The 55,242-nt window shown below is 60.7% G+C and carries 59 protein-coding genes and 1 other RNA gene (2 of these 60 only partly in view); 42 read left to right on the top strand and 18 right to left on the bottom strand.

Going from position 1 to position 55,242, the window contains the following annotated elements:
• From argC to AC2FM5_RS00580, 7 genes are all read left to right on the top strand, one after another.
• Window positions 1-1,004, top strand: partial view of an N-acetyl-gamma-glutamyl-phosphate reductase gene (argC, locus tag AC2FM5_RS00610; RefSeq protein ID WP_496733306.1) — the 3' portion only. 25 nt of this gene lie to the left of the window's left edge; 1,004 of the gene's 1,029 nt are visible here — the last part of the coding sequence; its start codon lies off the left edge, out of view; the stop codon is at window positions 1,002-1,004.
• Between the two features lie 7 nt (window positions 1,005-1,011).
• Complete coding sequence (ccmE, locus tag AC2FM5_RS00605) at window positions 1,012-1,458, top strand: cytochrome c maturation protein CcmE (protein ID WP_170338751.1); 447 nt, start codon at window positions 1,012-1,014, stop codon at window positions 1,456-1,458.
• A 138-nt stretch (window positions 1,459-1,596) separates the two neighbouring features.
• Window positions 1,597-2,208, top strand: a complete 612-nt coding sequence (locus AC2FM5_RS00600) for a holin-associated N-acetylmuramidase (RefSeq protein ID WP_496733305.1) — start codon at window positions 1,597-1,599, stop codon at window positions 2,206-2,208.
• Window positions 2,199-2,777 carry a holin family protein gene (locus tag AC2FM5_RS00595; protein ID WP_496733304.1) on the top strand — a complete coding sequence of 193 codons (579 nt, stop codon included), beginning with the start codon at window positions 2,199-2,201 and terminating at the stop codon, window positions 2,775-2,777. Before AC2FM5_RS00600 ends, AC2FM5_RS00595 begins: the two co-directional genes overlap by 10 nt.
• A 75-nt stretch (window positions 2,778-2,852) precedes the next feature.
• Complete coding sequence (locus tag AC2FM5_RS00590) at window positions 2,853-4,817, top strand: heme lyase CcmF/NrfE family subunit (protein WP_496733303.1); 1,965 nt, start codon at window positions 2,853-2,855, stop codon at window positions 4,815-4,817.
• On the top strand, window positions 4,814-5,269 hold the full coding sequence (locus AC2FM5_RS00585) for a cytochrome c-type biogenesis protein (RefSeq protein WP_170338745.1): 456 nt from the start codon (window positions 4,814-4,816) through the stop codon (window positions 5,267-5,269). Before AC2FM5_RS00590 ends, AC2FM5_RS00585 begins: the two co-directional genes overlap by 4 nt.
• A 71-nt stretch (window positions 5,270-5,340) precedes the next feature.
• Window positions 5,341-6,117 carry an enoyl-CoA hydratase-related protein gene (locus tag AC2FM5_RS00580; protein WP_093961976.1) on the top strand — a complete coding sequence of 259 codons (777 nt, stop codon included), beginning with the start codon at window positions 5,341-5,343 and terminating at the stop codon, window positions 6,115-6,117.
• Between the two features lie 3 nt (window positions 6,118-6,120).
• Here AC2FM5_RS00580 and bmt read toward each other — a convergent pair whose 3' ends face one another.
• Both bmt and AC2FM5_RS00570 read right to left on the bottom strand, forming a co-directional pair.
• Entirely contained in the window at window positions 6,121-7,134 is a 1,014-nt protein-coding gene (gene bmt, locus AC2FM5_RS00575) for a betaine--homocysteine S-methyltransferase (RefSeq protein ID WP_480635857.1), read from the bottom strand.
• Between the two features lie 118 nt (window positions 7,135-7,252).
• Window positions 7,253-7,570, bottom strand: a complete 318-nt coding sequence (locus AC2FM5_RS00570; RefSeq protein ID WP_170357709.1) for a DUF1476 domain-containing protein — start codon at window positions 7,568-7,570, stop codon at window positions 7,253-7,255.
• A 188-nt stretch (window positions 7,571-7,758) separates the two neighbouring features.
• Between AC2FM5_RS00570 and purC the strand changes: the two genes are divergently transcribed.
• From purC to AC2FM5_RS00535, 7 genes are all read left to right on the top strand, one after another.
• Window positions 7,759-8,514, top strand: a complete 756-nt coding sequence (gene purC, locus AC2FM5_RS00565; protein ID WP_170357710.1) for a phosphoribosylaminoimidazolesuccinocarboxamide synthase — start codon at window positions 7,759-7,761, stop codon at window positions 8,512-8,514.
• Between the two features lie 147 nt (window positions 8,515-8,661).
• On the top strand, window positions 8,662-9,330 hold the full coding sequence (locus AC2FM5_RS00560; protein WP_496733302.1) for a MarC family protein: 669 nt from the start codon (window positions 8,662-8,664) through the stop codon (window positions 9,328-9,330).
• Between the two features lie 129 nt (window positions 9,331-9,459).
• Window positions 9,460-9,690 (top strand): phosphoribosylformylglycinamidine synthase subunit PurS, encoded by a 231-nt coding sequence (purS, locus tag AC2FM5_RS00555; RefSeq protein WP_170339320.1) that lies wholly within the window; start codon window positions 9,460-9,462, stop codon window positions 9,688-9,690.
• A 34-nt stretch (window positions 9,691-9,724) separates the two neighbouring features.
• Window positions 9,725-10,393, top strand: coding sequence for a phosphoribosylformylglycinamidine synthase subunit PurQ (gene purQ, locus AC2FM5_RS00550; protein WP_496733301.1), 669 nt, complete (start codon window positions 9,725-9,727; stop codon window positions 10,391-10,393).
• A 36-nt stretch (window positions 10,394-10,429) separates the two neighbouring features.
• A complete protein-coding gene (locus tag AC2FM5_RS00545) occupies window positions 10,430-12,202 on the top strand; it encodes a sensor histidine kinase (protein WP_093961983.1) in 1,773 nt (590 codons plus the stop codon).
• A 13-nt stretch (window positions 12,203-12,215) separates the two neighbouring features.
• Window positions 12,216-13,550, top strand: a complete 1,335-nt coding sequence (locus AC2FM5_RS00540; protein WP_093961984.1) for a sigma-54-dependent transcriptional regulator — start codon at window positions 12,216-12,218, stop codon at window positions 13,548-13,550.
• Between the two features lie 503 nt (window positions 13,551-14,053).
• Window positions 14,054-16,756 carry an Rne/Rng family ribonuclease gene (locus tag AC2FM5_RS00535; protein WP_496733300.1) on the top strand — a complete coding sequence of 901 codons (2,703 nt, stop codon included), beginning with the start codon at window positions 14,054-14,056 and terminating at the stop codon, window positions 16,754-16,756.
• Between the two features lie 39 nt (window positions 16,757-16,795).
• Here AC2FM5_RS00535 and AC2FM5_RS00530 read toward each other — a convergent pair whose 3' ends face one another.
• Window positions 16,796-17,035, bottom strand: a complete 240-nt coding sequence (locus AC2FM5_RS00530) for a sulfurtransferase TusA family protein (RefSeq protein WP_170357716.1) — start codon at window positions 17,033-17,035, stop codon at window positions 16,796-16,798.
• A 105-nt stretch (window positions 17,036-17,140) separates the two neighbouring features.
• On the opposite strand from AC2FM5_RS00530, the gene AC2FM5_RS00525 reads away from it, so the two are divergent.
• From AC2FM5_RS00525 to AC2FM5_RS00510, 4 genes are all read left to right on the top strand, one after another.
• On the top strand, window positions 17,141-17,893 hold the full coding sequence (locus AC2FM5_RS00525; protein ID WP_170338729.1) for a cytochrome c biogenesis CcdA family protein: 753 nt from the start codon (window positions 17,141-17,143) through the stop codon (window positions 17,891-17,893).
• Between the two features lie 78 nt (window positions 17,894-17,971).
• The gene (locus AC2FM5_RS00520) at window positions 17,972-19,246 is read left to right on the top strand and encodes a hypothetical protein (RefSeq protein WP_170439316.1); all 1,275 of its coding nucleotides are present in this window, start codon (window positions 17,972-17,974) and stop codon (window positions 19,244-19,246) included.
• Complete coding sequence (locus AC2FM5_RS00515; protein WP_496733299.1) at window positions 19,243-20,592, top strand: cytochrome P450; 1,350 nt, start codon at window positions 19,243-19,245, stop codon at window positions 20,590-20,592. The genes AC2FM5_RS00520 and AC2FM5_RS00515 overlap by 4 nt, the downstream gene beginning before the upstream one ends.
• A 72-nt stretch (window positions 20,593-20,664) precedes the next feature.
• Window positions 20,665-21,546, top strand: coding sequence for a fructose bisphosphate aldolase (locus tag AC2FM5_RS00510; protein ID WP_496733298.1), 882 nt, complete (start codon window positions 20,665-20,667; stop codon window positions 21,544-21,546).
• A gap of 2 nt (window positions 21,547-21,548) precedes the next feature.
• Here the strand turns inward: AC2FM5_RS00510 and AC2FM5_RS00505 are convergent, their stop codons facing one another.
• The 4 genes from AC2FM5_RS00505 to fumC are packed head-to-tail and all read right to left on the bottom strand — an operon-like array spanning window position 21,549 to window position 24,000.
• Window positions 21,549-22,151, bottom strand: a complete 603-nt coding sequence (locus tag AC2FM5_RS00505) for a DNA-3-methyladenine glycosylase I (protein ID WP_170367064.1) — start codon at window positions 22,149-22,151, stop codon at window positions 21,549-21,551.
• Window positions 22,152-22,202: 51 nt separating this feature from the next.
• A complete protein-coding gene (locus tag AC2FM5_RS00500; protein ID WP_170367065.1) occupies window positions 22,203-22,433 on the bottom strand; it encodes a ribbon-helix-helix domain-containing protein in 231 nt (76 codons plus the stop codon).
• Window positions 22,430-22,606: a DUF4169 family protein gene (locus AC2FM5_RS00495; protein ID WP_170367066.1), complete on the bottom strand. Its 177-nt coding sequence runs from the start codon at window positions 22,604-22,606 to the stop codon at window positions 22,430-22,432. Before AC2FM5_RS00495 ends, AC2FM5_RS00500 begins: the two co-directional genes overlap by 4 nt.
• Window positions 22,606-24,000, bottom strand: a complete 1,395-nt coding sequence (fumC, locus tag AC2FM5_RS00490; protein WP_170357728.1) for a class II fumarate hydratase — start codon at window positions 23,998-24,000, stop codon at window positions 22,606-22,608. Before fumC ends, AC2FM5_RS00495 begins: the two co-directional genes overlap by 1 nt.
• 244 nt (window positions 24,001-24,244) lie before the next feature.
• Between fumC and AC2FM5_RS00485 the strand changes: the two genes are divergently transcribed.
• Entirely contained in the window at window positions 24,245-24,772 is a 528-nt protein-coding gene (locus AC2FM5_RS00485; RefSeq protein ID WP_170357954.1) for a hypothetical protein, read from the top strand.
• Between the two features lie 40 nt (window positions 24,773-24,812).
• On the opposite strand, the gene AC2FM5_RS00480 is transcribed toward AC2FM5_RS00485, so the two are convergent.
• From AC2FM5_RS00480 to AC2FM5_RS00445, 8 genes are all read right to left on the bottom strand, one after another.
• Window positions 24,813-25,277, bottom strand: coding sequence for an SspB family protein (locus AC2FM5_RS00480; protein WP_496733297.1), 465 nt, complete (start codon window positions 25,275-25,277; stop codon window positions 24,813-24,815).
• A gap of 76 nt (window positions 25,278-25,353) precedes the next feature.
• Window positions 25,354-26,628, bottom strand: a complete 1,275-nt coding sequence (gene chrA, locus AC2FM5_RS00475; RefSeq protein WP_496733296.1) for a chromate efflux transporter — start codon at window positions 26,626-26,628, stop codon at window positions 25,354-25,356.
• A gap of 215 nt (window positions 26,629-26,843) precedes the next feature.
• Window positions 26,844-27,275, bottom strand: coding sequence for an ester cyclase (locus tag AC2FM5_RS00470; protein ID WP_093961996.1), 432 nt, complete (start codon window positions 27,273-27,275; stop codon window positions 26,844-26,846).
• A gap of 101 nt (window positions 27,276-27,376) precedes the next feature.
• Window positions 27,377-27,724, bottom strand: a transfer-messenger RNA (tmRNA) gene (gene ssrA / locus AC2FM5_RS00465).
• A gap of 35 nt (window positions 27,725-27,759) precedes the next feature.
• On the bottom strand, window positions 27,760-28,122 hold the full coding sequence (locus AC2FM5_RS00460; RefSeq protein ID WP_496733295.1) for a DUF4345 family protein: 363 nt from the start codon (window positions 28,120-28,122) through the stop codon (window positions 27,760-27,762).
• 64 nt (window positions 28,123-28,186) lie between these two features.
• On the bottom strand, window positions 28,187-28,837 hold the full coding sequence (locus tag AC2FM5_RS00455; RefSeq protein ID WP_170363509.1) for a hypothetical protein: 651 nt from the start codon (window positions 28,835-28,837) through the stop codon (window positions 28,187-28,189).
• 13 nt (window positions 28,838-28,850) lie between these two features.
• Window positions 28,851-30,251 (bottom strand): selenium-binding protein SBP56-related protein, encoded by a 1,401-nt coding sequence (locus AC2FM5_RS00450; RefSeq protein WP_170390029.1) that lies wholly within the window; start codon window positions 30,249-30,251, stop codon window positions 28,851-28,853.
• Window positions 30,252-30,378: 127 nt separating this feature from the next.
• Window positions 30,379-31,110: a FadR/GntR family transcriptional regulator gene (locus tag AC2FM5_RS00445; RefSeq protein WP_170339285.1), complete on the bottom strand. Its 732-nt coding sequence runs from the start codon at window positions 31,108-31,110 to the stop codon at window positions 30,379-30,381.
• Window positions 31,111-31,195: 85 nt separating this feature from the next.
• Between AC2FM5_RS00445 and AC2FM5_RS00440 the strand changes: the two genes are divergently transcribed.
• The 18 genes from AC2FM5_RS00440 (at window position 31,196) to AC2FM5_RS00355 (ending at window position 47,385) form a co-directional block, all read left to right on the top strand.
• On the top strand, window positions 31,196-31,987 hold the full coding sequence (locus AC2FM5_RS00440) for a DUF2182 domain-containing protein (RefSeq protein ID WP_170367071.1): 792 nt from the start codon (window positions 31,196-31,198) through the stop codon (window positions 31,985-31,987).
• 4 nt (window positions 31,988-31,991) lie between these two features.
• Window positions 31,992-32,696 (top strand): DUF1326 domain-containing protein, encoded by a 705-nt coding sequence (locus AC2FM5_RS00435; RefSeq protein WP_093962001.1) that lies wholly within the window; start codon window positions 31,992-31,994, stop codon window positions 32,694-32,696.
• Window positions 32,696-33,223, top strand: coding sequence for a DinB family protein (locus AC2FM5_RS00430; protein ID WP_496733294.1), 528 nt, complete (start codon window positions 32,696-32,698; stop codon window positions 33,221-33,223). The genes AC2FM5_RS00435 and AC2FM5_RS00430 overlap by 1 nt, the downstream gene beginning before the upstream one ends.
• A complete protein-coding gene (locus AC2FM5_RS00425) occupies window positions 33,224-34,327 on the top strand; it encodes a dimethylsulfoniopropionate demethylase (RefSeq protein WP_496733293.1) in 1,104 nt (367 codons plus the stop codon).
• An 88-nt stretch (window positions 34,328-34,415) separates the two neighbouring features.
• Window positions 34,416-35,411 carry an acryloyl-CoA reductase gene (gene acuI / locus AC2FM5_RS00420; RefSeq protein ID WP_496733291.1) on the top strand — a complete coding sequence of 332 codons (996 nt, stop codon included), beginning with the start codon at window positions 34,416-34,418 and terminating at the stop codon, window positions 35,409-35,411.
• A 183-nt stretch (window positions 35,412-35,594) separates the two neighbouring features.
• Window positions 35,595-36,158, top strand: coding sequence for a ribosome recycling factor (gene frr, locus AC2FM5_RS00415; RefSeq protein WP_170338696.1), 564 nt, complete (start codon window positions 35,595-35,597; stop codon window positions 36,156-36,158).
• 9 nt (window positions 36,159-36,167) lie between these two features.
• On the top strand, window positions 36,168-36,899 hold the full coding sequence (uppS, locus tag AC2FM5_RS00410; protein ID WP_170357748.1) for a polyprenyl diphosphate synthase: 732 nt from the start codon (window positions 36,168-36,170) through the stop codon (window positions 36,897-36,899).
• Entirely contained in the window at window positions 36,896-37,678 is a 783-nt protein-coding gene (locus AC2FM5_RS00405) for a phosphatidate cytidylyltransferase (RefSeq protein ID WP_496733290.1), read from the top strand. Before uppS ends, AC2FM5_RS00405 begins: the two co-directional genes overlap by 4 nt.
• On the top strand, window positions 37,678-38,850 hold the full coding sequence (gene dxr / locus AC2FM5_RS00400; protein WP_496733289.1) for a 1-deoxy-D-xylulose-5-phosphate reductoisomerase: 1,173 nt from the start codon (window positions 37,678-37,680) through the stop codon (window positions 38,848-38,850). Before AC2FM5_RS00405 ends, dxr begins: the two co-directional genes overlap by 1 nt.
• A gap of 4 nt (window positions 38,851-38,854) precedes the next feature.
• Window positions 38,855-40,207: an RIP metalloprotease RseP gene (gene rseP, locus AC2FM5_RS00395; RefSeq protein WP_496733288.1), complete on the top strand. Its 1,353-nt coding sequence runs from the start codon at window positions 38,855-38,857 to the stop codon at window positions 40,205-40,207.
• 103 nt (window positions 40,208-40,310) lie between these two features.
• Complete coding sequence (locus AC2FM5_RS00390; RefSeq protein WP_254920122.1) at window positions 40,311-40,439, top strand: hypothetical protein; 129 nt, start codon at window positions 40,311-40,313, stop codon at window positions 40,437-40,439.
• Window positions 40,440-40,566: 127 nt separating this feature from the next.
• The gene (gene bamA, locus AC2FM5_RS00385; RefSeq protein WP_170390042.1) at window positions 40,567-42,927 is read left to right on the top strand and encodes an outer membrane protein assembly factor BamA; all 2,361 of its coding nucleotides are present in this window, start codon (window positions 40,567-40,569) and stop codon (window positions 42,925-42,927) included.
• Between the two features lie 5 nt (window positions 42,928-42,932).
• Window positions 42,933-43,517, top strand: coding sequence for an OmpH/Skp family outer membrane protein (locus AC2FM5_RS00380; protein ID WP_170442656.1), 585 nt, complete (start codon window positions 42,933-42,935; stop codon window positions 43,515-43,517).
• A gap of 72 nt (window positions 43,518-43,589) precedes the next feature.
• A complete protein-coding gene (fabZ, locus tag AC2FM5_RS00375) occupies window positions 43,590-44,063 on the top strand; it encodes a 3-hydroxyacyl-ACP dehydratase FabZ (RefSeq protein ID WP_170339263.1) in 474 nt (157 codons plus the stop codon).
• Window positions 44,060-44,845: an acyl-ACP--UDP-N-acetylglucosamine O-acyltransferase gene (lpxA, locus tag AC2FM5_RS00370; RefSeq protein WP_170339261.1), complete on the top strand. Its 786-nt coding sequence runs from the start codon at window positions 44,060-44,062 to the stop codon at window positions 44,843-44,845. Before fabZ ends, lpxA begins: the two co-directional genes overlap by 4 nt.
• 4 nt (window positions 44,846-44,849) lie before the next feature.
• Window positions 44,850-45,644, top strand: a complete 795-nt coding sequence (locus AC2FM5_RS00365) for an LpxI family protein (RefSeq protein ID WP_170580369.1) — start codon at window positions 44,850-44,852, stop codon at window positions 45,642-45,644.
• Window positions 45,644-46,801, top strand: coding sequence for a lipid-A-disaccharide synthase (lpxB, locus tag AC2FM5_RS00360; protein ID WP_170432734.1), 1,158 nt, complete (start codon window positions 45,644-45,646; stop codon window positions 46,799-46,801). The genes AC2FM5_RS00365 and lpxB overlap by 1 nt, the downstream gene beginning before the upstream one ends.
• Window positions 46,801-47,385: a hypothetical protein gene (locus AC2FM5_RS00355; RefSeq protein WP_496733287.1), complete on the top strand. Its 585-nt coding sequence runs from the start codon at window positions 46,801-46,803 to the stop codon at window positions 47,383-47,385. The genes lpxB and AC2FM5_RS00355 overlap by 1 nt, the downstream gene beginning before the upstream one ends.
• On the opposite strand, the gene mnmA is transcribed toward AC2FM5_RS00355, so the two are convergent.
• Window positions 47,379-48,524: a tRNA 2-thiouridine(34) synthase MnmA gene (gene mnmA, locus AC2FM5_RS00350; RefSeq protein ID WP_496733286.1), complete on the bottom strand. Its 1,146-nt coding sequence runs from the start codon at window positions 48,522-48,524 to the stop codon at window positions 47,379-47,381. The genes AC2FM5_RS00355 and mnmA overlap by 7 nt on opposite strands.
• A 130-nt stretch (window positions 48,525-48,654) precedes the next feature.
• On the opposite strand from mnmA, the gene sciP reads away from it, so the two are divergent.
• The 5 genes from sciP to AC2FM5_RS00325 all read left to right on the top strand — a co-directional run bounded on the left by sciP (window position 48,655) and on the right by AC2FM5_RS00325 (window position 54,318).
• Window positions 48,655-48,948 (top strand): CtrA inhibitor SciP, encoded by a 294-nt coding sequence (gene sciP / locus AC2FM5_RS00345; RefSeq protein WP_170338674.1) that lies wholly within the window; start codon window positions 48,655-48,657, stop codon window positions 48,946-48,948.
• 84 nt (window positions 48,949-49,032) lie between these two features.
• A complete protein-coding gene (gene ctrA, locus AC2FM5_RS00340; RefSeq protein ID WP_170339250.1) occupies window positions 49,033-49,749 on the top strand; it encodes a response regulator transcription factor CtrA in 717 nt (238 codons plus the stop codon).
• Between the two features lie 122 nt (window positions 49,750-49,871).
• Window positions 49,872-51,998 carry an NAD-dependent DNA ligase LigA gene (gene ligA, locus AC2FM5_RS00335; protein ID WP_496733285.1) on the top strand — a complete coding sequence of 709 codons (2,127 nt, stop codon included), beginning with the start codon at window positions 49,872-49,874 and terminating at the stop codon, window positions 51,996-51,998.
• Window positions 51,995-54,085: an ATP-dependent DNA helicase RecG gene (gene recG / locus AC2FM5_RS00330; protein WP_496733284.1), complete on the top strand. Its 2,091-nt coding sequence runs from the start codon at window positions 51,995-51,997 to the stop codon at window positions 54,083-54,085. Before ligA ends, recG begins: the two co-directional genes overlap by 4 nt.
• A gap of 110 nt (window positions 54,086-54,195) precedes the next feature.
• Window positions 54,196-54,318: a hypothetical protein gene (locus AC2FM5_RS00325; protein WP_480694189.1), complete on the top strand. Its 123-nt coding sequence runs from the start codon at window positions 54,196-54,198 to the stop codon at window positions 54,316-54,318.
• A 186-nt stretch (window positions 54,319-54,504) separates the two neighbouring features.
• Here AC2FM5_RS00325 and AC2FM5_RS00320 read toward each other — a convergent pair whose 3' ends face one another.
• Window positions 54,505-55,143, bottom strand: coding sequence for a MarC family protein (locus AC2FM5_RS00320; protein ID WP_093962021.1), 639 nt, complete (start codon window positions 55,141-55,143; stop codon window positions 54,505-54,507).
• 58 nt (window positions 55,144-55,201) lie between these two features.
• Window positions 55,202-55,242: the 3' portion of an iron-sulfur cluster assembly scaffold protein gene (locus tag AC2FM5_RS00315; protein ID WP_496733283.1), read on the bottom strand. The gene runs 412 nt beyond the window's last position; 41 of the gene's 453 nt are visible here — the last part of the coding sequence; the start codon falls outside the window, past its right edge — the gene reads right to left on this strand; it ends in the stop codon at window positions 55,202-55,204.

Below are 55,242 nucleotides of genomic sequence, written 5' to 3'. Positions count from 1 at the left end.
GCGCTTCGGGCTATACCGGTGCCGAACTGGTGCGGCTGATTGCCGAGCACCCGAACATGGAAATCACCGCCCTGGCGGCCGAGCGCAAGGCCGGGCAGACCATGGCAGAAGTGTTTCCGCATCTGCGCCATCTAAATTTGCCGCGTCTGTGCAAGATCGAGCAGATCGACTTTGGCCAGATCGATCTGTGCTTTTGCGCGCTGCCGCATAAGACCAGTCAGGAGGTCATCCGGGATTTACCCTCCGACCTCAAAATCGTTGATTTGTCAGCGGATTTCCGGCTGGCCGACCCCGATGAATACGAGAAATGGTACGGCAATCCGCATGCCGCACTCACGCATCAGGATGAGGCCGTCTACGGACTGACCGAGTTCTACCGTGAGGACATCCGCGCTGCGCGGCTGGTGGCTGGCACCGGGTGCAATGCTGCCACGGGGCAGTATGTGCTGCGGCCGTTGATCGCGGCTGGTGTTATCGACCTGGATGATATCATTCTTGATCTGAAATGCGCCGTCTCCGGGGCGGGGCGCGCGCTGAAAGAGAACCTTCTGCACGCCGAACTGAGCGAGGGCACCAACGCTTATGCCGTCGGCGGTACCCACCGGCATCTGGGCGAGTTCGATCAGGAGTTCTCGAAACTGGCGGGCCGCACGGTTCACATCCAGTTTACGCCGCACCTGATCCCCGCGAACCGGGGCATTCTGGCGACCTCGTATGTGAAGGGTGATCCGCAGAGCGTTTATGAAACGCTGTGTGCAGCCTATTTAGACGAGCCTTTCATTCAGATGCTGCCCTTTGGCGACACACCTTCGACCCACCATGTGCGCGGATCGAACTTCTGCCACATCGGCGTCGTTGCTGACAGGATCGAACGGCGTGCCATCGTGATTGCGGCGCTGGATAACCTGACAAAAGGTAGCAGTGGGCAGGCCTTGCAGAACGCAAACCTGATGTTAGGTGAACCCGAAACGACGGGGCTTATGATGGCCCCACTGTTCCCATGAGGGCGAGATGAAGACGCTGAAGAAACGTCGTCGTGTACAGATCATTCTGTTGGCTTTTGTGGCTTTGGCCCTGGCGACGGGCTTGATCGGTTATGCCATGCGAGACGGGATCAACTATTTCCGCTCGCCCAGCCAGGTAATCGCCGAACCGCCGGCGCCGAACGAGGTGTTCCGCATCGGTGGCTTGGTAGAAGAAGGCTCGATCGTACGTGGGCAGGGTGAAACCGTACGGTTCACCGTCACCGACGGGGGTGAGAGCGTGAAGGTGGCCTTCACCGGTGTCTTGCCTGATCTGTTTTCCGAGGGTCAGGGGATGGTCGGCACCGGAAGCTACGTTGATGGCGTGTTCCAAGCCACTGAAATTCTGGCAAAACACGACGAGACCTATATGCCGAAGGAGGTCATCGATGCCTTGAAGGAGCAGGGCGTCTACGAAGAGCCGGCAGACAGCTGAAACAGGACAGCCTTCGGTAGGTTGCCTGAATGAGTGTTCAAGGGCGTTGCGCGATCTGGTCGTGCAGCGCCCTTCTTCGTTTCATGGATTTAAGGATTTCACCGGACCGTGGGCCGCATAGGAACACAGAGGTGCAGCATGCAGTCGGTTCAACAGATTGCCAACGAGATCGTAACCCGCGAGGGCGGCTTCGTCGATGATCCGGACGACCCCGGAGGGGCCACGAAATACGGTGTCACAATCCATACGATGCGACGGTTGGGCCTTGACCTGACGCGTGACGGCACTGTCGATCGCCGCGACGTGATGGCGCTTGGCCGGGATCAGGCCGTCGCGATTTTCATCACGCATTACTTTCAAAAGCCCGGCCTCGCACGGGTGCCCGACGCGCTGCAGCCGACGCTTTTCGATATGTACGTGAATGCGGGCGGACAGGCCGTACGCATCCTGCAGCGTCTTTTGGTGCAGATGGGTTTTTCGCTCGCCGTGGATGGCGTTTTGGGGCCGCGAACGGCTGGGGCGTGCGATCAGGCCGCAAATCCCGATCCGGTGGTGTTGCGCGACGCGTATGGGGTGGCACGAAGGAACTACTATTTCCGGCTGGCTGACCGACGTCCGGCCTTGCGCAAATACGTGCGCAGCCGCAACGGTGAGAAAGGGGGGTGGATCCGCCGGGCCGAGGAGTTTCTATCTCCGCCCTATCACCTGAGCATGGCCGAGTTTCAGCAAAGGATAGCCGCATGGGACTGATCGCAGGTGTTTTTGATCTTCTGTTCGGGGGTGGGCGCAACGTGGTGCGCGAAACTGCCGAGGTTTTCCGCGAGAACTCGGAGGCCGGTGCGGAACGCGCTGTTGCGCTGCGCGGACAGGCGATGAACCAGTTCGGCGCGGAATTCGAAGCTCCCCGCAAAGGCGGGTTTGACCGTTTCATGGACGGTTTGAATCGGTTGCCAAGGCCTGCATTGGCGCTGGGGACATTGGGTCTGTTCGTGGCCGCGATGGTCGATCCATTGTGGTTTGCGGCGCGGATGCAGGGAATTGCGCTGGTGCCCGAGCCGCTGTGGTGGCTACTGGGCGTCATCGTGTCGTTCTATTTCGGAGCGCGGCACCAAGCGAAGGTTCAGGACCTTCAGCGTGATATCTCAGTTACGATGATGCGGGCGCCACAGGTCATGGCCAACTTGCAAGCTCTTCACGAGATGCGAGCGGAAAGTCCGGGGGCTGCCGATCCGAGGCCGGATGCCGAACTGACGGCCCAGGTGATCATCCCCGATCACAACCCGGCGCTTGAGGACTGGCGGCGTCTGCAGCGCGCCTGACCCGCGACACTATGTGCGCCTGATTGCGGCGAAAGTGATTGGCGCTTGCCCGGGCGCGGGATTATACCCGTGCCCATGATTACCGAGCTTGGACATTTCGCCCTTATCCTGGCCTTCATGGTGGCCATAGTTCAGACAGTCGTGCCATTGATTGGCGCCGCAAAACGCTGGCCGTCATGGATGCTGTTCTCGGAGCCCGCGGCTATTGCTCAATGTCTTCTGACAGGATTTGCCTTCGCTGCGCTGGTGTGGGCCTTTGCGACCTCGGATTTCTCGCTGCGTATCGTGGTGGAAAACAGCCACTCTCTGAAGCCGATGCTGTATAAGATCAGCGGAACCTGGGGAAACCACGAAGGCTCGATGCTGTTGTGGGTGCTAATCGTGGCGCTTTTTGGCGCAACGGCCGCACTTTTCGGCCAGGGTTTGCCACCCACGCTCAAGGCCCGTGTCTTGGCGATGCAGGCCGCAATCGGGGTGGCGTTCTACGCCTTCATCCTGTTTACCTCCAACCCGTTTGACAGGCTTCCCGTGGCGCCGTTTGACGGCCGCGATCTGAACCCCTTGCTGCAGGATCCCGGTTTGGCTTTCCATCCGCCGTTTCTGTACCTTGGATATGTGGGCCTGAGCATGGCATTCAGCTTTGCTGTCGCTGCCCTGATCGAGGGGCGGGTGGACGCGGCGTGGGGTCGTTGGGTTCGACCGTGGACCCTGGCAGCGTGGATATTCCTGACCATCGGCATCGCGTTGGGATCCTGGTGGGCCTATTACGAACTGGGTTGGGGCGGATTCTGGTTCTGGGATCCTGTGGAAAACGCGTCTTTCATGCCGTGGCTCCTGGCCGCCGCCCTGTTGCACTCGGCTATCGTGGTCGAAAAGCGCGAAGCCTTGAAAAGCTGGACCATTCTGTTGGCGATCATTGCGTTTGGCTTTTCTCTGATCGGCACCTTCATCGTGCGCTCGGGCCTTCTGACGTCGGTTCACGCCTTCGCAAACGATCCTGAGCGTGGTGTGTTCATCCTGTTCATTCTGGTGGCGTTCATCGGCGGAGCGCTGATCCTGTTCGCCGCCAGGGCGCAGGCGATGGAGGCCAAGGGGCTGTTCGGAATGGTCAGCCGTGAAAGCGCATTGGTGCTGAACAATATCCTGCTGGCTGTCAGCAGTTTTGTCGTGTTCTTCGGGACCCTGTGGCCGATGGTTGCCGAGATGATGTTCGACCGAAAGCTTTCGGTCGGGGCACCGTTCTTCAATGCGGCCTTTACGCCGTTCATGGTGGTGCTGGGCATCGCATTGCCGCTGGGCTCGATGCTGCCGTGGAAGCGCGGCAGGCTGGGCCGCGTCGCATGGCAGCTGCGCTATGCCTTTGTTCTGGCCGTTTCGCTGGCCGTACTGGTTTGGGTGCTGCAGACGGGCCGCAGCGCGCTCGGGCCGGTTGGTTTGTTCCTTGGCGCATGGATCACCTTCGGCGCCGCGGTCGATCTGTGGAGCCGCACAGGCCGCACCGGCGGCTTCCGGCGTCTGATGCGTCTGCCGGGTGCGGATTGGGGCAAGGCGATCGCCCATACCGGTCTGGGGGTCACGATCTTTGCGATTGCCGGCCTGACCGCCTGGGAGGTCGAGGACATCCGTGTTGCGCGTATCGGGGAAACCTTCGACGTGGGCGGTTTCTCGTTCACTTTGGACGGCGTGCGCGAAGTTGAGGGACCGAACTATTTCTCCACCATGGCCGATGTGCAGGTTCAAAAAGATGGTCGAGAGATAGCTACGTTGAACCCGGAAAAACGGACCTATCCGGTGGCCGCCATGCCCACGACCGAGGCTGCGATTGACTACCGTTTTCTGCGTGATGTCTACGTGGTCATCGGGGATCAGCAGGACGATGGCGGCTGGGTCATGCGTACTTACATCAAACCTCTTGCGAATTGGATTTGGGGAGGCTGCATTCTGATGGCTCTGGGCGGATTGTTCAGCTTGTCCGACCGCCGCTTCCGGGTGGCCGCAGGCGCGCGCAAGGCCCCGGTAAGCGGGGTACCTGCGGAATGAAACGTCTGATCGTTTTGTTGTTGTTGCTGGCATCGCCGCTGATGGCGGTCCAGCCGGATGAAGTCCTGGAGGATCCGGCGCTCGAAGCCCGAGCACGAGACATCAGTACGGGCCTGCGTTGTCTGGTCTGTCGAAACGAAAGCATCGACGAAAGCAACGCGGAACTGGCCCGTGACCTGCGCATTTTGCTGCGCGAACGGCTGGTCGCGGGCGACACCGATGAAGAAGCGGTTGCCTATATCGTCGACCGCTACGGAGAATACGTGCTGCTCAAACCCACGACCACGGGGGCGAACCTTCTGTTGTGGCTGGCAGGGCCGGCCATGCTGTTGATTGCGGCGGGTCTGGGGTGGAACTTCCTGCGCGGTCGTGCGCGGGTTGACGAGACCTCCGCCGTAGACGGATTGAGTGACGACGAGAAAGAGCGCCTGCGCCGGATTCTTGAAGACTGACGTGCGGTTTGCCTTTCCCTTGCGCGGCATTTGCGTCAGGGTTCGGGAAATTCTGCGCATGTGAGGACTTCATGGAATACGAAACGGTGCTTTTGGACATCACGGACGGTCTGGCTGTGGTCACGCTGAACCGGCCGGACAAGATGAACGCGCTTACGACGAAAATGCGCGCCGAGATTACCCATGCGATGAAAAAAGCCGCTCATGACGCGCGTGCAATCGTTCTGACGGGCGCGGGTCCGGCGTTTTGCTCCGGCCAGGATCTGGGCGATGCGTCCAGCACTGGCAAGATCGATCTGGAACGCGCGCTGCGCGACGAATATGAACCGATGCTGGAAGCTGTTCATGATTGTCCGGTGCCGACGATCGCGGCCGTGAACGGTCCCGCGGCGGGGGCAGGGGCCAACCTAGCCCTGTGTGCCGATGTGGTTATTGCGACCGAAAGCGCCTATTTCCTGCAAGCCTTTGCCCGGATCGGTCTTTTGCCGGACGCCGGCGGGACGTGGTTCATGCCGCGCCAAATGGGTCTGGCCAAAGCCATGGGTGCGGCCCTGTTCGCCGACAAGATTTCTGCGCGTCAGGCCGACCAATGGGGCATGATCTACGAGGCGGTTGCCGACGATGAATTCGCCGCGCACTGGCGCAAGCGCGCCGAGTACCTGGCCAAAGGGCCGACTGCGGGCTTTGCCGCGATCAAAAAGGCGATGAGAGGCACCTACGAAAACACCTTGCCGCAACAATTGGCGACCGAGGCGCACCTGCAAGGAGAATGTGGGCGCACCCGCGACTTCGCCGAAGGCGTGGTGGCATTTCTGGAGAAACGCGCCCCCCGGTTCGAGGGGCGCTGACCATCAGGCCCGGCGGCGGCGACGCGCGCGCCGTTCGGGCATCGCCTCGTCCCCGGTTCCGTCACTGGCCGACGAGAAAGGCCCAAGGACTGCAGTAATTTGCTCGAGCGACGGACGGGCGCCACGGGGTTCAGTGTCCAGTGCCTTGCGCATCTCACGCAGGTGCGCTGGCATCGTTCCGCAGCAACCACCAATAATGGTCGCACCTGAATCCCGCGCCATGGCTGCGTAACGGCCCATCAGTTCGGGCGTGCCGTCATAGTGGATGTGGCCATCAACATATTTCGGAATGCCCGCATTGCCCTTGGAGATCAGGGGGCGTTCGGTTCCCTGAGCCACAAAACCCAGAACCGTGCGCAGGATGTCAGACGCGCCGGTGCCGCAGTTGGCGCCAAAGGCGATCGGCGGGTTGGGCAGGGTTTCGACCAGTTGCGCCAGATCTGCCGAGGTCACGCCCATCATGGTGCGCCCGGCGGTGTCAAAACTCATGGTACCGCACCAAGGCATGTCGGCCAGGGCAAAAGCCTCGGCCGCGGCGCGGAATTCCTCCGGCGCGCTGATCGTTTCTACCCACAGCACGTCGACGCCGCCGGCTTTCAGCGCCTCGGCCTGTTCGTGGAACATCTCGACCGCCTCGGCATGGGTCAGGCTGCCCACAGGTTCCAGGATTTCACCGGTCGGACCGACCGAGCCCGCAACCACCACCGGGCGTCCGGCGGCATCCGCCACCTCGCGCGCCAGTTCGGCGCCGATGCGGTTCAACTCGGCCACGCGGGTGTGGGCGTCGTGCAGCTTCAGACGTGCAGCCGTTCCGCCGAATGTATTGGTCAGGAACAGGTCACTGCCCGCATTCACCGACCCCTGATAAAGAGCGCGGATCTTGTCGGGTTGGTCGGTGTTCCACAGCTCGGGCGCGTCGCCCGATTGCAGCCCCATGTTGAACAGGTTCGTTCCGGTGGCGCCGTCGGCAAGAATGGCGTCCTTCGTTTCCAGCAGTCTGGTCAGCGCGTTGGTCATTGGAGATGTCCGGAGTTGTGGCCCCAAGGGCCAAAAATTTAGACGCCCCGTGTCGCATGACCGGGACGTCAAATCAAATTCATAATACTCATGAAGATCATGAGGTGGGCGGCATGCCTCAGTTGGCTTCGCTCATCACCTGGGCTTTGGCCTCGGGCAGCAATTCCGCCATCTTGGCGCGGATTTCCTCGGGGCTGGACAGATCGCCCAGATCGGCGGCGACCTTGCGCACAACGTCCTCGTGGCCGGCCTCTTCGAAATCGGCGATCACGACGGATTTTGCATACTCGGCGGCCTCGTCGCCGCTTTTGCCCATTTTTTCCGCAGCCCACAGGCCCAGCAGCTTGTTGCAACGGGCTTGCGCCTTGAACTGCATTTCTTCGTCATGGGCGAATTTTGCTTCAAAGGCGTTTTCGCGTTCGTCGAACGTGGTCATGGGTGTTGGGCCTCTTCAAGTAAAAGTGTGTTTCCTGATGATATGACCATACGCGCTGCCGGGTGCAAGGTATTTGCGCTGCGTCAAAGCCTCTCGGATGCATGAACTTGCGGGAAAGGGGGGCTTGCACTATGAGAGCGCCAACGCGATGGGACTCATTCCCTCGCCCCAGCCTGGAAAGGTCGCACATGGCGCGTCGCAAGAAGATTTACGAAGGCAAGGCCAAGATCCTGTACGAAGGCCCGGAACCGGGCACGATCGTTCAGTATTTCAAAGATGACGCCACCGCGTTCAACGCGGAAAAGAAAGACGTGATCGACGGCAAGGGTGTTCTGAACAACCGCCTGAGCGAATTCTTCATGACCGGTCTGAACCAGATCGGCGTGCCGACCCATTTCATCCGCCGCCTGAACATGCGCGAACAGCTGGTTCGCAGCTGCGAGATCATCCCGCTTGAGGTGATCGTCCGCAACTATGCCGCCGGGTCGCTGTCGAAACGGCTGGGCATTGCCGAGGGCACGCAACTGCCGCGCCCGATCGTGGAATACTGCTACAAGGACGACTCGCTGGGGGATCCGCTGGTAACCGAGGAGCACATCGCTGCGTTCGGCTGGGCCAGTCAGCAGGATATGGACGACATCCTCAGCCTGGCGCTGCGGGTGAACGACTTCATGAGCGGCGTGATGCTGGCCGTGGGTATCCGTCTGGTCGACTTCAAGATCGAGATCGGTCGTGTCTACGAGGGTGACTTCCAGCGCCTGATCGTCGCTGATGAGATCAGCCCAGACAGCTGCCGCCTTTGGGATATCGAGACAGGACAAAAGCTGGACAAGGACGTGTTCCGCCGCGATCTGGGCAGCCTGACCGACGCCTATTCCGAGGTCGCCCGTCGCCTCGGCGTTCTGCCGAAAAGCAACGTGAGCAAGCCCACCCTGATCAACTGATCGCGCCGACTGGCAGGGCCTAACAAGGATGCGCTGCTCCTATTCGGGGCGGCGCATTTTTCATTGCGGGTTTGACAGGTCAGGCCCCTGTCACGCATCTTCGGGTTGACCGACCAACCCGGTCCGCTAACCAAGGTGGCACACTGAATGAGCGCGTTGTTCGATCAAGCGGTTTTCCTGAAGTTTCTGGCGGCCGTGCTGGCCATATTCAACCCGCTATACAACATCCCGATCTTCCTGAGCATGACGCGCGACTGCACACCTGCCGAACGGCGCAGGGTAGCGATGATCGTGATGGCCTCGGTGACGGTGATCGCACTGATCTCGGTCGCTATAGGTGAAGAGGTGTTGGCTGTCTTCGGGATCGACGTTCCTTCGTTTCGCGTGGCCGGCGGGCTGATTATCTTCGGGATCGGCATGTCGATGCTGAACGCGCAAGACCGGGCGCCGGGCGATCAGGCGGCCGTGGTCGATGGTCACGCGCGCAAGTTGAACTTTGCCGTTGTTCCACTGGCGATCCCGTTGACGATTGGCCCGGGCACGATTGCCGTGACGATCGTGTTCTCGCATCAACTGTCGGATGGGGCCGAACTTGTGACCCTTGGCTCGGCGATCCTGATCGCCTGTTTCATAGTCGGGCTCGGCCTGTTGTTTGCTGACAGCATCTCGCGTCTTGTGGGTGAGACGATGATCAATGTGCTGACCCGGATCATGGCGATCCTGCTGGTTGCTGTGGCCGTCGAAATGGTTCTGACCGGCATCTTCAACGCGGTTGATGCACATTATCCCGGGCTGACGGGCAGCCAAGGCAATTGAATTCCTCAAGATGAAGCGCCTGCGGTCATTCGACCGCATCACAAAGGCTTGTTCTGCGCGGTCAGTCGCGCTATCCCCCGCGCAACGGAACAGGCCCCGGCGCGGCGGGCCACAGGTGGAGTTGCGACGATGAAGGCACGGGTGCACGTAATGCTCAAGAACGGGGTTCTGGACCCTCAAGGCGAGGCTGTGCGCCACGCATTGGGCGCACTGGGGTTCGACAAGGTGCAGGGCGTCCGGCAGGGCAAGGTGATTGACCTGGAACTGGCCGATGGCGCGACCAAGGCCGATGTGGCCGAAATGTGCGAGAAGCTGTTGGCCAACACGGTCATCGAGCGTTACGAGATCGAACTGGTCTGAATTCTCTGACCGTCATCCCCAAGGAGGGTTTCCCATGCGCGCAGCGGTTGTCGTTTTTCCGGGGTCCAACTGTGACCGGGATCTTGCCGTCGCCTTTGAGCAGGCCGGATTTCAGGTCGACATGGTCTGGCACAAGGATGCCCAACTGCCGCAGGGCGTGGACATCGTGGGCGTGCCGGGCGGGTTTTCTTTCGGCGATTACCTGCGCTGCGGTGCGATCGCCGCGCAGTCTCCGATCTGCAAGGCGGTGGTCGAGCACACCGAACGGGGCGGCTATGCCATCGGCATCTGCAACGGGTTCCAGATCCTGACCGAGACCGGCATCCTGCCGGGCGCGCTGCTCCGCAATGCCGGCTTGAAATACATCTGTCGAACAGTTGGGCTGAAGGTTGCGACCAGCGACAGCGCCTTTACTCAGGGCTACAACGCCGGTGACGTGATTCAGATACCGATCGCGCATCACGATGGCAACTACTTCGCTGATGACGAAACCATTGCCCGCCTGCGTGACGAAGATCGGATCGCCTTCAGCTATACCGACAACCCCAATGGCTCGCGCGGGGATATTGCCGGGATCCTGTCGCACAACCGGCGCGTGCTGGGCATGATGCCCCACCCCGAGCGGGCGGCGGACGAGGCCCATGGCGGTACCGACGGAGTGGCGCTCTTCCGCGCATTGTCGGGTGTGCTGACACCTGCGTGACTTGAGGTCGTGGGCGCGGAAGCGTAGCTTCGGTGCATGAGTTCCGACGCGCAATCAGGCTGGACAAATCTATTTGGCCGCGGTGCCCCTTTGGGGTGGCGCCTGCGGCTAGCCGTGTTCGTGTTGCTGGTTGCTGCTGCGGCGACGGTCTGGGTCACCAACAGCCTGCTGACCAATCGGTTCACGGAATCGACCCGAAACAGGGCTGAACTGCGTCTGGCGCTCTATTCCGGCAACCTGCTGAGCGAATTGCGTCGAAACGCCATCGTTCCACAATTGCTGGCCCGGGACCCGACTTTGATTTCGGCCTTGCAGTCAGCCGATTTTTCCCTGTCGACGCAGCGGCTTCTGTCCTTTGTTGAAGAAATCGGGGCTGCGTCGCTGATGCTGCTGGATCGGGATGGTCGGGTCGTTGCCGCAACAGACCGCAATCGACTGGGCGAGTCCCATCGAAGTGACCCGTATTTCGTGAATGCCGTCAGATCGAACGCGACGATCTTTTCCGAGATTGCGCGCGAGACCGGCAGTTATGGCTTTCTCTATTCCCGCAGGATTGAGGCCGGGTCGGAAATTCTGGGCGTGATCGTGGTCGAGGTTGATCTGCGCAAGTTTGAGAACGCCTGGGCCGGGATCTCGGACGCGGTCATGGTGACCGACAGCACCGGAACGATCATTCTGTCGACCGAACCCCAGTGGCGCGGCCTGAACGAGACTGAGGCTTTGTTACGGCAGCATCCGCAGGGTGCCATCCAGCGCGCAATTCGGGCGACTACCGATTGGACGGCCTTGCCGCCGGACGCCTATGTTGCGGGCGAGGCCGTGATGCGCATGGAGACCCGCATCCCGTTCCGCGGTTGGAAGATGACTTCGTTCACGACCTATTCCTCTATCCGCGAAAAGGTGAACAGCGTGCTGGCGCTCGAGATCATGGGGTTTGCGATTCTTCTTGCGCTGACCTTCTATGCACTGAGCCGCAGGGCCACGTTCCGCATGGCGCTGTTCCAACGAGAGTCGGCGGAGCTTCGCGCATTGAACGCAAGGTTGCAGCGCGAAATCGCCGAACGCGAACGGGTTGAAAAAACGCTGGAAGTGGCGGAACAGACGCTGGCCCAAAGCTCGAAGCTGGCAGCCCTGGGCGAGATGTCGGCGGCCGTCAGTCACGAGTTGAACCAGCCGTTGGCGGCGATGAAGACCTATCTGGCGGGGGCGCGGCTACTGCTGCGCCGAAACCGCCCCGAAGAGGCACTGGCCAGCTTTGGTCGGATCGACGGTCTGATCGAGCGGATGGGCGCGATCACGCGGCAGCTCAAGTCTTATGCCCGAAAGGGCGCGGACGCGTTTTCACCCGTAAATCTTGGGGAGGCGTTGGCCTCATCCCTGTCGATGATGGAACCGCAGCTGCGCCAGAGGCAGGTCAAGATCACCCAGATCCTGCCCGAAGAGCCGGTGATCGTGATGGGAGATCGGATGAGGATCGAACAGGTTATGGTCAACCTGTTGCGAAACGCGCTCGACGCCACCAAATCTGTTGCAGAGCCGGAGGTCGAGATCATTCTGGCCGCAGGCGAGACCGCCGTGCTGGCGGTGCGCGACAATGGCCACGGGATCGAGGATATCGAGAACCTGTTCGAGCCGTTCTACACCACCAAGCGACCCGGAGATGGGGTCGGCTTGGGTCTTGCCATCTCGTCCGGGATCGTGAACGACCATGGCGGACGGCTGACTGCGCGCAACGGCCAGAACGGCGGCGCGGTATTCGAGATGCAACTGCCCATTTTGGGACATGACGGCCTTGAGGCCGCAGAATAACGAGGACGTACCTATGGCACAGGCCATGAAAATTGCCATCGTGGATGATGAACAGGACATGCGCCAGTCGATCAGCCAATGGTTGGCGCTGTCCGGCTATGACACCGAAACCTTTGCAAGCGCCGAGGATGCGCTCAAGGTTCTGGGGCCGGATTACCCGGGGATCGTGATCTCGGACATCAAGATGCCCGGCATGGATGGTATTCAGCTTTTGAAAAAGCTGATGGGTGCCGACAGCACCTTGCCGGTGATCATGATTACCGGTCACGGCGACGTGCCGATGGCGGTCGAGGCGATGCGGGTGGGGGCGTTCGACTTTCTGGAAAAGCCGTTCAACCCCGACCGGATGTCGGAACTGGCCAAACGCGCCAGCAACGCTCGGCGTCTGACGCTGGACAACCGCGCCCTGCGGCGCGAGCTGTCGGGCGGCACGCAGATCATGAACAAGCTGATCGGCGCCAGCCCGGTGATGGAGCGCCTGCGTGAAGATATTCTCGACCTGGGCCAGGCCGACGGGCATGTGCTGATCGACGGCGAAACCGGCACCGGCAAGACCTTGGTGGCGCACGCGCTGCATGCAGTCGGCAGCCGGGCGGGCAAGAAATTCGTTCTGGTCTCTTGTGCCGCGCTGGAAGAGGAGGCGCTGGCCAAACGGCTGTTCGGCCCCATGATGCCCGAGGACACGCAACTGCCCGCTATCGAGGAAGCCCGCGGCGGCACTCTGGTGCTGGAGGATATCGAGGCGCTGAGCGACACGCTGCAGGCGCGGTTGCTGAGCGTGATGAACGAGCAGGGAACGCCGGCCGAGACCCGGATCGTTGCGATCTCAAACCTGCAGGAAGCGGGCAAGACCAGCGAGGACGTGCTGCGGCCCGATCTGTTCTATCGTCTGGCGGCGCTGCGCATCACCATGCCGCCGCTGCGGCAGCGGGGCGAGGATATCCTGACCCTGTTCACCCGGCTGAGCGAGCAGTTTGCCGAGGAATATGGCTGTGAGGCACCGCAAGTCAGCGCCCAGGAGGCCGCGCAGCTGCTGCAGGCCCCATGGCCGGGCAATGTGCGTCAGTTGATCAACATCGCCGAACGCGCGGTTCTGCAGTCGCGGCGCGGCTCGGGCACCATCGCGTCGCTGTTGATGTCCGATCACGAAGAGATGCAGCCGGTGATGACCACCGAGGGCAAGCCGCTGAAGGAATACGTTGAGGCGTTCGAACGGATGCTGATCGACAACACCATGCGGCGCCACAAGGGGTCCATCGCCTCGGTGATGGAGGAACTTTGCCTGCCGCGCCGGACTTTGAATGAAAAAATGGCCAAGTACGGGTTGCAACGGGCGGACTATCTGTAGGCGAGAGGCCAGTCCCTTTTTGGCCTTTTGGCCAAAGTACACCCGGGAAATTTGAAGCCGGAGGAAGCCCGACCTGTCCGTAGATCGGGCTCCTTTGCAGTTTGCCCATTGTGTTTTCCACAGGACTGCTTTTATTGTACCGGGACGGGTCGGGCGCATTTTTGTGCCTGAATGCCCCGAATCATTGAGTTTCGCTGCTTTGCTGCAGGTGGTGACCTTTCCCGCCCGGCCAAGCAGACCGATTGTGCCTCGTTCCGGGGCAGTAGAGTACCTGAGCCCGAATTTCGGGCGAAAGGAATAATGGGCAGGCAGCGGCGTGTTCGCGCCTGTCGGAGAAGAACCGCGATGACGCGCGCGCTACGATTGAGTATACGGGCAGGGGGCCACAGCGCCGATCCCTGCCGCGCGCCGTCCGTAATCGCCCAGACAAGACACCACCCCAGATGCGCCTGTCCGCCTGGACAGGTCAGGACAACGCGTTTGGCGCGGTGCACCAAGGACACATGGCAAAGAAAATGCTTATCGATGCCACCCACGCGGAGGAGACCCGCGTCGTGGTGGTGGACGGAAACAAGGTCGAGGAGTTCGATTTTGAATCCGAAAACAAACGCCAGCTTGCTGGCAACATCTACCTGGCAAAAGTAACGCGCGTCGAACCTTCGCTGCAGGCGGCCTTTGTTGACTACGGCGGGAACCGGCATGGCTTCCTTGCGTTCTCGGAAATCCATCCGGACTACTACCAGATTCCGGTCGCGGACCGCGAAGCCCTGATGGAGGAAGAGCGCGCCTACGCTGAGGCAATGAAGGCGCGGGACGAGGCCGAAGAATCCAAGCCCAAGAAGCGCCGTTCGCGGTCGCGTTCGAAGGCGGCAGAGGTCAAGACGGACGATCCGGTCGAAACGCTGGACGTATCCGCCGAACCGACGGGCATGGAAACCATCGACCTGCTTGAGGAAGAGGCCGCTGATCAGGATGTGCCCGAAGGCACGTCTCCGATGGAGACGGTCGCTGAAACTCCGGTCGAAGAGCCGAGTGAAGACGCGAGTGACGAACCGGCGGACGAAAAGGCCGAAGTCGAAGCTGACGCCGCACCCGCTGAACCGGTCGAAACAGACGAGCCGTACGCGGATGCAGCGGACGACGCTGACGCCGAAGCTGATGAGGCCAAGCCGGATGCGGCTGCCAAGGATGACACGATCGAGTCGGTTGCGGATGATGATGACAGCGAGGATATCCGTCCTCCGCGCAAACCACGCCCGCGCCGCTACAAGATTCAGGAAGTCATCAAAGTGCGCCAGGTTCTGTTGGTGCAGGTCGTCAAGGAAGAACGTGGCAACAAGGGTGCCGCGCTGACCACTTACCTGTCGCTGGCCGGCCGGTATTGTGTGTTGATGCCGAACACCGCACGCGGGGGCGGCATCAGCCGCAAGATCACCAACGCCGCGGACCGCAAGAAGCTCAAGGAAATCGCATCCGAGATCGACGTGCCTACGGGCGCCGGTCTGATCATCCGTACAGCCGGCGCCAAGCGTACCAAGTCCGAGATCAAGCGCGACTACGAATACCTGCAGCGCCTGTGGGAGCAGATCCGCGAACTGACGCTCAAATCGATCGCTCCTGCAAAGATCTACGAGGAAGGCGACCTGATCAAACGGTCGATCCGTGATCTTTACAATCGGGACATCGACGAGGTTCTGGTCGAAGGCGAAGGTGGCTACCGCATCGCCAAAGACTTTATGAAGATGATCATGCCGTCGCACGCCAAGAACGTGAAGCGGTACGAGGACCAACTGCCGCTGTTCGCGCGCTATCAGGTGGAAAGCTATCTGGCGGGGATGTTCAACCCGACGGTCCAGCTGAAATCGGGCGGGTATATCGTGATCGGCGTGACCGAGGCGTTGGTTGCCATCGACGTGAACTCGGGCCGCGCAACCAAAGAAGGCTCGATCGAGGAAACTGCGCTGAAGACCAACCTTGAGGCCGCCGAGGAAGTTGCACGCCAGCTGCGCCTGCGCGACCTGGCCGGTCTGATCGTCATCGACTTCATCGACATGGACGAGCGCAAGAACAACCTGGCGGTCGAAAAGCGCCTGAAGGACAAGCTGAAGACCGATCGGGCCCGTATTCAGGTCGGACGGATCTCGGGCTTTGGCCTGCTGGAGATGAGCCGCCAGCGCCTGCGCCCAGGAATGCTTGAGGCAACCACACAGCCTTGCCCGTCCTGCCATGGCACCGGTCTGATCCGCTCGGACGACAACATGGCTCTGTCGATCCTGCGTCAGATTGAAGAGGAAGGCACACGCCGCCGCTCGCGCGAGGTGCTGGTGCGGTGTCCGGTCAGCATTGCGAACTTCCTGATGAACCAGAAGCGCGAGCATATCGCGCAGATCGAAGCCCGCTATGGCCTGTCGGTTCGGATCGAAGGCGACACTCATCTGGTCAGCCCTGACTTCTCGATGGAAAAGTTCAAGACGGCCAGCCGGATCGTTCCCGAAGCGTCTGCGCCGGTGGTGTCCGCGACGGCATCGCTGATGGATCTGGTGGATTCCGAGGACGAGGTTGAAGACAGCGCCGTCGAGCCGGAACAGGCGGAAGAGGAAGCTAAGCCGAAGCGCAAGCGCCGCCGGCGTCGCCGCAAGAAGAACGGCGGTAACGGCGAGCAGGCCGAGGCAACCAGTTCTGACGATGCTGCGGAAGACAAGGCGACCACCGAGGCGCAACCCGAGGAGTCCGGGACGGAAAAGACCGCAGCGACTGAATCCGCTCCGGCTGAGACCGCAGAAGCTGGCGCCGAAAACGTGACCGAGGGTGAAGCGGAACAGGCCGAAGAAAAATCGGCCAAGCCCAAAAAACGTCGGGCACCGCGCCGCAAGAAGACGGCCGAAGTCGAAGAGGCGCCCGCGCCGGAACCCGAGGTGGCCGAAGAAGCGGTTCAGGCGGCCGCAGAAACGCCTGCTGGTGAGGCTGCGGGTGCTGAGGACAATGCCCCCGAAGCGCAAGCCGAGGAGCCGGTCGAAGAGAGTGAGCCCGAGGTAGCGGCAGAAGTCGAAACGCCAGATGCCGAGCCCGTGGCGGAAGCGCCGGAAGCGGCAACAGAAGAAAAAGCCGAGGACGCCGCAGAGCCGGTGCTTGAGACGGTGGCGGAAGAACCCGAGCCGTCTCCGGCCAAGCCCAAACGGCGCGGTTGGTGGTCACTGGGCCAATAAGACAAAAAAAGGCGGACAGTATTGTCCGCCTTTTTTCTTTCAGGTCCCGCCGTTTTTCCGAATGAGAAAGACGTGGTGATCCGCAGCTTCTTCCATCCCGATCAGCTCGTGCCCGGACTCCGAGCAGAAATGAGGTACATCGACGATTGCGGCCGGATCGTCGGCAAGGACCCGGAGAAGGGAGCCCGCAGGCATGGCCTTGAGCCGTTTGCGGGCTTTCAGGACGGGCAGGGGGCACAGCAGGCCCAATGCATCCAGTGTTTCGGCTTCTTGTGTCATGGCTCTCAGATATTTGCATGGCGCACAGCTGTCCAGCCGGCAACCACGAGGATGTGACCGAATGGCCCCGTGACGCGCCCCACTGGATATCCTATGTGCAGTGGCATGTTCGGAATCGATATCATCGACGCGGGGCTGCTGCCCGCCATGTTCATCGCGCTGGTCGGCGGGTTGATCAGTTTTCTGTCGCCCTGCGTGTTGCCGATCGTGCCGCCTTATCTGGCCTACATGAGCGGCGTGACCATTCACGAGATGCAGGATCAGGCGCAGGCTAGACGCAAGGCGACTCTGTCAGCGCTGTTCTTCGTTCTTGGACTGTCGACGGTGTTCCTGCTACTGGGCTTCACGGCCTCGGCCTTCGGCGCATTCGTGCTGCAGAACCAGGAACTGTTCGCCAAGGCCTCGGGTCTGGTGGTGATCGTGTTCGGCCTGCATTTCCTGAACGTGTTCCGAATTCCGATCCTGGACCGCGAAGCGCGGCTCGAAACCGGGGACTCCGGCGGATCGGTCTTTGGGGCTTACATCCTGGGGTTGGCTTTCGCATTCGGCTGGACCCCTTGCATCGGCCCCCAGCTTGGCGCGATTCTGTCGCTGGCCGCGTCCGAGGCCTCGGTGGCGCGGGGCACGCTGTTGCTGGGCGTCTACGCGGCGGGTCTGGGCATACCGTTCCTGCTGGCTGCGATGTTCCTGAACCGTTCAATGGCGGTGATGAACAAGCTGAAACCGCATATGGGAACGATCGAAAAAGTCATGGGTGGCTTGTTGCTGGTCGTCGGCATCATGCTGGTGACGGGTCTGTTCACCGAGTTCAGCTGGTGGCTGCTTGAGACGTTCCCGGCATTGGCCACTCTGGGCTGACGCGGCGCCCGGTCGCGATGATCGGGCCTTACCTTGGCCACATCGCTGCGCTAACCTGCCCGCAACAAGGGCAAAGGCATGAGCAGTCAGGTTCCGCAATCTGGGGTACAACGACGCCGGGTGTTCTATATCCCCGGCTATGATCCGATCCATCCCCGCCGCTATCGCGAACTCTATCGGAAAGAGGGGCGCGCGCAGTCAGCGATTTCCGGGTATCGGTTGGAGGTCTCGGCCAAGACGGGCGATGGCCCCTATGGCTGGCACGTCCGGTCGGAGCAGGACGGGGCCGAAGTAGATACGGATGTCGAGGTTCTAGTCTGGTCCGACATCGTGCGCGACAGCATGGACAGCTCGATCCCGGCGACCTACTGGCAACTGCTGTGCACGGCCTCGATCTACATCTCGACTGGCACGCTGTGGCGGCTGATGCGGCTGCGCAAAGGACCGGTGATCGCCGCACTCTATCCGGTGGCGATGTTGCTGGGGCAGTTGGCGCTGGCGGGATTGGTCTTCTACGGTGTGGCAATGTTGTCCGAGTCCGCGATGCATTGGTTGGTTGAAGCTGTGGAAGGACCCGCGCTGTTCGGTCCCTATTTTGCGGCGCGGATGTATCTCAGCCTGGCTATTGGCGTGTTGGCGGGCTGGTGGGTCTTGCGCTGGTTCCGAAAGATCGACAACCGCCTGTTCGCCTATTACCTGATGCACGACTATGCCTATTCTGCGCGGCTGCGGGGAGAAACGCCGCCCGAGTTGCAGGCTCGGCTGGACGAATTCCGTGCCACTATTGCGGCAGCGCTACGGTCGCCCGTCGATGAGGTTCTGGTGGTGGGCCACAGTTCCGGCGCCCATCTGGGGGTTTCGGTTCTGGCCGACCTGCTGCGGCGGGGCGAGGTGCCACCGGATGGCCCGGTCCTGTCGTTCCTGACATTGGGGCAGGTGGTGCCGATGGTGTCATTCCTGCCGCGGGCCGGCCGGTTGCGGTCCGACCTGCAATTGCTGTCGCAGACCGAGCAGTTGACATGGGTCGACGTCTCGGCACCCGGGGATGGCTGCGCCTTTGCCCTATGTGATCCGGTTGCGGTCAGCGGGGTTGCCGGGCCGGGCAAGCGGTGGCCGCTGGTTCTGTCAGCCGCTTTTACGCAAACCCTGTCGCCCGAACGTTGGGCCGCGTTGCGCTGGCGGTTCTTCCGTTTGCATTTCCAGTATCTTTGCGCGTTCGACCGGCCTAGCGACTATGACTATTTCCGCATCACGGCCGGCCCGCTGACACTGGGCGCTCGGTTCGCCGGCCGGGCGCCGTCGAAATCGCGGATCGAGCGGGCGGTGTCCAAGTACCGGACGGTGCGCGCATGACCCCGCCCAAGCCGCCCGCCAGACCGGACAAGGTATCTCTGTGGCAATACCTGCGCATGTTCCGGCGTGACATCCTGTCGGCCCAGCCGCAACGCCTGTACCGCGCCTGGATGGCCGAGTTCCGCACCCCGTTCTTCCGGTCCTACCTGATCAACCAGCCCGAGCTGATCGACCGGGTTCTGAAACACCGTCCTCAGGATTTCCCGAAATCCGGCCGGATCAGCGAAGGCCTGCGGCCCCTGCTAGGCCAATCGGTATTCCTGACCAATGGCGCGACCTGGGAGCGCCAGCGCCGCATCATCGACCCGGCCTTCGAGGGCGGGCGGCTAAAACAAACCTTTCCCGCGATGCTGGCCTCGGCCGAGGCTTGCGCCGATCGCCTGCGCGACAGGACGGGCGTGCCGGTCGAGATCGAAGAGGTCACCAGCCATGCCGCCGCCGACGTGATCTTTCGCACCTTGTTCTCGGTGCCGATCGAGCACGAAATCGCCGCGCAGGTGTTCGAGAAGTTCCGCGCCTATCAGCGGCAGCAACCTCTGCTGAACCTTGCGGCTTTCGTGCCGCTGCCCGGCTGGGTGCCTCGGTTCCACCCGCGCAAGACCCGCCGTGCGGCGGCTGAAATCCGCGCCTTGATCGCCCGCCTGACCCGCGAGCGGGCCGCGCAGATCGCCGCCGGCGCCGCGCCCGACGATCTGGCCACCAAGATCATGACCACGTCCGACCCCCTGACCGGGCAGTGTTTCGATACCGATGAGATGATCGATCAGGTGGCCATCTTCTTTCTGGCCGGGCACGAGACCAGCGCCTCGGCCCTGGCGTGGACGCTGTACCTGATGGCCGCCTATCCCGACTGGCAGGACCGCGTGGCCGAGGAGGCCCGCGCGCAGGATGAAATCAGTTTTGCCAGCATGTCCAGACTGCGCATCAGCCGCGATGTGTTCCGCGAGGCGCTGCGCCTCTATCCCCCGGTCCCGATGATGGTGCGCGAGGCCACATGCCCTGAACGCTTCCGCGACCGCGACGTGCCCAAGGGCGCTCAGATCGTGATCAGCCCATGGCACCTGCACCGGCATGAACGGCTGTGGGAGGACCCCGACAGCTTTGACCCGGCCCGCTGGGCGACCGAAAACGGCAAAACCTGCCAGCGGGCGGCCTTCATCCCGTTTTCGGCCGGGCCGCGCGTCTGTACCGGGGCGGGGTTTGCGATGGTCGAGGGGCCGTTGATCCTGTCGACCCTGCTGCGCCGATACCGGTTCGAACCTGTCGAGGGCCGCTCCCCGGTCCCGGTGGCGCATCTGACGGTCCGGTCCCGCGACGGAATTTGGCTGCGCGTGGTTGAGCGCTAACAAACTATCATCGCCCCGCGCCATGCTGTATGCGGTTGGAAAAGCGGAATCATTACTGAACGGGAAAGTGTTATGTCCAAGGCTGAACAGCGCGAACAGATGATCAACGGTGCGGGTTTTATCGCGGCTTTGGATCAGAGCGGCGGCTCGACGCCCAAGGCGCTGGCGTTGTACGGGGTGCAGCCGTCCGACTATGGCTCGGACGAGGAAATGTTTGCCGAGATCCAGAAGATGCGCGCCCGGATCATCCTGGCCGATGACTTCACCCGCGACAAGGTGATCGGCGCGATCCTGTTCGAACGCACGCTGAGCGAGGAAATCGACGGTCGCAAGGTGGCCGATTACCTGTGGTCGGTCAAAGGCATCGTGCCGTTCCTCAAGATCGACAAGGGGCTGGAGGACACCGCCAACGGCGTGCAGCTGATGAAGCCCATCCCGGGCCTGGCCGAGACGCTGGCCAAGGCCGAAGGTGTGTTCGGCACCAAGGAACGCTCGGTCATCCACGAGGCCAATGCCGAGGGCATTGCCGCCGTGGTGAAACAGCAATTCGACGTGGCCCGCGAGGTGATCGCCGCCGGCATGGTTCCGATCATCGAGCCCGAGGTGAACATCAAGTCGGACACCAAGGCCGAAGCCGAAGAGATCCTGAAAGCCGAAATCCTCAAGAATCTCGACGAGTTGGGCAAGGGGCAGGACGTCATGCTGAAGCTGACCCTGCCCAGCAAGGCCAACCTGTATGACGAGGCCGCCGATCATCCGCGTGTTCTGCGGGTAGTGGCGCTGTCGGGCGGCTATTCGACCGACGAGGCCTGTGACCTGCTGGCGCAGAACGGCAAGATGATCGCCTCTTTCTCGCGCGCGCTGACCGAGGGGCTATCGAAACAGCAGTCGGATGCCGAGTTCAACGCGGCCCTGGGCAGCAATATCGACAAGATCTATCGCGCCTCGGTCTGAGGTCAGACCGGTTTGATGAACGAGCGGCGCATCTGCGCCGCTTTTTCGCGCATGGCGCAGCCGGTGGCGTGGTCATTCACCAGCCCCATCGCCTGCATGAAGGCAAACACCGTGGTGGGGCCGACAAATTTCCACCCGCGCTTTTTCAGATCCTTGGACATGGCAACCGACTCGGGCGAAGTCGAGGCCGTCTGCGGCGCCGGAGGGGTCTCGGGCTCGAACCGCCAGACATAGGCCGCCAGCGAGCCGGTTTCGGCCACCAGCTCCTGTGCGCGGCGGGCGTTGTTGATCACCGCCTCGATCTTGCCGCGATGGCGGATGATACCGGCATCTTGCAGCAGTCGTTCAACGTCCGCTTCAGAAAAACCGGCCATCACGTTGAAATCAAAATCGGAAAAGGCTTTGCGGAAATTCTCGCGCTTGGCCAGAATGGTGCGCCAGCTGAGGCCGGATTGAAAGCTTTCAAGGCAGAGTTTCTCGAACAGGCGCTGGTCGTCACCTACCGGATAGCCCCATTCATTGTCGTGATAGTCGAAGAATTCCGGCGCGGCCTGACACCAACCGCATCGCGGTTGGCCATCCGGCCCGGTCACGAGATCGCGCATCAAATGTACCCCTTTTGTTCTCATCCAGCCTAGACACCGACGGGGATCAGATCAAGCGCTGCGATCGGGTGACCGGTACCAGTTCAGAACAAAGACACGAATGGCCGACGCCAATCCAGTCTCGGGGTCGCGCGCGACATCAATTTCCGAGGCCAAGACATTGATTGGCATACCTTTTGCCTTGGCGATGTCCCGAAACGCCTGCCAGAACTCATCCTCGAGCGAGACCGAGGTTCTATGTCCCTTGAGGGTCAGCGAGCGTTTGACGGGCGGGCCGCTCATTCGTCCAGCTCGTGATTGTCCAGATCGCGGCGGGCTTTTTCCGTACGGGCCTTGTCCAGCTGTTTGTCTGCTTTGCTGCGCCCGAACGCCGCCGCGTTCCGGTCGGCGCAGGCCTTTTTCTCGGCCCGCGCCTTTTCCTTGCGATACCGGTTTAGATTGACCGGCTTGCCCATCAGTCCTTGGGCCCGATCATCTGCTCGGGGCGCACGACGGCATCAAAGGTTGCCTCGTCGACGAAGCCCAGCTTGATGGCCTCTTCCTTCAGCGTGGTGCCGTTCTTGTGCGCAGTCTTGGCGACCGTGGTGGCGTTGTCGTAACCGATGGTGGGGGCCAGGGCAGTAACCAGCATCAGCGATTCCTTCATCAGCTTGTCGATGCGCGCCTCGTTGGCCTTGGTGCCCAGCAGCATGCGCTCGGTAAAGCTGTCGGTCGCGTCGCCCAGCAGCTGGATCGACTGCAGCAGATTGTAGGCCATCATCGGGTTGTAGACGTTCAGTTCGAAATGGCCCTGGCTGCCGGCGAACTTGATCGCAGCGTCATTGCCCATGACGTGGGCTGCGACCTGGGTCAGCGCCTCGGCCTGGGTCGGGTTGACTTTGCCCGGCATGATCGACGATCCGGGCTCGTTCTCCGGCAGGATCAGCTCGCCCAGACCCGAACGCGGCCCCGACCCGAGGAAGCGGATGTCGTTAGCGATCTTGTAGCAACTGCCCGCGACGGTGGCCAAGGCGCCCGAGAGGAACACCATGGCGTCATGAGCGGCCAGCGACTCGAATTTGTTAGGCGCGGTGACGAAGGGCAGGCCGGTGATTTCGGCCATGTTGGCGGCGACGGCCTCGGCCCAGCCTTTCTGGGTGTTCAGCCCGGTACCGACGGCGGTGCCGCCCTGTGCCAACTCGTAGATGCCGGGCATGGCGGCGTTTACACGGGCGATGCCCTGACGGATCTGGTGGGCATAGCCGCTAAATTCCTGGCCCAGGGTCAGCGGGGTCGCGTCCTGCGTGTGAGTGCGGCCGATCTTGATGATGTCCTTGAATTCCGCCGACTTCTGCCCGAGCCCGGCGGCCAGCTTTTCCAGCCCCGGCAGCAGCACGTCACGCACGCTCATAGCGGTGGCGATATGCATGGCGGTGGGGAATGTGTCGTTCGATGATTGCCCCATGTTGCAGTGATCGTTCGGGTGCACCGGATCCTTCGAGCCGATCACGCCGCCCAGGATCTCGATCGCGCGGTTCGCGATGACCTCGTTGGCGTTCATGTTCGACTGGGTGCCTGATCCGGTCTGCCAGACGACCAGAGGGAAATTGTCGTCGAACTTGCCCTCGATCACCTCGCCGGCGGCCTGGATGATGGCGTCGGCGATGCGTGCGTCCAGCTTGCCCGTGGCCTTGTTCTGCATGGCGCAGGCCTTCTTGACCACGCCCAGCGCGCGCACGATGGCGACGGGCTGCTTCTCCCATCCGATGGGGAAGTTCATGATCGAGCGCTGCGTCTGCGCCCCCCAATACTTGTCGGCAGGAACCTCGAGCGGGCCAAAACTGTCGGATTCGGTGCGGGTCTGAGACATCTGTCACTCCGTCTGGTATGCAGTCGCATGCCGTTTAACCGCAGCTAAGCTAAGGTTCAATCGGCCAGTTGCGCGCACCTTAGTCCGAAGGGCAAAAAAGGTATAGCCATGCGGTGTGCGTCACTTTTCTTGGTTGGTCACAGGGACGTACCATTGTGCCCGTTCCCGGCTGAGCTAAGATATAGAAGGCAACCGCGGAGAAAGAACCATGAATCGCTCAGACCGGACCTCATTTTTCGCGCAAATGGCCCGATGGCTGTCGATACTGGCGTTTGGAATTTTGTTGGCGTCTCCGGGATGGGCGCAGGACATTGGTCCCTTTGTCGGCGACTATGTCGGATCTGCCGACGTGGTGGATGCGGACGGATCGTCGACCCCGCGCGACATGAGCGTTTCCATCGCAGAGACTGGCGAAGGGTTCGTGGTCAAATGGACGACTACCACCTACAAAGCTGACGGCCGGGTGAAAGAACAAAGCTTTTCGGTCGAGTTCCGACCCTCTGATCGGAACAACATCTATTCCGCAGCCATGAAGCGGAATGTCTTCGGTCATGAGGTTCCGCTGGACCCGATGAAGGGGGAACCCTTTGTCTGGGGGCGGATCGAAGGGGAAACACTGACCGTCTTCTCGCTGTTCATAGATGAGGACGGCGGATACGAATTGCAGCAGTATGACCGGACACTGGCCGAGGGCGGGCTTAACCTGTCCTTTTCCCGGTTCAGAGATGGACAGAAGTCGCGTTCGGTCGAAACATTCCTGGAAAAACAATAGGCTCCGCCAAAAAAGCGAAGCCTCGTCCAATGGCCGCGAATTACTTGCGGAAGCTGTCCAGCGATACAATATCCGCATCGTGATGCGGCTCGTCGTCGGGTTCGACCTCGATCGACTCGGCCTCGATTTCCACCGGGTCCTCATCTTCTTCGTCCGAGCTTTCGAAGCGCAGGCCGAATTCGACCGACGGATCGACAAAGGTCTGGATGGCCGAATAGGGGATATACAACGGCTCCGGAGCGTCACCGAAATTGAGCGTGATGGCAAATCCGTCCTCGCCAACCTCGAGATTTTCGAACCAGTGCTGCACCACGATCGTCATCTCATCAGGGTAGCGTTCGCGCAGCCAGTCAGCGATTTCGACGCCGGGCTCACGGGTATCGAACGTGATGAAGAAATGGTGCGCGCCGGGCAGTCCGGTTTCAGAAACGCGCTTCAGAACAGTCTTGATCAGCCGGCGCATAGCGGTGTGCATCAAGTTGCCGTAGTCAATGCCTTGCGACATGTGTCATCCTCGAAAGTGGTTATCCCAAGCATAAGGGATTTGATCGGAAACGAAAGAGCGGGTTGCGTCTGATTGTTCAAACCAGATGCAGGATTGCGCCTGCACCTATCATGATGCCCAGCGTCGTTGCCAGACCGGTTTTTCTTATGAAAATCAAGACACCGGCAAGGCATGTCAATCCAACGGCTGCGATGTCCAAGGTCGAAAAAACCGGAATGGGCAGTGAGATCGGACCAAACTCGACTTTTCCGATGGTTCCAAACAGGACGTGCAGTCCGAACCACACCGACAGGTTGAGAATCACACCGACGACCGCCGCGGTAATTGCGCGCAATGCTTCCGACAGTCTCGGTCTTTGCGCTATGACGTCCAGGTAAGGCGCGGCAACGAATATCCACAGGAAACACGGAACGAAGGTCGCCCACAGCGCAACGACCCCGGCTGCCAGCGCAAGGGACATCCCGCCCGCCAATTGCCCGGCGAGCATGGCGACGAATTGTGTGACCAGTATCAATGGGCCGGGGGTGGTTTCTGCCAGTCCCAGCGCATCGATCATCTGATCGGTAGAGATCCATTGATAGTTCTCGACGACCGTCTGGGTCATGTAGGCCAGCACCGCATAGGCCCCGCCGAAAGTGACTACTGCCAATCGAGCAAAGAACCAGCCCAGATCGCTTAGCAATGTCTGGCCGGAAAGGGTCAACAACACCAGCGGAGCCAACCACAGAAACAGCCAGAGCGCTGCGGTCCGCACGGGCCGAGCCAACGCGGTATCGACATTCTGCGAAACTGAAGGCTGCTCTGAAGGCTTACGTGAAAAGCCCCAGACAGCCGCGGCCAGAATGATCAGGGGGAAAGGTAGATTCAGAGCGAAGATCGCCAAGAACGCCAGTATCGCAAGAATCCCGGGCTCTGCCCCAGATAGAGTTTTGCGAGAAAGATTGAGCACCGCCTGGAGAACGATCACGATAACCGTGGCCTTGATCCCGAGAAATGCAGCCTGGACCAGGGGAAGGTCTCCGTAGGCAGCATACAGGCCGACCAGCACGGCTATCACCAGCGCTCCGGGCAGAACGAACAGGCCGCCGGCAATCAGCCCGCCCGGCACGCCCCGCAGCCGCCAACCGGCATAGGTGACCAGTTGCATGGCTTCGGGGCCGGGCAGCAACATGCACAACGACAGCGCGCGCAGAAAGGTCTGCTCATCCAACCATGGCCGCCGTTCGACCAATTCCTGGTGCATCAATGAGATCTGTGCCGCTGGGCCACCAAATGAGAGGAGGCCAATGCGGCCGAACACCCGGACCAGTTCTGCCAGTGGGGGGTTCACTACCGGGGCTCCGCCCTGCATGCGCCGGTTTCGGCGGTCCTCGGTCGGCTCCATCCGATATTCGGAGCATAGGTGCTGATCCGACCACCAGCGATCATTGGAAACTGCGCAGCCATGGCATGTGCCCCTTTGGATTTGGAGACATGCGAACCCGGGCTGCCGCCGGGCAGGGCGTTCACATGCTGACCCCGTGTGCTCTTGCTACTCGGGGTCAGGTTGCGCGGTCAAGAACCGGTTCAGGCCCAGTCCAGCCGTTGCCCTGTCATGCAGACGGGCAAGGTATCCTGCGGGAACTGACCGAGCTGTTCAAACAGGGAAACGAAGTCGAACTGGTTGTAGGCTTCGACCATCTTGTCACCTTTGAAGCGCGCCATCACTTGGCCTGTGACCTCCAAGGGCGCGCCGTTGTCCGCCCGCGAGGTCCGCACATGCAGAACGGCCGACGCCCAATCGCCGTTTTCGATAATTTTGGGCAAGTCCACCTGGATTTCGCCCAGAACGTGCCGAAAGGCCATGACCAGGTCGCGAAAGTCGTCCGCGCCGACCTGCATTTCGGGTATCAGCCCTTCGGCCATCGTTTCCGGGGCAAAATACTGGTCGATCGCGTCAATATTGCCTTTTTCCCAGACCTCGGAATACCAGGCCCTGAGTATCTCTGAATGAGTCATCCCAACTCTCCTGTCTGTCTTCCGCTACTTTGAATGACAGGAGTGAACAGTTTCTGAATGGCGGCCGATTTCGGCGTAAAAACTCAGACAAAATCTAGGGAAATGCAGGTTTCTGTTGCCAGGTACCTGCGAACCCCGCCTTACGCGGCTAGGCGCAAGGACTTAAGTTTCGGTCTGGTTACTGCTTACGCAGCAACGGCAACCGGAGCACGATTGTCATTTGCAATTGTACTGTTTTCGCCGGTAACGGTGGCAGACAGCCGAGACAAAGCTAACCCCTTTAGACGTTCGTCGATCCTGTTTCGGCCCCATGATCCCCAAATGAAGGATGTATGGTGGAGCCGCCGGGTACCGCCCCCGGGTCCGATCCGCTTATTACGAGCGCGTTTATGTCCATAGTCCCGAAGGACAGGATTTATATAGGTGAGGATATTTGCGGATGCAAACCCCCAAAGCGCGGGATCATGGCGATTTTTCCAACCTTTCACGCGGGCTTGGAGGGGTTGGCGGCGATCAGCCAGATCGCCAGCACCAGCTCGATTCCGCCGAAGGTCAACGCTTTGGCCAAGGGGGGATTGTCCAGCAGAACCGACACGAACCGACCCAGCGCCGCGCCCGCATAGACCACGCCCAACATCGCGTAGGCCATCGGGTGGTTCAGCCACAATACGGCGATGCCGGTCACGACAAACAGCCCGCCGACCGAGGCCCGCATCTCGCTGAGGCCCATCGTGCTGTTGGTGGGCGCAAGGTCCAGCGAGGCCGCCGTCCAGGCCGGAGCCAGAAAGCCGAACAGGCCAAAGCCGATGGTCAGAAGGGCTGCGATGATGTTGAGTGTTCCGGTCATGGGGGCCTCGCTTTTCAAATGCCTGCCCGTCGAACCTAATCTGTTTCGGGGCAGGGGGAAGACCTCAGATTGCGGCCCAGAGGCCGAGCACCCCCACAAGGATCAGGCTGAGCGCCCAGACCATTTCCAGGTTGAACCAGCTGCGCGACAGAAACTGCAGGCCCAGCCAGCGATAGACCGCGAAGGCCAGCGCACCGCCGCCCAGCATCATAGCGCCCGTATGGACCGCGGCCACAGCCAGGACCAGCAGGCCATTGGTGCCCATGATCTCTGACACGGCTCTGTGGCCAGTATCCAGCTCGTCCAGCCCGCACAGGCCCAGATAGATCGGGACCAGCATCAGCGCCGCACCATGCGCCAACGCCACCAGAAACGACCACAGCGCCAGCCGACTGGGCGGTACGCGCGCCAGAAACCGTGGGTGGCGCCGGGTGATCGCGATGTAGAGCCCCATGGCGATTACGATCAGGGCCGCTCCGATCCGGATTTCGCGCTGATAGTCTACAAGGATGGTCATCAGCGCGAAGGGCAGCAACACACCCAGCATCGCCACAAAATGCCCGCCCGCCAGCGCTACCAACGCGCGCCAGAGGGCGGATTGGCGTTGCTCCATCAATGCCGCCGACACGGCCAGCGGCCAGCCCATGCCGGGGTTCAACCCGTGATAGGCGCCGCTCAGAACAACGGCCAGCCAGAGGCCGGCCGTCGATGTCATCAAGACGTCCAATTCAGACCGAAGGGTAGCAGAAACTGTCGGTGGAGCAGTCTCCTCCCTCAAGCCGGATCTGGTGGCTGCGATACCCTTTCGGGAAATCCACCCAGAAACCCTTGTCCAGTGTCAGGCCGCCTTTTTCGCCCACATCTGCCTTGACCATCGCAGCGCCGCGATCGCCGGGATAGAATTGGTCATCCCACGTGGAATAAAGCGAATTGGTCCAGTAGACGCGTTTGCCGTCACGGCTGATCTCGACCATCTGCGGGCCATAACCAAAGTCCTTGCCGTTGGGATGCTTGGTTTTCTTGACGATTCCGCCGATCTCGACCTTGCCGGCCAGCTTGGGCTTCATCGGGTCCGAGACATCGTATTGGTGCATTTCACCGGTGCCCCAGCACGCGACATACAGGTATTTGTCGTCCAAGCTCAGGTCGATGTCGGTCACCAGAGGCGGCACCGCCGAAAACCCTTTGAGCAGATCAGGAAGATCATCCGGATCAGCGGGTTGCGGGTCGATCGTGATGGTCTTCTTGGCCTCGAAACTGCCATCCTTGTTGCGCCACCAGGTAAAGATTGCGCCCTGAAGATTGGTGGTGTCGACCACCACACCGCAGAATCCGTATTGCTTGACCGGGTCATGCGCCGGCCGGATTTCCAGCGCCATCTGGTGGTTCTCGCCCAAATCGATGGTCTGGATGTTGGTGCGGTCGCGCAGGTTCCAGAAATGGATCCGGTGGCCATATTTGTTCGACAGAAGATCTTCGGCCACGATCCCGTTTTCGAATTGCGGGGGCAGACCCCATTCGGAACTGACCATGTAGTCACGCGGCAGGTTCCACCAGAAATCATAGTGCTTGTCCTGCACGCCGCGCTCGATCTCGTAACGCCCGATGATGTCGAAGGTCTCGCAATCCATGATGAAGATGCCCGGAGGTCCATCGGTGCCATCCGGCCCGCCACCGCCCAAGGTGCTGACATAGATGCCTTCGGGTCCGCAATGGATCGTGTGGGGGCGGGAATATCCCGTCTTTGCAAAGACTTCTTCGGGTTCGATGATCTTGTGAATTTTGGCCTTCAGCGGCTCTTTCACGTCAATCACGTAGATCCGGCTGGAACGGATACCGGGGATGATCAGGTACCGGCGCTCAAGAAAAGCGTGGCCGGTCAGCGGAGACAGGGCCGAAGAACAGGCGTTCCATCCGAAATGGTGAAACTCGTCGCCCTTGTTGGGCATCATCACCTTGTGAACGATCTTTCCGTAATCGCCCGAAGTTGGGTCGACATTCACAACCGCCAAGCCATCGGGCTGCGAAAAATCGGGGCTGAGCATCAGCGTGAAGGCCAAGGTTTCGGGCGGGGCCTCCATGGCCATCTTGGCGGATGGATAGAATGTTGGATCCGGTCTTTTGTTCATAACGTCCTCCCGTAAGTCATTGAAAATCAATTTTATTGAGAGTGCCGGTCTTCCCGCCGGATGATGGTCTGCCTGCTCGAGTGTCCTTTCCGTTGATGTGATGCGTCAAGAAGAATTCAGAGTGTCTTCAGGCCGGTTTCCGCCGACGTTCGGCCACATCATGGGCCAGGCGGCGGGTGTAGGTTTCCAACTCGACCAGCGCGGCGTCGACGGTCTCGGCGTCCTGCGCCTCCAGCGCGTCGGCGATCTTGCTGTGCAGGCGGATGATCTCCTCGCGCGAGCGGGCGGTGAAGGTGATCATGTTCATCAGGGGCTGCATCGCCTCGACGGCTCCGGCCAGTTGATAGGACAGGACAGGGTTGCCCGCGCCATCGACCAGTGCCCGGTGAAAAGCCACGTCCGAGGCGCAGAAGGCCTCATCCGTCAGACCGGGCTGCGCCTGACGGAAGATTTCCGCGCGCATGGTGGCCAATTGATCGGCGGTGCGCCGCTGGGCCGACAGGCGCGCGCAGGCACGTTCCAACGCATAGCGGGCCTCGCAAGCGGTGTCGAAGCTGACCTCGTTCATCGACAGCAACAGCGTCGAAGTCGTGATCTGCTGAGAATAGGCGTCCTGAAAACTCAGCCGGTTGACGAAGGCACCCCCCGTCGCGCCGCGCTGGGTACGGATCAGCGATTGCGCCGCCAGCCGTTTCAGCGCCTCGCGCACGGTGGGGCGCGACACCTGGAACTGGTCCGCAAGCTCGGATTCCGAGGGCAGGCGCTCGTCCACGATCAGCTCTCCTGATACGATGGCATCGCGGATGGCCTGGGCGATCTGCGCGGACAGGTCGGTGCTTTTCTGGGGATCGATTTTCATCTTCTGCAGGCCGCCGTGAAAAATTTATTTGTCTGACATTTAAAAGTCTGACATTTGAAAAGCAAGCACCGAGTCGGGAGGGAACATGAGTCGGGCACTTCTACGCAGTGGTTTGTGGCTGGGCTTTTTCGTCCTGATCCTGTGGGCCTGGTGGGTGATGTACACCATGAGCCGCGACATGGGCGTCGATTGGATTGGCCGACCCGGGCCAATGGCCGAGGCGATGCGTGCGATGGATCCCCGCATGGACATGTACATGCCGATGGCCGAGTTCGGCCCGCTGTTCGTGATGTGGGCGATCATGATGGCCGCGATGATGCTTCCGACGTTGGTTCCGACACTGAAAAGCTATGAGGATTTGATCCAGAGCGCCAATGGAACAAGGCTTGGGTGGGTCGGCGTTCTGTTGGGCTATTTCGTAGTCTGGGCCGGGTTCGCCGCGTTGATCACAGGTGTTCAGCTGGCTTTGCTGTTCGGGGGCGTGATCGACATGCTGGGCATTGCCAAGTCTCCGCTTTTTGCCGCCGGTCTTCTGATTGCCGTCGGTGCCTTTCAATTCACGCGCGCCAAGGAGGTGTGCCACGGGGTGTGTCATGCACCCATGACCTATTTCCTTGGACACTGGCGCACCGGCTTCTCTGGCGGTCTGCGCATGGGGCTGGGGCTGGGCGCCTTTTGTGTCGGCTGCTGCTGGGGGTTCATGGCGCTTGGCTTTGTCGGAGGCGTGATGAGCCTGCTGTGGATGGGTTTGGCGACCCTGTTCATGGTGTTGGAGAAATTGCCCCAGATCGGTCATGTTCTGACACGGCCGCTGGGTTTCGCTTTGATTGCAGGTGGCCTTGGGCTACTGATCTACCCAATTGCATACGGAGGATAAGCCGATGGCAAAAAACCGTAAACCCGATGCCGACAAGCTGCCGGTCAGTCAGCGAATTGACAGCCGGATGCCAAATCCCAAGCGCCGCGAGATGAGCCCGACGGACTGGGCCATCAAGGGTGAGCTTATCCTGAACTGCTCCTGCGACGTGTTCTGCCCCTGCGTGGTTTCGCTGGGGGCGCACCCTCCGACCGAAGGGCATTGTCATGCGTGGATGGGTGTGATCATCGACGAGGGACACTATGAAGGTGAGGACCTGTCGGGTCTGAACGTTGGTCTGCTGGTAGATATTCCCGGCCGGATGGGCGAAGGCCAGTGGAAGGTCGCCGCGTACGTGGATGAGCGCGCAAGTGGCAAGGCGTACAACGGCCTGTTGCAGATTTTCAGCGGGCAGGCCGGTGGCACCACTGGGCTGTTCACGATGCTGGTGAGTGAAATCATCGGGGCCGAGCGTGCTCCGGTGCAGATCGAGCGCGACGGCAACAAACGCCGCATCGTCATCGGCCGCAAGATCCAGGGTGAGATCGAGATGCTGGCAGGCAAAGATCCCGAGCATCCGGTCATGGTTTCGAATTCCAAGTATTGGATGGGTCCGGACATCATCGTGGCGCGTGGCACCAAGTCGAAGGTGCGCGACTATGGTCGTGTCTGGGATTTCGGCGGCAAATCGGCCGAAATCTGCCCGATCGACTGGCACGGACCCAAGTGATGATCACCGGCGCCTATGCTCGGCAGATGGCCCGCTATAACCACTGGCAGAACAGCCAGTTGGCGGGCTTTCTTCAAGAGCTTTCGACCGAGGAATTGACCCGGGAACGCGGTGCATTTTTCGGGTCGATCCTGGGGACTGCCAACCATCTGCTGTGGGGCGACTGGATCTGGATGTCCCGGTTCGACAAAGGGCCGGGGCCTGAAAGCAATCCGCACCGCAAGGGCGGCGGTATTCACGAAAGCGTCCACTTGTGTCCGGATCTGGCGCACTGGCTGCCGCTGCGCGAGACCATCGATGCGCGGATCGATGCTTGGGTTGAAACTCTGGGCGACGAGCCAATCTCGGGTCCGTTCACCTGGTATTCCGCGGCAAAAGAAGAAGACATTACATTACCTTACGCCGTGTGCGTGATGCATTTTTTCAATCATCAAACGCATCACCGGGGACAAATCCACAAAATGCTGACCGAGGCCGGGTCTGAGGCTCCGGTCAGTGATCTCGTTTTCTTGCCCGAGGAGGTCTAAGTGCCACAGATTTCTTTGTCGCGCCGGCTGCGGCGCACGCCGTTCTCCGACGGGGTCGAGGCGGCCGGTGTCAAAGGTTATACCGTGTACAACCGGATGTTGCTGCCGACAGTTTTTGAAAGCGTCGAGGCCGACTATCGGCATCTCAAGACCCATGTGCAGGTCTGGGATGTGTCTTGCGAGCGGCAGGTCGAACTGCGCGGCCCGGATGCGGCGCGGCTGATGCAGATGCTGACACCGCGCGACCTGCGCGGCATGTTGCCGGGCCAGTGCTACTATGTGCCGATCGTGGACGAAACCGGCGGAATGTTGAACGACCCGGTGGCAGTGAAACTGGCGGATGACCGCTGGTGGATTTCGATCGCAGACAGTGATTTGCTGTTGTGGGTCAAAGGCTTGGCCAACGGATATCGACTGGATGTTCTGGTGGACGAGCCGGACGTGTCGCCCTTGGCGGTGCAGGGACCCAAGGCGGATGACCTGATGGCGCGGGTCTTTGGCGACCGGGTGCGCGATATCCGCTTCTTCAAGTTCGACATGTTCCAGTTCGAGGGGCGTGATCTGGCGATTGCGCGGTCGGGTTATTCCAAACAGGGCGGGTTCGAGATCTATGTCGAAGGCAGCGACATCGGCATGCCCTTGTGGAATGCGCTGTTTGACGCCGGAGAGGACCTGCAGGTTCGGGCGGGCTGCCCCAATCTGATCGAGCGGATCGAAGGCGGGTTGCTGTCTTACGGCAACGACATGACCGACGACAACACGCCCCATGAATGCGGGTTGGGCAAGTTCTGCAATACGCATACGGCCATTGGCTGCATCGGGCGGGATGCGCTGTTGCGGGTGGCCAAAGAAGGGCCGGTTCAGCAAATCCGCCCGATCGCGATTGAGGGAGACGCGGTGCCGCCCTGTGATCGGCCGTGGCCGGTCTATGGCGATGGCAAACGCGTGGGCCAGGTGACCTCAGCCACCTGGTCGCCGGATTTTCAAACCAACGTGTCGATCGGTATGCTGCGGCTGAGCCACTGGGATCCGGGAACGCAGGTCGAAGTCGAAACGCCGTCTGGAATGCGGACTGCAATCGTGCAGGACAAGTTCTGGATTTGAGCCGGGAAGGGCGCGCGAGACGCGCCCGGGAAGCATATGGGCCAGATGACAGATCGGTCGGGCCACGGTCAATGAAAGGAATTGGAATATGTTCAACGCTTTGGTGATGGAAAAGGACGAGGAAAGCGGACTGGCCAGCCCGGTGATCAAGCAGATCTCGGAAGATGACTTGCCGCATGGTGAAGTGCGTGTGGCCGTCGAGTTCTCGACCGTCAACTACAAGGATGGTTTGTGCATGTCGCCCAAGGGCGGCGGTTTGGTGCGGAGTTACCCGCATGTGCCAGGGATCGACTATGCCGGAACTGTCGAGGAATCCTCGGACAACAGGTACAAGCCCGGTGACAAAGTGGTGTTGACAGGTTGGCGCGTGGGTGAGGCGCATTGGGGCGGATACGCCCAGAAGGCCAGCGCGCTGGCCGACTGGCTCGTCCCTCTGCCCGAGGGGTTGAGCACGCGCCGGGCCATGGCCGTGGGAACTGCCGGTTTTACCGCGATGCTGGCGGTGATGGCGCTGGAAGATCACGGTCTGACGCCCGACCGCGGGCCGGTTCTGGTAACCGGTGCAGCCGGGGGCGTCGGCTCGGTTGCCACGGCGATTTTGGCCAATCTGGGATACGAAGTTGCGGCAGTGACCGGGCGGCCTGAAACCGAAGACTATCTGAAGGCGCTTGGTGCGACGTCGATCGTGCCGCGTGACGAGTTGAACGAAACCACCAAACGTCCGCTGGAAAGCGAAACCTGGGCTGGCTGCGTTGATGCCGTCGGGGGCGCAATGCTGGCGCGCGTTCTGGGTCAGATGAAGTATGGCGCCTCAGTGGCAGCGGTCGGTCTGGCCGGTGGCGCGGGCTTGCCGGCGACCGTCATTCCGTTCCTGCTGCGCGGAGTCAACCTGTTGGGTATCGACAGCGTGATGCAGCCGTTCGACAACCGACTGCGGGCCTGGCAGCGGGTGGCTTCGGATCTGCCGATGGACAAGCTGGAAGCGATGATTCAGCCGGCCACTCTGAATGATCTTCCGAAGCTGGGTGCCGACATCCTCAACGGTCAGGTCAAGGGACGCGTGGTCGTTGACCTGAACGCCTGAGCCTTAGTTTTTTCTGTTCCAGACCGGCCCGCCACAGGGCTGGTCTTTTTTGTCCGGGGGATCGGGTTTTTCGCGGAAACAACTCTGGTCATTGCCACATTTCCCGACCATGATTGCTATACATCCCAGGTGCGATGGCGTAAGAGCCATTCCAACATCACCTGAAGACGGGGAGTGAGCAGCATGTCTGACGATTTTGAACTGGACACCGATGATCTGAAACGCCGCATGGATGGCGCGATGGCCAACCTCAGAACCGAATTCGCGTCGCTGCGCACCGGGCGTGCGTCGGCTTCGATGCTCGAGCCGGTTATGGTGGATGCGTATGGGTCGATGACACCGATTAACCAGGTCGGCACTGTAAACGTTCCCGAGCCGCGCATGGTCACCGTGAATGTTTGGGACAAGTCTTTGGTCGGCAAAGTGGAAAAGGCGATCCGGGAAAGCGGACTGGGCATCAACCCGCAGCTGAACGGAACGATCATCATGCTGCCTATCCCCGAGCTGAACGAAGAGCGCCGCCGCGAGCTGGGCAAAGTGGCCGGGCAATACGCCGAACACGCCCGCGTTGCCATTCGCAACGTGCGCCGCGATGGCATGGATCAGATCAAGAAAGCCAAGGCCGACGGCCTGTCGGAAGACGATCAGAAGTTCTGGGAAACCGAGGTTCAGGAACTGACCGACCAGATGATCAAGGCCGTAGATGCGGCCCTTGAGGCCAAGCAGGCCGAAATCATGCAGGTTTGAGCGCAAGCCATGCCCGCTGATCCCCAAAACGAGCCCCCCTGTGGACCGCGTCACGTGGCCATCATCATGGATGGCAACGGTAGGTGGGCCCAGGCGCGCGGCCGGCCACGGCTGTACGGGCATCACGCCGGTGCCCGTCGGGTGCGCGAAGTGGTCGAAGCCTGCCCGGGGCTGGGGATCAAGTACCTGACGATTTTTGCCTTCTCGACGGAAAACTGGAAACGGACCCAGGTCGAGGTTGCCGGTTTGATGAGCCTGTTCAAGCGCTACATCATCAAGGAAACCCGAACCCTGGCCCAAAACGGTATCCGTGTCCGATTCATCGGCGACAGGGTGCGGCTGGATGCCAAACTGATCGAGTTGATGGACACGCTGGAGCGCGAGACGTCCGACAATGACCTTGTCCACCTGACCGTCGCTCTCAATTATGGTGGTCGGGACGAAGTGGCCCGGGCAACCAAGCGGCTGGCGCGGGACGTTGCCGCAGGCAACCTGCGGCCAGAAGATGTCGACGAGGAAACGCTGCCCAGATATCTGGACACGCGCGTCCTGCCTGACCCCGATTTGGTCATTCGCACCAGCGGCGAGGCGCGGATATCGAATTTCCTTCTCTGGCAATCCGCTTACTCGGAATACGAATTCATCGACACGCTCTGGCCCGACTTCACCGCGGCCGAGCTGGAACGGCTGTGCAAGAGCTTCGGGTCGCGCGAACGCCGGTTCGGAGCAGTTCCGGCATGACGGACGGCCGATGGTCCGACCTCACCACCCGGGTGTTGTCTGCCCTGGTACTGGTCGCTATTGGAGTGGTCGAGGTTTGGCTGGGCGGACTATGGTTCGAGACATTTGTTGCCGCAGCGTGCGGTCTGATGACCTGGGAACTGGTTCGCATGATCGATTCCGATCGGATGGGCGTCGCGGTTCAGTTGGGAATCCTGACCGGCGTTGCCGTCATGCTCAGCTATCATGTTCCGCCGCTCTACAAACTGCCCTTTCTGATCGCGCCCGCACTGGTCGGGGCAGGGCAGGTCTCGCACTCACGCGGGATCTACGTGCTGTTTGCCATGTGGATTGCCTGTGCGGGTTACGGGTTTATCCAGATCCGCGAGACGATGGGGTTTGGCTGGATGGTCTGGTTGATCCTGGTCGTCGTTGCCACGGACGTAGCTGGGTACTTCGTGGGAAAGACGTTCGGTGGCCCGAAGTTCTGGCCGCGGGTCAGCCCCAAGAAAACCTGGTCGGGCACGGCGGGCGGCTGGGTGGCAGCCGCGCTGGTGGGCGCAGCCGTTGCCGCGTATGCCGGGTTTGGCTATCGGTTTGTTTTGGTTTCGGTCCTGGCCTCGATGGCCAGCCAGGCCGGTGATATCGTGGAAAGCGCCGTCAAGCGGCGGTTCGGGGTCAAAGACAGCTCGAACCTGGTGCCAGGACATGGCGGTTTTCTGGATCGATTTGACGGCATGATGGGTGCATCGCTGATGGTTCTGATCGCGTCGCTGGTCTATTCGCCCGGGGAAATCTGATGCGAAAGGTTTCGATATTCGGCGCGACCGGATCGATTGGCCAGAATACGAGCGATCTGATTGCTCGGGCCCCGGAGGATTACAAGGTGGTCGCCGTCACCGGCGGGGCGAATGTCCGGCAGTTGGCGCAGGACGCCCGCCGGCTGGGCGCTGAAGTGGCAGTAACCGCCTTTGACCAGCATCTGGATGATCTTCGCGATGCATTGTCCGGCACAGGGATCGAGGCCGCCGCGGGCACAACCGCGCTGATCGAAGCGGCCGCTCGCCCAGCAGACTGGGTCATGTCCGCCATTGTTGGCTCGGCCGGTTTGGCGCCGGGGCTTGAGGCTTTGAAGCAAGGCGCGACCCTGGCCTTGGCAAACAAGGAAACTCTGGTGTGTGCTGGCCCGCTCGTTCTGGAAACCGCGGAACGCCACGGCGCGCGTCTGCTGCCTGTCGACAGCGAGCATTCGGCGGTCTTTCAGGCGCTTGTGGGTGAAGACATGGATGCGGTCGAGCGCATCATCATCACTGCCAGCGGCGGCGCCTTTCGCGACTGGCCGGTCGAGAAGCTGGCCGGCGCTACGGTCGAGCAAGCTTCGAGCCACCCCAATTGGGACATGGGACAGCGGATAACGATCGACAGCGCCTCGATGTTCAACAAGGCGCTGGAAGTAATCGAGACCAAAGAGTTTTTCGGGATCAACCCTGACCGGATCGAGGTTGTGGTTCACCCGGAATCCATCGTGCATGCTCTGGTCGGATTTCGCGATGGCGCAGTGATGGCGCATTTGGGCGCGCCTGATATGCGGCATGCGATCGGCTATGCACTGCATTGGCCCGAAAGGCGCGACCTGCCGGTGCCGCGCCTGGACCTGGCCAAGCTGGGTCAGCTGCGTTTTCGTGATCCGGACCCGGCGCGTTACCCGGCCCTGCGGCTGGCCCGCGAGGTCATGGAACGCGGTGGCCTGTCAGGCGCGATCTTCAACGCTGCCAAGGAGCGTGCGTTGGATCATTTCATCGGTCAACGCATCGGCTTTCTGGACATGACCGACGCCGTGGCCGCCGTTCTGGACCGTTTCGACGATGCAGGCGGCCTTATTGATGCCCCTTTGACCCTTGATAACGTCCTGAAAACGGACCATCTGGCACGTCAATGGGTGGATGACGCCGTACTACGAAGAGCAGGATAGAATTTTGGACATACTCTCGCTGATCCCGCAATTTGGTGGGCTGGTCTATACGATTGCCGCATTCGTCGTGGCGCTGTCCGTCATCGTGGCGGTGCATGAATACGGGCACTACATCGTTGGCCGCTGGTCCGGGATCCATGCCGAGGTGTTCTCGTTGGGGTTTGGTCCGGTGCTTTGGAGCAGAATGGACAAACGCGGCACCAAATGGCAGATCGCTCTGCTGCCTTTTGGCGGTTACGTGAAATTCCTGGGCGATGCCAATGCGGCCTCGGGCAAGGACACCGAGACGATGGCCGAAATCACCACGCAGAGCCCCGAAGAATTGCGTCGGACGATGCATGGCGCACCGCTTTGGGCGCGGACTGCCACGGTTGCAGCCGGGCCGGTCTTCAATTTCGTTCTGTCGATCCTTGTCTTCGGTTTGATCTTCTGGTCGCAAGGCGTGACCCGCGAGCCACTGACGGTCGGATCGCTGAAACCTCTGCCGGGCACCGTGCAGGAGCTTCAGGAGGGGGACGAAATCGTTGCGATCGCTGGCATCCCCACGCCTGATTTCGATCAGGAGGGGGCCTGGACCGAGTTTACCGAAGCGCTGCCGGTGCAGCCGGTTCTCGAATACACTGTCATCCGCGACGGCCAGACCCTCGACGTGTCGGCTCCGTGGCTGTTCCCGCCCTTGATCCAGCAGGTCGCCCCGCGCAGTGCTGCGATGGATATCCAGTTGCAGGCGAGCGACGTCATCACCTCGGTTGATGGCGAACCGATTTTTGCCTTCGAACAGCTTAAGGAAAAGGTCGAAAGCTCGGACGGAAAGGTGCTTCTGCTGGACGTCTGGCGCGACGGCGCCGAGTTGGAATTTGCACTGGCGCCGCGTCGCACGGATGAACCGCAGGCGGACGGCGGCTTCAAAACCGAATGGCGGATTGGAATCGTCGGCGGCATGATGCTGGTGCCGGCGACCGAACCTGCGGGTCTAGTCGACTCGCTGCATGGCGGTGTCATCCAGACCGGCCGCATCATCGAGGGGTCGCTGTCCGGTATTTGGCACATGGTCACCGGTGCGATCAGCACCTGCAACATGTCCGGACCCATTGGTATCGCGGAAACCTCAGGCGCGATGGCGAGCCAAGGGGCACAGAGCTTCATCTTCTTCATCGCGGTTCTGTCCACTGCTGTAGGCCTGCTGAACCTGTTCCCAATCCCGGCATTGGACGGGGGGCACCTTGTTTTCTACGCCTACGAAGCCGTCGCAGGGAAACCGCCCAGCGACCGAGCTTTGCAACTGTTGATGGCGGTGGGCATCACGTTAATTCTCAGCCTCATGATCTTCTCGGTAAGCAACGACCTGTTCTGCTGATTGTGGCGGCATTGACGCGTTACGGTCGCAAAATTGCCTCAATTCAAACCTAGTTTGTTTGGTGTAATTTTGCCGAGACGTGCAATCAAGCGGGCTGTAACCAATGACCAAGGCATTGCGAAATTCCTATCGGGGCTTCAGCTTCCTGTTTGTATTGAACTGGGACGCGTTGCTGAGCTTTGGGCTGACCGCTTTGGCACTGGCAGGCGCCGCATATCTGGCCGGTATGTGATTCCCCATACCCAGCTGAACGACTCGAGCGCGACCGATCCGGTCGCGTTTTTCGTTTGTGCTTTTGACAAGGCCCATCAGAGCGGCTACTCAACTTCTAAAGTCCGAAATTCTAGGTAGAGACAAAAATGGCTTACAGGAGAGGCGCGGGCACATCCTGCGGTACTGCGCAACCGCACGACAATATTCTGTGGCGGGCACTAACGATTTTTTTCCTCTTTGCGGCAATGAGTTTTACGGCGATACCGCAAGCCGCCCAGGCCCAGACCTACACGATTTCGTCGTTCGATGTTCAGGGCAACCGTCGCATTGAGACGTCCACCATCATCGCCCGGACAGGAATCACACCCGGTCAGACAGTCACTGCGGGCCAGTTGAATGACGCCTACCAGCGTTTGCTTGACAGTGGTGTTTTTGAGACAGTCGAATTGACCCCGCGCGGGAACACTCTGGTGATCGAGGTCGCCGAGTATCCGACGATCAACAAGATCAGCATCGAGGGCAATCGCCGCGTCAAGGACGACGTGTTGATCCAGGCAATCTCGTCGCAGCCTCGCCGGGTGTTCACCCCGCAGGTCGCGGAGTCCGACGCTGACAAGATCGCCGAAATCTACTCGGCGCAAGGGCGTGTGTCGGCCACTGTCATTCCGCGGATCATCCGCCGCAGCGACAACCGGGTGGATCTGGTTTTTGAAGTCGCCGAAGGCACCACGATTGAGATCGAGCGCGTCAGCTTTGTTGGAAACCGAGCATATTCGGACCGTCGTCTGCGCCGTGTCCTTGAATCCAAGCAGGCCAACATCCTGCGTACCTTCCTGCGCGGTGACACGTTCATTGCCGACCGCATCGAATTCGACAAACAGGTCCTGCGTGATTTCTACCTGTCGCGCGGCTATGTCGATTTTCGGATCAACAGCGCCAATGTCGAGTTCACGCGTGAGCGCGACGCCTTCTATCTGGTGATGAACATTACCGAAGGTCAGAAATTCTCGTTCGGCAACATCTCGACGGTCAGCGAAATCCCGGGCGTTGATGCGGCCGAGTATCAGAAGGCCCTCAAGATCAAACCTGGTGTTACGTATTCGCCAACTCTGATTGAGAATTCGATCGCTCGGCAGGAGCGTCTTGGCCTGAAGCAGGGCGTCGACTTTCTGCGCGTTGAGCCGCGCGTGACCCGCAACGACCGTGACCTTACGCTGGACGTTCAGTTCGTGCTGACCAGAGGCCCGCGCATTTTCGTCGAACGGATCGACATCGAGGGCAACACGACCACTCTGGACCGGGTCATCCGGCGCCAGTTCGACACGGTCGAGGGTGACCCCTTCAACCCGCGCGAAATCCGGCAGAGTGCCGAACGTATCCGGGCCTTGGGATTCTTCTCGGTCGCGGATGTGGAAACCCGCGAAGGGTCCAGCCCCAGCCAGGTGATCGTGGACGTGGATGTCCAGGAGCAGCCGACCGGTTCACTGGCGTTGGGCGGCAGCTACTCGGTTTCCGACGGTTTCGGGATCGCCATCCGGCTTGAGGAACGGAACTTCCTCGGGCGCGGACAGGAATTTGGCCTGACGTTGTCGACTGCGCAGGACTCTGAACAGTACGTCATCAACTTTGCCGAACCGTACCTGTTGGGCCGCAAACTGCGTTTTGATCTGGGCTTTGGTCTTTCAAGGACCAATTCCAGCTTTGCCAGCTATGACACCAAGAGCGTGTTCATCAATCCGCAGCTCAGCTATGCGATTGGCGAACTGTCCTCGTTGCGGCTGCGTTACAACTGGAACAAGTCCGAGATGTCGCAGCAGGATGACGAGGTCAACGGGGCAGTCATCGCGTCGGAAATCGCGCAAGGCAAGCGTTCGACAAGCTCGCTGGGGCTGGCCTATGTCTATGACAGCCGGCTGGGCGGCCTGAACCCGAATGCAGGTGTTCTGTTCGAGGTCGGCGTGGACGCGGCTGGCCTTGGTGGCGACAACAAGTACTTCAAGACCTCGACCCGGGCGATTGCCCAGACAAAGGTTCTGAACGAGGAAATGACGCTGCGTGCGTCCTTCGAGGCCGGCGCGCTCCATTGGCAAGGTGACGACTTCAGTCGGGCAATTGACCGTTATGTTCTGGGTCCGACAACGTTCCGCGGCTTCGAGCCGGCCGGTATCGGCCCTCGTGACCTGTCGAACGGGCAGGATGATGCGATCGGCGGCAACTACTACTGGGTCGCCCGGTTCGAGTCGGACTTCCCGTTGGGTCTGCCCGAGGAACTGGGGCTGCGCGGCGGTGTCTTCTATGACATCGGCAACCTGTACAACATCAACAATGTTGATACGACAGGTGCCAATATCGTCGGCGCAGACGGCTCGATCCGTCAGGTCATCGGCGTCTCGCTGCTATGGGATACGCCGTTCGGTCCGCTGCGGTTCAACTTCTCGCAGGCCGTGAAGAAGGAAGACTTCGACAAAGAGCAGAACTTCGACTTTACCATTCAGGCACGGTTCTGACGTCCATGGTCAAAGCGATATCGAAGTTTGTACAGGGCCCGTCACGGGCCCTGTGTGTTTTGATCTTCCTGGTGGTGTCGCTCCCAGTGGCCGCCCAGCAGTTGGGTGTACCGCAATCCGGCGTGCTGACCATCTCAAGCGACCGGATCTTTACCGAGTCAGCATTCGGGCGACGGGTTTTTGATGAGATCGAAGCAGAAAGTGCTGCGCTGGCCGCTGAAAATGAACGCATCGTTGCCGAGCTGAGCCGCGAGGAAAAAGAGCTGACGCAAAAGCGCGAAGTCCTGAGCCCCGAGGAGTTCCGCCCGCTTGCAGAAGCCTTCGACCGAAAGGTCCAGTCTCACCGCGAGGGGCAACGCGCGAAACTGGATGCTCTGGCCCGCCGCAGTGACGAGGCACGCAACCAGTTCTTTGAGATGGCGCAGCCCGTGCTCATCGACCTGCTGCGTGAAACTGGCGCGTCGCTGATCATCGAACGATCCAACGTGTTTCTCAGCTCGGACGCCTCGGATGTTACGGCCATCGCCATCCGCAAGATCGACGCGGCCATCGGCGACGGATCGCAGCTGGAAGAGGGCGACAAGCCATAGCGTGGCTTGCCCTTGGGTACGGGTATTGCTAACCACGCGTGAACGAGACCTCGAGAACAGGACATCCTGAAAATGACCACGGAAACCAAGAGCGCCGACATTCAGCTGATCCAGCGGATCCTGCCGCATCGCTATCCGTTCCTGCTGGTTGACAAGGTGGAAGAGATTGACGGCTATCAGTCGGCGGTTGGTATCAAGAACGTCACCATGAACGAGCCACATTTCCAGGGCCATTTCCCCGGAACGCCGATCATGCCCGGCGTGACCATCGTCGAGGCGATGGCGCAAACCGCAGGTGTTATGCTGGGCGTCGGCATGGATGTCATCGACAGCGAGCTGCTGATCTATTTCATGAATATCGACAAGTGCAAATTCCGCCGCAAAGTGGTGCCGGGTGACGTGCTGAAAATGCATGTCGAAACCGTGCGCGGCAAGAAGGGCGGCAAGATCTTCAAGTTCAGCGGCCGTGCGACCGTTGACGGAGAAGTGGCGGCCGAGGCCGAGTTCTCGGCCTACGTCGATTGGGATATGGAAAAAACAGCATGAGCCGAATTCATCCCAGCGCGATCATCGAAGACGGCGCTCAGATCGGCCAGGACTGCGTAATCGGCCCGTTCTGCCATGTGGGGCCACAGGTGCGTTTGGGCGACCGCGTCGAATTGAAGTCGCATGTGGTTGTCACAGGGGAGACCTCGATCGGTGACGACTGCGTCATCTTCAACTTTTCGGTGATTGGTGAAATCCCGCAGGACCTCAAGTTCGGGGGCGAAAACACGCGGCTGGAAATTGGCAAGCGAAACCGCATCCGGGAACACGTTACGGTCAATACCGGCACCGAGGGTGGCGGCGGTGTGACCCGCATCGGCGATGACTGCCTGCTGATGGCCGGGGTCCATGTGGCCCATGACGTGCAGATCGGCAACCGGGTGATCATGGTGAACCATTCCGGCGCCGCCGGCCACTGCATCATCGAGGATGACGTGATCATCGGCGGCATTTCCGGTTTGCATCAATGGGTGCGCGTGGGCCGCGGCGCCATCATCGGTGCGCTGACCATGGTGCCCAACGATGTCATCCCTTACGGCCTGGTTCAGGCCTCGCGCGGCGAATTGGAGGGGCTGAACCTTGTCGGCCTGAAACGCCGTGGCGTTTCCCGGGCGGACATTTCGGCGCTGCGTGCGGCCTTTCGCGAGCTGTCCGAAGGCGAGGGCACCTTTATGGACCGCGCCAAGCGTCTGGGCGACAGCACAGACAGCGACTATGTGCGTCAGATCGTGGAATTCGTGACGGGCGAAAGCGATCGTTCGTTCCTGACACCAAGGAAATAGGATCATGCTGGCTCTGATCGCGGGAACAGGGGTTTTGCCGGACGAACTGGTTGCACACCTGCCGGAACGCCCCTTGGTTTGCGCGATGGAGGGATTTCAGCCCGAAACTCTGACGCCAGACGTGACCTTCCCGCTGGAGCAGTTGGGCAGTTTTGTCGCCGAGCTCAAAGCGCGCGGCGTCACAGATGTATGCCTCGCAGGTGCGGTCCGCAGGCCAGACATAAACCCCGCTCGGATTGACGCGCAGACCATGCCCTTGGTTCCGATCATACAGCAGGCGTTGATGTCGGGCGACGACGGTGCTTTGCGGGCGGTGATCGGCATTTTGGAGGACGCAGGTCTACGCGTTCGGGCCGCGCACGAGATCGCGCCGGACCTGTTGCCTCCTCTCGGGTGTCTGACTCAGGCACAGCCGACCGAGGCGGAGCTGGGCGATGCAAACCGGGCCGTGGGTGTCCTGCGTGCCATGGGGGCAGCGGATATCGGACAGGCTTGCGTTGTTCACAAAGGCCAAGTTCTGGTTGTCGAAGGGGCCTTCGGCACGGCCTGGATGCTGCAATCTCTGGCCGCTCGCCCTGATGCGGGCGGTGGTATTTTGTTCAAGGGCCCCAAGCCGGGCCAAGACCGACGTGCCGATCTGCCTGCCATCGGCCCCGACACCGTATCCAGCGCCGTTGCGGCCGGTTTGTCCGGCATCGTCATCGAAAAGGGTGGGGTGATCGTGTTGGACCGGCCCCAAGTGATCGCGGAATGCGACCGCCTGGGCCTGTTCCTGCACGTACATGAGCGGGCCGTCTGATGCGCGTTTTTCTGGTCGCCGGTGAACCGTCGGGCGACCGTCTGGGCGGTGCGCTGATGGAGGGGTTGAAGTCCCTTGTTCAGGATATCGAATTCGACGGGGTTGGCGGGCCGCTGATGCAGGCTCAGGGTCTGGTCAGCCGCTTCCCGATGTCCGAGCTCAGCGTGATGGGCCTGGTCGAGGTTCTGCCCAAGTTCTTTCACCTCAAACGTCGCATCGCCGAAACGGCGCAGGCCGTTCTTGATACCCAGCCCGACGTTCTGATTACTATCGACAGCCCCGACTTTTCGCTACGCGTGGCCAAGCAGGTCAAGGCGCGCAGCAATATACGCACCGTGCACTACGTCGCGCCCAGCGTCTGGGCCTGGCGCCCCAAGAGGGCGGACAAAATGGCCAAAGTCATCGACCATGTTCTGGCCCTGCTGCCGTTCGAGCCACCCTATATGGAAAACGCCGGAATGGAGTGCGATTTCGTGGGCCACCCGGTGGCCAGCGAGCCGGTTGCAAACGACGCGCAGATCGCGCAGTTCCGCGCCGATCACGGGCTGGGCGACGCGCCGATCCTGCTGGCCTTGCCCGGCTCGCGCCGGGGCGAGGTCGATCGGCTGGCGCCGGTATTCGGAGCGGCGCTTGACCTGTACCTGAAAGACCGCCCCGACATGCGGGTGGTGGTTCCGGCGGTCGCGCATGTGGCCGATACCGTAGCTGCCCATGTTCGGTCCTGGCCGGGTCAGCCGGTCGTGGTGGACCCGCGCAACATCGATACGGATCACGCGGTTGCCAGCAAGCGTGCGGCCTTTGCCGCCGCCGAGATCGCCCTGGCCGCGTCCGGCACGGTCTCATTGGAGCTGGCGGCCCAGTCCACGCCGATGGTGATTGCCTACAAGCTGACCTGGCTGACCCAGAAGATCGCCGAGCGCATGGTCAAGCTGGATACGGTCACGCTGGTCAACCTGGTGTCCGAAACCCGGACAGTGCCGGAATGCCTGCTGGATGACTGCACGCCTGAAGCCATTTCCGCCGCGCTTGCCTCCGTGTCGGCCGCGCCGGACGCGCAGGAACAGGCTATGGCCATCACGATGGAACGTCTCGGCCGCGGTGGCGAAGCGCCCGGTCTTCGGGCCGCGCGCGCGGTGTTGGAGCGGATGACGCCGTGATGCTGGACTATGTGGTCTTTGCGGCCTCGGCCTTCATGGCGCAGGTGCTGACCAATCTCGACAACCTCATGGCGCTGGTCGCCCTGATGATCGTCACCGGTCCGCAACGCGCGGTTCTGGGGTTCCTGCTGGCACAGGGGCTTGTGATCGGCGCGGCTTTCCTGCTGGCGCTGGGGGTCGAAGATGTTGTGCCGCACTGGGCCGGCTACCTCGGAGGCATCCCTCTGGCCTTGGGGCTTTTCGGGGCCGCTCGACAGCTTCGCGGAACAAATGCGCAGGACGCGCCCGCAGTGCCGGGCAGCGCCTCGGCGCTTGTGACAATGTTGTTGTTCACAAGCCTTTCGATGGACACGTTTGCGGTCCTCGCCCCCTTGCTGGCGGACTCGACCCCCGATTTCCGGCTGGCAGGTGTGCTTGGGGCAGGACTAGCAGCGCTCTCCCTTGCGATCGTGGGGCTGATCGGTGGGCGCGCCCAGATCATGACGGGACGTCTGGCGCAACGGCTGGAGTACCTCGTGCCTTACGTCATGATCTGCGCCGGGCTTTATATCCTCAGCAATTCGTGGACCGACGCGGTTCAGTAACCGCGCCAGATCCAGCCGCCGCCGAAGATGCGGCTGCCCTCGGTTTCATAGAACACGCAGGCCTGCCCGGGCGAGACACCTTCTTCGGGCGTCAGCAACTCGACTTCGGCGGTGGTGTCGGTCAGCGGACGGATGATCGCCTCGCGCGGGGGGCGGGTCGAGCGGACCTTGACCGAAACATGCCATTCTTTCTGCGAGGTGAAGGGCTCATCGCCCAGCCAGTTGATCTCGCGCACGGGGATGGTGCGGGTGGCCAACAGTTCCTTGGGGCCGACGACGACCTGTTTGCGGTCCACGTCCAGTTTGACGACATAGAGCGGCTCGCTGAGCCCGCCGATGCCCAGACCGCGCCGCTGGCCGATCGTGTAGTGGATCACGCCCTCATGCTGGCCCAGAACACGGCCATCGGCGTTAACGATTTCGCCCGGTTCGGCCGCGCCGGGGCGCAGTTTCTCGATCACGCTGGCATAGTTGCCGTTGGGCACGAAGCAGATGTCCTGGCTGTCGGGCTTATCGGCTACGCTCAGCCCGTATTGCGCGGCCATCTCGCGGGTCGCGTCCTTGGACGGCAGATGCCCCAGCGGGAAGCGCAGGAACTCCAACTGCTCGGGCGTGGTTGAGAACAGGAAATAGGACTGGTCGCGGTTGGCATCCTCGGCGCAGTGCAATTCGGGGCCATTGGGACCCATTTTGCGCTGGATGTAATGGCCGGTCGCCATGCAGTCGGCCTCGAGATCCTTGGCGGTTTCCAACAGGTCCTTGAACTTGACGCGCTCGTTGCAGCGGATGCAGGGCACCGGAGTCGCGCCGGCCAGATAGCTGTCGGCGAACTCGTCGATCACGGCGTCCTTGAAGATGTTTTCATAATCCAGAACGTAGTGTGGAAAACCGCGCTCCTCGGCCACGCGACGGGCGTCGTGGATGTCGATCCCGGCACAGCACGCACCCTTCTTGGCCAGCGCCGCCCCGTGGTCATACAGCTGCAGGGTTACGCCAACAACGTCATAACCCTGATCCGCCAGATACGCCGCCACGACCGAGCTGTCGACACCGCCCGACATGGCGACGACCACCCGCGTTTCCGACGGGGGTTTGGCAAAGCCAAGCGAGTTCAGAGGGGTCTCGGTGTCGAAGGCCATGGGCTGTTCCAGTCCGGGTTAAGAAAGACCGGCAGAATATAGGAAAATTCTACGCACTCTCAAGGGGCGGTTTCACCGCGCATTAAGTAGACTGCCGTCAGCTTTGTGGCACCAGAAAAAGGGTCGAAAGATGTATTTGCACAAAGTTGAGGGACCAAGGTCAGTTACCCTGCCGGATGGGTCTGTTTTGTCCCGAGCGGATTTGCCGCCTGCGGATACGAAACGCTGGGTCGCATCAAGAAAGGCCATTGTCGTTCGAGGCGTGCTTTACGGATTGATCTCCTTGTCGGACGCCAAGAAACGATACGGCCTGAGTGACGAAGAGTTCAACACATGGGTGTCTGCAGTCGCCGAACACGGAATCGAGGCCTTGAAAGTGACGGCGCTAAAAAAATATAGACAACCTAAAGGCGAAAGCGAATAAATGATTCAACGGTAACGTCAGATTAACCATTTGTGATCAGGGTTAACCCGAACTGGAATAGTTGAGCTGAATTGGAGCAGTGCAATGCGAATTCTTCTTGTCGAGGATGATCCGACCACGTCAAAAAGCATCGAGCTGATGCTGACGCATGCCAACCTGAACGTGTATGCGACGGACCTGGGCGAAGAAGGCATAGATCTGGCCAAGCTGTATGACTACGATCTGATCCTGCTTGACCTGAACCTGCCGGACATGAACGGACATGAAGTCCTGCGTCAGTTGCGCATTGCAAGGGTTGAAACGCCGATCCTGATCCTGTCCGGAGCCGACGACACCGAAAGCAAGATCAAGGGCTTCGGTTTCGGGGCCGACGACTACCTGACCAAACCGTTCCACCGCGAGGAGTTGGTGGCGCGGATCCATGCGATCATCCGCCGATCCAAAGGTCATTCGCAATCGATTATCCGAACCGGACGAATCGCGGTCAATCTGGATGCCAAGACGGTCGAGGTCGACAATCAGGCGGTGCATCTGACCGGCAAGGAATACCAGATGCTGGAGCTTCTGAGCCTGCGCAAGGGCACGACCCTGACCAAGGAGATGTTCCTCAACCACCTTTACGGCGGCATGGACGAGCCGGAACTCAAGATCATCGACGTTTTCATCTGCAAGCTGCGCAAAAAGCTCAGCAACGCCACGGGCGGCGAGAACTACATCGAAACGGTGTGGGGCCGAGGATATGTATTGCGCGATCCCCAGACGGACACGGTGGAAAACACTCGCTTGGCCGTCGGCGCCTGAAAATCTGACCCATCTGCCACCGCGGTCCAGGGTGGCACTCGCACTCACGGCTCAGCACATCTGGACCTGACCATGACCTCGCCCTATCACTGGGGTCCAAGACGATGTGACAGGGCGAGGCCATGAGCAATTTGATTGCAGTAGAAGATCTGACCGAGGATCAGGCTCGAGAGGAGTTGGCACGTCTTGCGGAACTCCTGCAGTGGGCCAACGACCTTTATCACGGTCAGGACGCGCCCGAGATCTCGGATGCCGAATACGATGCCCTGAAACTACGGAATCTCGAAATCGAGTCGCGGTTTCCGCAGCTAAAGCGCACCGACAGCCCCAGCGATCAGGTTGGTGCGCGGCCGGTGGACGGTTTCGGCAAAGTGATCCATGCGGTCCGCATGATGTCGCTTGGCAACGCATTCGACGATGAGGATGTAGCAGACTTCGTTCGGTCCGTTCGAAACTATCTTGGGCTGAGCGAAGAGGCGCCCCTCGAATTCACGGCCGAACCAAAGATCGACGGTTTGTCGCTGTCTCTGCGTTATGTGGACGGCGAACTGGTGCAGGCGGCAACACGGGGCGATGGGGAAGTTGGCGAAAACGTCACGGCCAATGCGTTGACCTTTTCAGATATCCCTCAAAAGATCGCCGACGCGCCCGGGATCCTGGAGGTTCGCGGCGAAGTCTATATGTCTCATGACGATTTCGAGAAGCTGAATGCCAAGCAGGCAGAGGCGGGGGCGAAGTTGTTTGCGAATCCGAGAAATGCGGCCGCCGGTTCGCTACGCCAGCTTGACCCAGAAGTTACGCGCGCAAGGCCCCTGCGGTTCTTCGCCTATGCCTGGGGCGAACTGTCCGAGCCGTTGGGAACCACCCAGTCATCTGCGTTGGATCGATTGAAGTCCTTTGGCTTTTCCACCAACGACCTGACTGCCGTTTGCAGCTCGACCGCGCAAATGCTGGAGCACTACCGCGCAATCGAAGAGCAGCGCTCTACGCTTGGCTATGACATCGACGGCGTCGTCTACAAAGTGAACGATTTGTCGTTGCAGGCCCGTCTTGGGTTTCGCTCGACCACACCAAGATGGGCGATCGCTCATAAATTTCCTGCCGAACTCGCCTGGACCCGGCTTGAGGCGATTGACATTCAAGTTGGCCGCACCGGCGCGCTTAGCCCGGTTGCGCGGCTGCACCCGGTGACGGTTGGCGGTGTGGTCGTGTCCAATGCAACCTTGCACAACGAAGACTACATCGCCGGTCGGGATTCGAAAGGCGAACAGATCCGCGACGGCAAAGATATACGTGTTGGCGATTGGGTGCAGGTGTACCGCGCCGGCGATGTGATCCCAAAAATAGCCGACGTCGACCTGAGCAAAAGGCCGGAACAAGCTGTCCCGTTTGAGTTTCCGACGAAATGTCCGGAATGCGGCAGCGACGCGATCCGCGAGGAAGGCGACTCGGTGCGGCGCTGTACCGGAGGGGTGATCTGCCCGGCGCAAGCGGTCGAGAAACTGAAGCACTTCGTTTCCCGCAAGGCGTTTGACATCGATGGGTTGGGGGCCAAGCAGATCGAAATGTTCTACAACGACCCGGACCTGCCGATCCGTACGCCGGCAGACATTTTCACATTGCAAAAGCGGGACGCTGCAAATCTGAACAAGCTGGCCAACCGAAAAGGCTGGGGCAGTCAGAGCGCCGCAAAACTCTTTGCCGCGATCGAGGAAAAGCGGACAATACCGCTGGGCCGCCTTCTGTTTGCGCTGGGTATTCGACACCTTGGTGAAGCCGCCTCGAACCTGATCGCCAATCACTACGGCACGTGGGACGCGTTCGAGCAGGCTGTCACGGCTGCCAGCCAATTCAGCGGACCCGAATGGGATGAACTGCTGAATATCGACGGCGTCGGTGAAGTCATGGCCCGGACCCTGGTTTCGACATTTGCTCAGGACGCAGAGCGCCAAAGCATCGATGCGCTGGTCGCCCAACTGAACGTACAAGAGGCCAAACGGCCGGATACATCGGGCAGCCCAGTCGCGGGAAAAACGGTTGTCTTTACGGGTACGCTCAAAAAAATGACCCGGGCCGAAGCAAAGGCCCGCGCGGAAGCCTTGGGGGCCAAAGTGGCTGGCTCAGTCAGCACAAAAACGGACTATCTGGTGGCCGGCCCCGGCGCAGGTTCCAAGGCCAAGAAAGCGGCAGAGCTGGGGATCGAAACCTTGGATGAAGACAGCTGGCTGCAGTTGATCGGGGACGCATGAGCGGCCGTCCAGAGCAACTGTTCCCGCTTTTTGCAGGGCTCGAGACGCTGGATGGTATCGGTCCCAAGACCGCACGCCTGCTGGCGCAGACCGGGCTGGAAACGCCACGCGATCTGCTGTTTGCATTGCCATATGCAGTGGTTGACCGGCGGCGGCGTGATACGATCCGCGGCGTGGATCTGCCCAAAACACTTACGGTGGAAGTCACCGTCGGCGCCCACCGCCCGGCGCACAACAGGGGCGGAGCCTATCGGATTTTCGTGCAGGACAGTCAGACCGATTTCCAACTGGTCTTCTTTCACGCCCGGGCCGACTACCTGAAAAAGGTCCTGCCCGAGGGGGCGAGACGGGTGGTGTCCGGCAAGCTCGAACTGTTTGACGGAACAGCGCAGATGGTTCACCCGGACCACATTCTGCCGGTCGAGCAGGCCCACAGCATCCCCGAGTTTGAACCGGTCTACCACCTGACCCAAGGTGTCACCCAGAAAACGGCCTACAAGGCGGCGCAAAGCGCGCTGGCACGCCTGCCAGATTTGGCGGAATGGGCGGATCCTGCACAGGTTTCCCGCCAGAACTGGCCGACTTGGGCCGATGCAGTCCGGGCGGCTCACACACCGCAAGGTGCCGATGACGTGGCAGCGTTTGCTCCCGCGCGCGAACGTCTGGCCTATGACGAACTGTTCGCCCATCAACTGACTCTGGCTCTGGCCCGACTGCGAGAACGCAAAACTCGTGGAACCGTAAGTGTCGCGACCGGGGCGTTGCAGACCCGAGTACTGGATGCGCTTCCGTACAAACCCACTGGGGCGCAGTTGCGTGCCATACGCGAGATAACCGAGGACATGGGTGCTCCGACCCGAATGAACCGCCTGCTGCAGGGGGACGTCGGATCCGGCAAGACACTGGTTGCGTTCATGGCGCTTCTGGTTGCGGTAGAGGCCGGTGCTCAGGGTGTCATGATGGCGCCGACCGAGATCCTCGCGCGCCAGCATCTGGAGGGCCTTCGCCCCCTGGCCGAGGACGCCGGCGTGGTTCTCGAAATCCTGACGGGACGGGACAAGGGGTCCGAGCGCAAGGCGAAGCTGGCCGCGCTCAAGGCGGGTGACATCCAAATTCTGGTGGGCACTCACGCGGTTTTCCAGAACGATGTGGCATTCCATGACTTGCGTCTGGCGATTGTCGACGAACAGCACAGGTTCGGTGTCCGCCAGCGGATGGAGCTCTCTGAGAAGGGACAGGGGGCCGATGTTCTGGTCATGACAGCCACACCGATCCCACGCAGCCTTGCGCTTGCACAATATGGGGATATGGACGTCTCGGTCCTGGATGAGAAACCGCCGGGACGCAAACCGGTCAAAACTGCGATTGTCAGCACTTCGCGCATGGAGGAGGTGGTCGATCATCTGCGCCGCGCGATCGAAGACGGAAAGCAGTGTTATTGGGTCTGTCCGCTGGTCGACGAATCCGAGGTCTCCGACCTCACCGCGGCCGAGGAACGGTTCAAACACTTGCGGGCCCAGCTGGGTGACGGAATCGTCGGCCTTGTGCACGGACAGATGCCCCCGGCCGAGAAAGATGCGGCAATGGCCGCCTTTCAGGACGGGCGGACCAAGGTTTTGGTTGCGACGACGGTCATTGAGGTGGGAGTAAACGTCCCCAACGCCACGATCATGGTCATTGAGCGGGCGGAAATCTTCGGGCTGGCCCAGTTGCACCAGCTACGCGGTCGGGTCGGACGCGGGCATGACGCGTCAACCTGTCTGTTGATGTATCAAGCGCCGCTCAGCGAAGGGGGTCGAAGGCGGCTGGAAGTTTTGCGGGAAACCGAAGATGGATTCAGAATTGCCGAAACGGACCTCGAGATGCGTGGGGCAGGTGACCTGATCGGGACCGCGCAATCCGGTCTTCCCCGGTTCCAGATTGCCGATTTGGAACGGCAGGCTGGACTTATGGCTGTTGCCCAATCTGACGCGCGTGCGCTGCTGGCTTCGGATCCGAAATTAACCTCCGAACGAGGTCAGGCCGCCCGTGTTCTTCTTTGGTTGATGAAACAGGATCAGGCCATCCGTTTGATTTCAGTGGGTTAGCGGGTTGCGCGCAAAAAGTTCACAAATGTTCTCATAAAGTTCTTTACTGATCTCCGGAAATATGAGAACAAAAGGTCAACAAAGGATTAATTCCCGACCGGAGGTGAAACATGCTGACCCAGATCAAAAGCGCTTTCAGCCGTTCGCAAGCCACGCTTTTGCAGGATGCAGCCGGCGCAGCTTCGCTGGTAGTCATGCTGATGGTGGCGCTTCACTTGCCCGTCGGGTTCTAAGCCTTTCTGCCTGCGATCTCGTGCCGATCAACCCGCGTATGTCATCCCCATTTCAGTCAAGGGTGACCTGCCTGTCCCAAACCCCTTGAAGGGGCCGTGCCTCGGCCCCACGCGGTAATCCGGACCCCACGCGAGAAACGCATTGACTGCCGCCGCCCTTTCCGCCCGGAAGGAGCGGCGGTTTTTTTATAGTTGACCGGTTTTGAAGATCTCAAGCAGGGCTGACAGGACCGAGTTGACGGCCACCGAGGCCAGAATCATTCCCATGACCCGGCTGATGATTGCCGCACCCGAATGACCGATCAGCCGGATGATCGGCTCGGCCAGCAACATCAACACAAAGGCGCAGGCCAGTACGGACAGCATGACCAACGCAGTAATGCCCTGATCCGCCACGCTGTAGCGGTGGTTGTCGGTCAAAATGACGATAGCCAGCATCGCACCGGGTGAGGCCAGAGACGGGACCGCCAAGGGGAAGATCGCCGGGTTGTGCCTGTGCAACTTGTCTTCCATGTCTTCTTCGGCCTGGCGCTGTTCGATTTCCTGTTTGCTTTCGCCAAAAATCATCGTCAGCGCGAACAGGAACAGGATGATCCCGCCGGCGACCTGAAACGAGTTGAGGCCGATATCCAGTGCCTCGATCAGCAATTGTCCAAAGACCAGAAAGAACAGAAGTATCCCGGCGCTGATCAGTGCGGCCAGCAGGGCAGTGCGCCGGCGCGCGGCGGCTTCGATACCCGCAGTGACGGCAATGAAAACCGGGATGGTTCCGATCGGGTCGATGACGACCCACAAGGTAACAAAATGTTCCAGAAGGTTGTTCAATTGGCTTCTCCGTCAAATTGGTCAGGAGGTTAGCCGCCTTCGATTCAAAAGACCATGTTCAGGCGCAGTTGGCTTGTTCGGCCTTCTCGAAAGCCTCGG

This window comes from Ruegeria sp. BHSA162 (genome assembly GCF_059613385.1).
This window is presented reverse-complemented; position numbering and strand designations above follow the sequence as displayed.

Excerpts from the sequence above, each read along its gene's own strand:
- AC2FM5_RS00440 (WP_170367071.1), top strand. The coding sequence starts at position 31,196 with ATGAGTCGGGCACTTCTACGCAGTGGTTTGTGGCTGGGCTTTTTCGTC.
- AC2FM5_RS00380 (WP_170442656.1), top strand. The coding sequence starts at position 42,933 with ATGGTCAAAGCGATATCGAAGTTTGTACAGGGCCCGTCACGGGCCCTG.
- AC2FM5_RS00520 (WP_170439316.1), top strand. The coding sequence starts at position 17,972 with ATGAGCAGTCAGGTTCCGCAATCTGGGGTACAACGACGCCGGGTGTTC.
- purS (WP_170339320.1), top strand. The coding sequence starts at position 9,460 with ATGAAGGCACGGGTGCACGTAATGCTCAAGAACGGGGTTCTGGACCCT.
- recG (WP_496733284.1), top strand. The coding sequence starts at position 51,995 with ATGAGCGGCCGTCCAGAGCAACTGTTCCCGCTTTTTGCAGGGCTCGAG.
- AC2FM5_RS00580 (WP_093961976.1), top strand. The coding sequence starts at position 5,341 with ATGGAATACGAAACGGTGCTTTTGGACATCACGGACGGTCTGGCTGTG.
- AC2FM5_RS00470 (WP_093961996.1), bottom strand. The coding sequence starts at position 27,275 with ATGACTCATTCAGAGATACTCAGGGCCTGGTATTCCGAGGTCTGGGAA.
- AC2FM5_RS00540 (WP_093961984.1), top strand. The coding sequence starts at position 12,216 with ATGGCACAGGCCATGAAAATTGCCATCGTGGATGATGAACAGGACATG.
- AC2FM5_RS00595 (WP_496733304.1), top strand. The coding sequence starts at position 2,199 with ATGGGACTGATCGCAGGTGTTTTTGATCTTCTGTTCGGGGGTGGGCGC.
- AC2FM5_RS00585 (WP_170338745.1), top strand. The coding sequence starts at position 4,814 with ATGAAACGTCTGATCGTTTTGTTGTTGTTGCTGGCATCGCCGCTGATG.
- AC2FM5_RS00325 (WP_480694189.1), top strand. The coding sequence starts at position 54,196 with ATGCTGACCCAGATCAAAAGCGCTTTCAGCCGTTCGCAAGCCACGCTT.
- purQ (WP_496733301.1), top strand. The coding sequence starts at position 9,725 with ATGCGCGCAGCGGTTGTCGTTTTTCCGGGGTCCAACTGTGACCGGGAT.
- acuI (WP_496733291.1), top strand. The coding sequence starts at position 34,416 with ATGTTCAACGCTTTGGTGATGGAAAAGGACGAGGAAAGCGGACTGGCC.
- fabZ (WP_170339263.1), top strand. The coding sequence starts at position 43,590 with ATGACCACGGAAACCAAGAGCGCCGACATTCAGCTGATCCAGCGGATC.
- lpxB (WP_170432734.1), top strand. The coding sequence starts at position 45,644 with ATGCGCGTTTTTCTGGTCGCCGGTGAACCGTCGGGCGACCGTCTGGGC.
- sciP (WP_170338674.1), top strand. The coding sequence starts at position 48,655 with ATGTATTTGCACAAAGTTGAGGGACCAAGGTCAGTTACCCTGCCGGAT.
- AC2FM5_RS00545 (WP_093961983.1), top strand. The coding sequence starts at position 10,430 with ATGAGTTCCGACGCGCAATCAGGCTGGACAAATCTATTTGGCCGCGGT.
- AC2FM5_RS00495 (WP_170367066.1), bottom strand. The coding sequence starts at position 22,606 with ATGGGCAAGCCGGTCAATCTAAACCGGTATCGCAAGGAAAAGGCGCGG.
- ccmE (WP_170338751.1), top strand. The coding sequence starts at position 1,012 with ATGAAGACGCTGAAGAAACGTCGTCGTGTACAGATCATTCTGTTGGCT.
- AC2FM5_RS00600 (WP_496733305.1), top strand. The coding sequence starts at position 1,597 with ATGCAGTCGGTTCAACAGATTGCCAACGAGATCGTAACCCGCGAGGGC.
- AC2FM5_RS00430 (WP_496733294.1), top strand. The coding sequence starts at position 32,696 with ATGATCACCGGCGCCTATGCTCGGCAGATGGCCCGCTATAACCACTGG.
- dxr (WP_496733289.1), top strand. The coding sequence starts at position 37,678 with ATGCGAAAGGTTTCGATATTCGGCGCGACCGGATCGATTGGCCAGAAT.
- uppS (WP_170357748.1), top strand. The coding sequence starts at position 36,168 with ATGCCCGCTGATCCCCAAAACGAGCCCCCCTGTGGACCGCGTCACGTG.
- AC2FM5_RS00485 (WP_170357954.1), top strand. The coding sequence starts at position 24,245 with ATGGCCCGATGGCTGTCGATACTGGCGTTTGGAATTTTGTTGGCGTCT.
- chrA (WP_496733296.1), bottom strand. The coding sequence starts at position 26,628 with ATGCAGGGCGGAGCCCCGGTAGTGAACCCCCCACTGGCAGAACTGGTC.
- lpxA (WP_170339261.1), top strand. The coding sequence starts at position 44,060 with ATGAGCCGAATTCATCCCAGCGCGATCATCGAAGACGGCGCTCAGATC.
- mnmA (WP_496733286.1), bottom strand. The coding sequence starts at position 48,524 with ATGGCCTTCGACACCGAGACCCCTCTGAACTCGCTTGGCTTTGCCAAA.
- fumC (WP_170357728.1), bottom strand. The coding sequence starts at position 24,000 with ATGTCTCAGACCCGCACCGAATCCGACAGTTTTGGCCCGCTCGAGGTT.
- AC2FM5_RS00405 (WP_496733290.1), top strand. The coding sequence starts at position 36,896 with ATGACGGACGGCCGATGGTCCGACCTCACCACCCGGGTGTTGTCTGCC.
- frr (WP_170338696.1), top strand. The coding sequence starts at position 35,595 with ATGTCTGACGATTTTGAACTGGACACCGATGATCTGAAACGCCGCATG.
- bmt (WP_480635857.1), bottom strand. The coding sequence starts at position 7,134 with ATGACCAACGCGCTGACCAGACTGCTGGAAACGAAGGACGCCATTCTT.
- ctrA (WP_170339250.1), top strand. The coding sequence starts at position 49,033 with ATGCGAATTCTTCTTGTCGAGGATGATCCGACCACGTCAAAAAGCATC.
- ligA (WP_496733285.1), top strand. The coding sequence starts at position 49,872 with ATGAGCAATTTGATTGCAGTAGAAGATCTGACCGAGGATCAGGCTCGA.
- AC2FM5_RS00455 (WP_170363509.1), bottom strand. The coding sequence starts at position 28,837 with ATGACATCGACGGCCGGCCTCTGGCTGGCCGTTGTTCTGAGCGGCGCC.
- bamA (WP_170390042.1), top strand. The coding sequence starts at position 40,567 with ATGGCTTACAGGAGAGGCGCGGGCACATCCTGCGGTACTGCGCAACCG.
- AC2FM5_RS00530 (WP_170357716.1), bottom strand. The coding sequence starts at position 17,035 with ATGACACAAGAAGCCGAAACACTGGATGCATTGGGCCTGCTGTGCCCC.
- AC2FM5_RS00435 (WP_093962001.1), top strand. The coding sequence starts at position 31,992 with ATGGCAAAAAACCGTAAACCCGATGCCGACAAGCTGCCGGTCAGTCAG.
- AC2FM5_RS00480 (WP_496733297.1), bottom strand. The coding sequence starts at position 25,277 with ATGTCGCAAGGCATTGACTACGGCAACTTGATGCACACCGCTATGCGC.
- AC2FM5_RS00355 (WP_496733287.1), top strand. The coding sequence starts at position 46,801 with ATGCTGGACTATGTGGTCTTTGCGGCCTCGGCCTTCATGGCGCAGGTG.
- AC2FM5_RS00505 (WP_170367064.1), bottom strand. The coding sequence starts at position 22,151 with ATGCGCGATCTCGTGACCGGGCCGGATGGCCAACCGCGATGCGGTTGG.
- AC2FM5_RS00525 (WP_170338729.1), top strand. The coding sequence starts at position 17,141 with ATGTTCGGAATCGATATCATCGACGCGGGGCTGCTGCCCGCCATGTTC.
- AC2FM5_RS00460 (WP_496733295.1), bottom strand. The coding sequence starts at position 28,122 with ATGACCGGAACACTCAACATCATCGCAGCCCTTCTGACCATCGGCTTT.
- AC2FM5_RS00445 (WP_170339285.1), bottom strand. The coding sequence starts at position 31,110 with ATGAAAATCGATCCCCAGAAAAGCACCGACCTGTCCGCGCAGATCGCC.
- AC2FM5_RS00450 (WP_170390029.1), bottom strand. The coding sequence starts at position 30,251 with ATGAACAAAAGACCGGATCCAACATTCTATCCATCCGCCAAGATGGCC.
- AC2FM5_RS00510 (WP_496733298.1), top strand. The coding sequence starts at position 20,665 with ATGTCCAAGGCTGAACAGCGCGAACAGATGATCAACGGTGCGGGTTTT.
- AC2FM5_RS00535 (WP_496733300.1), top strand. The coding sequence starts at position 14,054 with ATGGCAAAGAAAATGCTTATCGATGCCACCCACGCGGAGGAGACCCGC.
- AC2FM5_RS00590 (WP_496733303.1), top strand. The coding sequence starts at position 2,853 with ATGATTACCGAGCTTGGACATTTCGCCCTTATCCTGGCCTTCATGGTG.
- purC (WP_170357710.1), top strand. The coding sequence starts at position 7,759 with ATGGCGCGTCGCAAGAAGATTTACGAAGGCAAGGCCAAGATCCTGTAC.
- AC2FM5_RS00365 (WP_170580369.1), top strand. The coding sequence starts at position 44,850 with ATGCTGGCTCTGATCGCGGGAACAGGGGTTTTGCCGGACGAACTGGTT.
- AC2FM5_RS00515 (WP_496733299.1), top strand. The coding sequence starts at position 19,243 with ATGACCCCGCCCAAGCCGCCCGCCAGACCGGACAAGGTATCTCTGTGG.
- AC2FM5_RS00500 (WP_170367065.1), bottom strand. The coding sequence starts at position 22,433 with ATGAGCGGCCCGCCCGTCAAACGCTCGCTGACCCTCAAGGGACATAGA.
- AC2FM5_RS00560 (WP_496733302.1), top strand. The coding sequence starts at position 8,662 with ATGAGCGCGTTGTTCGATCAAGCGGTTTTCCTGAAGTTTCTGGCGGCC.
- AC2FM5_RS00390 (WP_254920122.1), top strand. The coding sequence starts at position 40,311 with ATGACCAAGGCATTGCGAAATTCCTATCGGGGCTTCAGCTTCCTGTTT.
- AC2FM5_RS00570 (WP_170357709.1), bottom strand. The coding sequence starts at position 7,570 with ATGACCACGTTCGACGAACGCGAAAACGCCTTTGAAGCAAAATTCGCC.